Origin of the sequence: Nostoc sp. WHI, from assembly GCF_015714725.1 — a bacterium.
Lineage (GTDB): Bacteria > Cyanobacteriota > Cyanobacteriia > Cyanobacteriales > Nostocaceae > Nostoc.
The window spans coordinates 1-57,671 of record NZ_WBKM01000242.1 but is presented as its reverse complement, the minus strand read 5'-3'; the positions used below and the strand labels follow the sequence as shown (position 1 = coordinate 57,671).

The following is a 57,671-nucleotide window of genomic DNA, read 5'->3' as shown; positions in this document are numbered from 1 at the left end:
ACCTTCTGGTAAATACCTCGCATCTATCCTGACTGAAGTAGAGGGTGAAAATCCTATTGTTTCAGAGGGTAAAATTTACGGTATTGATCTAGGATTAAAACACTTTGCTGTCATCACTGACGGCAAAAAAGTTTCTTTTTACGACAATCCTAGACACCTTGCCAAACATGAGTTTAACCTCAAACGTAAGCAGAAAAAATTAGCACGTAAACAGAAAGGAAGTAAGTCAAGAAATAGATATAGAAAAGTTGTTGCCAAGGTGTACGAGCGAGTTAGTAATTCGCGGCAGGATTTTCTACATAAACTTAGTTATAAGTTGGTCAGCGATAGCCAAGCTGTCATAGTAGAGAATCTTCATGTTAAAGGCATGGTTCGTAATCACAAATTGGCGAAATCAATATCTGATGTAGGGTGGGGAACATTCACCAACTTTTTAGCTTACAAGCTAGAACGCATTGGTGCAAAGTTAGTTGAGATTGATAGATGGTTCCCCAGTTCTAAACTATGTTCTAATTGTTTCTATCAAATAGGTGAGATGCTGTTGGATGTCCGTGAGTGGACTTGTCCTCATTGCAATACTCATCATGACAGGGACGCGAACGCCGCGACAAATATTAGAGCAGAAGGCATCAGAATGATAAAGGCGGAAGGTTCAGCCGTCTCTGCTGTAGGAGGGGAGGTAAGCCCTACTCTTGGACGAAAGTCTAAGTTTAGGCACTCCCCTATGATTACAGAAGCCCCAACTTCAACCGTACTCGGTAAGTTGGGGTAGTTCACCAATCCTAATTTAAACAAGCGTGGTTATGAGGGAAAATTAGCAAGCTTTGAGGAAGGATTGAAGCATTGCCCCCAAGACACCCACCCAGAAAGTTGGGGGGAATTACATCAAAGCATAGGTAATGCTCATTACTTCCAAGGGCGAGGAAATTCTAACGCCCGCTATTTTTGGCACAAAGCCGTCAACAGTTACGAAATGGCACTGCAAACTCTCACAGCAACAGATTTTCCTGAGTTGCATCTAGAGGTTTTGCAAGACTTAATTCGCGTCCAGTTAGATTTGCAGGAAACAGCCGAAGCTACAGAACTCCAGCGACAGGGTACTGATTTGTTACGGCGTTTATTAAATGAACCAAATCGCTCTGATCAAAGTAAAAAACAACTAGCTCTAAAATTTGCCTGGATTCAGCAGTTAACTGTTGATTTAGCTGTGCAGTCTGGAGATTTGCTGCAAGCGATTGAATTAGCGGAAGAGGGCAAAAATACCTGCTTGCGTTGGCTTTTGGATGGATGGAGTGATGAAAGTTCATCTCTCAGCTATTCAGAAATGCAACAACTGCTTAATCCCTCAACTGCTATTGTTTATTGGCATCTCAGTTCTTACGCCTTACACACCTTCATCCTAAAACACAACGCGCGATCGCCAATTGTCCCAGGAGAAACCGAGTTTCTAACTCAGGCGCGACGCTTACAAGATTTTGAAAACTGGGTGAAAAATTGGAATCAACAATATACCGATTATCGAGACAAGGCGAAAGACGAACAAAGCCACAAAAACCAAGCTTGGCGACAGTTGATGCCAGATAAATTTGAGGAGTTGAAAAACATCCTCAATATTTCTGCTATTCAAGAGGAATTAAAGGGCATCACAAACTTAATTCTCATTCCTCATCGTGATTTACACCGCTTACCACTCCATGCAATATTTACAGATAACTTCACCATCACTTATTTACCTAGCGCCCAAATAGGTATTACCTTACAAAGCTTAAAGCAAACAAATCTTCGAGCAATCGCTGAATTGCCCTTATTAAGTGTAGAATATCCCGACAGTGAAGGTTTTCCTATTTTGCCTCATGCAGAAATCGAATCTGCTGCTATTACCCAGCTATTCCAAAACCCTACGCCGAAGGGAATTTCTGGAGAAGCCGCGACAAATACCACACTTAAAGCAGCCCTAAAAGATAGTTACAGTATTTTTCACTTTACAGGACATAGCACCTATAACTTTGATAATCCTAAACAATCTGCTTTGGCTCTAAGCGGTAAAGAGTTTCTGACTTTAGAGGAAATTTGCAATATTGAGAACCTCAGAGGATATCAACTAGTTAGCCTTTCATCTTGTGAAACTGCCATCACTAGCAACCAAACTATCACTGCTGAATATGTTGGTTTGGTCAGTGCTTTTCTCTATCAAGGTGTTACCGATGTTGTTAGTACATTGTGGACTGTGACTGACGATGCTAGTAGTTTTTTAATGATTTACTTTTATTGGCAAATAAAGAAAGGCAAATCGCCAGCAGTTGCCCTCAATAAAGCAACAAAATGGTTACGTAATTTAACATTTAGTCAACTCGAAAGAATTTATCGAGTAATCTTGCCTAAGTTACCATCAGATGAAAAGCCTCTCCGCCCTTTCATCAGAAGAAAACTCAATCAAATTAGTCAAATGGAATTATCAGAAAAAAAACAACAACCTTTTCAACATCCCTACTATTGGGCAGCTTTCACAATTACTGGCAAATAAAATTTATTTTCTTCTTTGCGTCTTTGCGCCTTTGCGTGAGACATTAATAAATGCCTCTAAAAAAATCCCTATGAAACCTAACAACATAATTACTCTGACAGCCTTTCTTACAGCCCTCACACAATTGGACGAACCTTTACCAAACAATATCCAAACTCAGCTAAATGACATCAGCAAAGCCCTAATAATAGATCAAAATAATATCGGAAATTTAGATGCGATCGCTGCAAGTTATCTACCTTTAGATAAAGTTTATCAAACAGAACTTGCTACAATTGACAAAAATGTTGGCGAACGTACTAAAGGTTTAAAACCTCTGCCTTTACCAACTGAGCCTACTAGGGAATTGACGAACGCAGCAATTAATGTTTTTAGTAACAATAATTCGGTATCTGCTGCTAAAAAAGCTGTAGAACCAAATTTCCTGGAAAGGGTTCGAGATTATATTAATGGCAGGATAGGAAATGGTTGAAAAGATTATTTATCCCAGTATTGATTTATTCCTCTACGATTTAAAAGATGGTTTAGGAGAAGATGAGACAAAATTAAACAAGAATTGTGAAAATTTTTGTCGGAAAATATATGGCGATCTAGAAGAAACAAGTTTTCAGGAAAAGTACAGAGAATTTCTGAAGCATAAAGATAATGGTGAAGATGTAATTGAGTTGCTCGGAAAAGGTCAAACTAGAGAATTTCCATCACCCCTAGATGGCTATTACCATGCGTTGCAAATTGGTGATACTTACACACTCCAAGTTGATTATTCTGGTAAACGGGATGCTAACGGTAAACCTAATTATATTCCTCAAGATATCGACGATGCACCTTTTTGGAAACTCAAAGAGGAAATTACTAATCGCCTATCTCAGCAAACAGGCACAATTGGACAAACTTGGTTACTTTGGGGAAAGCTAACCAGCACTAAAACAGAAGTAGAAATTGAAGAAATAGCCAAAGAATGTTACACCAAAATTGTCAGCGATTACAAATGGCAACGGGATTTTATTGGCAAAGGTAAGTTAGAAGAAGGAACGATTTTTGAATTGTGGTATTGTCCACAAAATTTAGGCGTAAATGGTAAAGAATTTTGGGATGAGTTTAGAAAATCAAGATATCACATTTTAATCTGGTTGTTTCCCGAACATATTTCACCAGATGAAATGAGCAAGCAGGTACAAAGTGTATATTATGATTTTCTGCGTTTATGGCAATACCGTCATAAAGTAGTTTGGTCATACTATCAAAGTCGCTATCAAAAACAGATTCTCAAAAAAGAATATATCGAAATTCAACCATCGATTCAGCAGACAAGCGACTTACCAAAGCTACTACAAACCAATAGCCTAAAATTAAGCAAACTACAAGCAAGTCTGACAAATAATTTAATCAACTTATCAGACTACACGATTGCCTTAAACTATCTAGAAAATCAAAGCCGGACAATTCAGTTAAACTTAGAAAATTATAAATCTCATTTAGCAGACATCGAGCAAAAATATCCAAGTAGTGACTTAAAATTTCTCAAAGAGTTTAGCGAGAGTGAAATCTATGCCAAAAAATATCAGCGACAAGTAGAAGCAGATTATGCGATTCTCAGCCCTGGATTAACCTTACTACAAAATCTGAATAATACTATCCAAGGTATTATCGACCTAGAGCAAACTAAAAGCGATCGCACCCTCAATACCACTATAGCGATCGCAGGTGTTGGACTCGCAACCAGTCAAATAGCCTCCGCCGTCATTCTCGCCCAACCCAACAATTACCAACAAAATCTCCGCTTTCGGGCTGAAGTTTTTGGTTGGAGTGTAGGCATCGGTGTCTTCTTTGCTGTGCTAATCTTTATTAGCCTGCGTTTTCGCCGCTAATAACTCTCTTTTAGCGCCCTCTGCGGTTCGATACCTTAAACATGTCCACTCAACCCACAATTCAAAGCATATACACCGATGGTGCTTGCACCGGCAATCCTGGCCCTGGTGGTTGGGGTGTTGTCGTTTACTTCAGCGATGGTTCAATCCACGAAATGGGCGATGCATCTCCTCATACCACCAATAATAAAATGGAAATGCAAGCTGCGATCGCCGCCCTCCAATTCCTGCAAACATCTCAACAATCTGAATCCATTACCCTTCATACCGATAGTGAATACCTGATTAACTGCGTTACCAAATGGGTGAAAGGCTGGAAAAAGAAAGGCTGGAAAAAGTCAGATGGGAAACCCGTCCAAAACCAAGACCTTTTGGAAACTCTCGATGAACTCAATACCCAGCAGGTAAAATGGCAACACGTCAGGGGACATTCTGGTAACATAGGTAACGAACGCTGTGATGCGATCGCTCGCACCTATGCCAGTGGTAAAATCCCTTCCCTACAAGAATTAACTCCTACAAGTTTTTATCAATCTTTACCTTCCCCAAATGAACTAGATGTAGCAAAAGTAGCTGATCCTGAAAAAACCCTTAGAATAATTAACCAAAGTATACAAAAAGTCAGTACTTCTGCATCAGAAATAACTGTTATGGAACCATCAACTGGGACAAGTGCGGCCGCAACCGATGAAAAACCTTCAGAAATGAGGGTTTTGCAACTCCGCAGCTTGGTCGAAACCCTGCGTATCGCTGACGAAATTTCCGAAAAAGGCTACTTAATCTCCAGTTCTGAGTTAGCAGACTTGATGGATGTCCACGCCAGCGCTGTTACTAGTCGTGGAGATCAATGGCGCTGGCGGAACTGGATAGTGTCACGAGTCCGCCGTGAAGGAAATCAAATTCTTTGGGAATTGGAACGCGGGGATCAGGTAGGAGGGGAAGAGGAGTAGGGAGTAGGGAGTTGTGAATTTTTAACCAATTCTCTAAATTTATTTATGGCGATTAACCCTGCTTTCCACCTCCTTAAATAATTCGTAATTCGTAATTAAGATGACATTTACGGTTCGGTTAACATATTTGGCTCTCGGAGATCCCCACAACCCCCCTTAAAAAGGGGGGCTTTGTTTCCTCATTTACCCCCTTTTTAAGGGGGTCGCCGCAGGCGGGGGGATCTTATCCGAACCGTATTGGTATGAAAACGATTGTGCATTGCAGCGAAAATCCTTGTAGAGACGTAAAATTTTACGTCTCTACATCCAAATTCATATCTTGATTCAGCAACGCCTGAATTTTTAACTCAACACTCAGCACTCATAACTCAGCACTATACTTGCGTCCTCGCCACTCGCGCGGGGTGCGAAACGCAGATAGGAAAATTCGCAGCACAGCTAAGGGATCAGCCAAAGGGGAAAGCCAGAATAACCAGCTGCCTTTGGCGTTTGTGCGATCGTAGGAAGGTGCGATCGCTATTAGCATAGCAAAGCGAATCACCACCAGAAATAAATTCAATCCTAATAAGAGGAACACAGGAAGCAGGGGAAACTGGGGAAGAAAAAAGAAGTAACTGAGTAAAATTGGTAAAGGTAGACCCTGGACGGATGTGAGTAGCCATAAATCTCCCCACAACTGAGAACGAGTAGTTGCATCTTTGAGGTCGAGACTCCGCCCCCATTCCTTCCACGTCTCCATCGCCCCTTCATACATCCGTACCCTTAGCACCTTTGCACCATCTAAAAAGCCCACCTTATACCCTTGAGCAGCAATATTTCGTGCCAAAGTGACATCATCACAAAAAGAACCACTTGCACTGCTATAGCCACCCACAGCAGCTAAAACAGAGCGACGACACAAAAAACACTGCCCATTTGCCATCACCCGTTCTGGCTGCTCTGTATTGATCCCAGTTGGGTCAAATCTATAAAGCAAAGTCATCAACAAAGCCGGTTGTAACCAGCACTCCCCAGGATATTTGAGGATGAACTGGGGTGAAAGGGAAACCAGATCATAGCCTTGTGCTTCGGCCGTCTTCACCAAACCAGCAACCAAACCAGGATGTGGTTCGATATCAGCATCCAGTCCGAGAAACCACTGACTCGCCTCTGAGCTATATAGAAAACCGTTATGCAACGCCCAAGGACGCCCCACCCAACCGGAGGGTAAAGGGTCATCTGTCATCAAGCGAAAGCGCGGATCTTTTTGCTGTGTCGTCTTTACCAAGTCGGGGGTGCCATCACTGGACTTGCTATCTACAACAATTATTTCTCGAACTTCGTAGCTTTGCCGACTTAAACCAGCCAACAGAGGGCTAATCCGAAGTGCCTCGTTCAGCGTGGGAACGACGACACTAATTCTACCCAAAAGCTCCGGTGTCGGCTGTTGGGGTTCTATTGGCGGATGGCGTCTTGGTCCCTTTAACAGGCGCGAAAGCAAAATCGCCGTTGCTGGTACTTGGATAACTAGCAATAAAAGGGAGATGGCGCTTTCTACTATCAAAGCGTTATCTACTGTCACAAATACTTAACAATTAAAATTGCGACTATACAAAATAAATGGGTATGGGGCAATTCAATTTTGGATTTTGGATTGACGATAGCGCAGCGTAAAGCCTTCTCTTCTCCCAAGGGGAGACGCTACGCGAACGAGAGGCTTCTCTTTCAGAGACGCTAACGCGAACGCCAACGGCATAGCTTCTCTACGAAAGGCTGCGCCAACGCTTAGAGCGAGTCCGCTAGCGTCTTTTGGATTAAATTTCAATCTAAAATCTAAAATCCAAAATCTAAAATTCTTACTCCCCAATCTATAGCCTTATTTAAAGGCTACTTTAACCTTTGCTACTGAGACTTCCTTGGCTGCTGGTTCAACAATAACTTGATCTGGTGTCGTGGTTGAACTCCTTAACCACAGTGCCACAGCAGGAGCCACACCTAGCAATAAGCCGAGCAACACAGGGATGGAGAACCCAGCTGCCAAGCTTAATCCGGCGGCGAAGGCAAAGTTAGTTAAATAAACGACTAAGGGCAGATTAAGTTGCGATCGCTCTAATTTAATCGAGGTGTTTCTCCACAATAATCCTGCCACACTCATAAACAAGGCGCTAGTGCCAAACCAACCTGCATAGTTCTGGTAAGGTGTCCCAAAGAAAGCTCCTGGTTGTTCCCAATACCAGAAGGGCAGAGAAGTTTGACTCATAGCTGGCTCAAGGGCAAAATCCCAGCAAGTGAAGAGCAAAGCACCAACGGCTATGGCAGCGATATGGCGTCCCCAACTAGGTTTTTGAGCTACTTTCAAACCAGTTCTCGCAATTAAATAAGACGACAGCCCAACATAAAACCAAGATAAAGGAATTGTGAAAGGAACTAGCCCCGCAATCTTATAACCCAAGCCACTCAAGTAGCTATAATCACCAAATGGAAAACCTGTGCTAGTTCCCAGTAGTTCGCTCCCCAAAGAGATAAACATAGCCGGTAGCATAAATGCTAGCCAAGTTCCCAATCCCAGCGTCCGGTAGGCATAAATAGAGACAGCTATTGTCCCTAAGATGATATCAACTACACCGCCACCAGCCATACTTAACTGTACGGCAGTTTCTCCAACCTGTGATAAATTGAAAATTATTTCGGCATTAGGTATGACCAGTAGCATCCCTACCAGTCCAAAGGCTTTTGATACGATATGACCAATGAGGCATACGCGCTCAGCGATAACAAGTTGTCTCATGATAATTCCTTAACAAGATGTGACACGCGGCTACTCGGCTGCTAACAGTTTACAAATGTTTAACAACATATTTAACTACTTAGTGCCGCAATTCTCTACAAACTTGTTCAGCTTTCTTGGGAAGAGCATAACAGCCTATTGATTGAAGCTATAAGAAATATGATGATAAATTTACCACTCTAAGCGATGATAGTCAAAATATACATAATTTCATTTGTAAAAACTTCTGGTTTCTTGTTCTACCGATACCTAAGATGGTGAAAAACTTATTTCATACTAGGATCTCGTTAGATGAGGATAACCATCAGAGATTCAGCAAGCCCTTAAGTATAATAAAGTTTTTAGTTACTCGACTTAGCTAGGGAATAATACCTTGACCTCGTAATTATGAATATCAACCCGTGTTAATTTTTAAAAGAGTTCCTTGGGTATCCCTAGCACTACTACTGCTTAGTTACAGTGCTTTGGGCTGGGTAATATCTGAAACACGCGCTCCTAAGTTTGTGTGGCTAGTAACTGTGGTTGTTATCTTGATTTTAATAGTAACGTTGACTACTCCTTGGCCCAAGATGACATACTACTACAATATTTTGTTTAAATCAAATATTAGGTCTTTCTGTGTTGCCATTTTAGCAGCTTTCATGTTCTTTATCATGCTTGCCTGGTTTGGAGTATTTCTTGATACCTTACTCATTATTTCGGCGACTATATTAGTTAGGATAGACTTTCAAATAGCGGGTCTTAGGCAAGGGCTAGCCTTTTGCACTACGTCTATCTTTTCATTGGCAGGTTTGGCCTTGGGTGCGCTAGTTTACAAGTTACTATATTTCTAAATTCCCTTAATTTTATGACCTAAAGGGGATCATAGCCGAAAAAGCTAGCAATGCCTGCGTCGGGATACGCCAACGCTTTAGAATCGGTATTGCTTGCTCAAAGCTTTCTCACTCGGTAACAAAGGAAGCCCATCTAATAGAACTTGCGATAATTTTCCATACCTTACTTGAGTTCAAAATGCAGGCTGTTCAAACAGCAGCAGAGACAGAAAAAAATCCATGATAAAAATTGACACCCAACTAGTAACAACTGCTTTTGTTGCTGATTCTCCTACTTCTTTTGCTCCCCCCTTAGTAGTTAAACCCCAACTACAGCCAATGACAGCTACCAGCGCTCCAAAAATAAACCCTTTTAGCAAAATAATAAATAAATCTGACGGTTCTAAAAAATTTCTGACTGATTCTAAAAATGTTTCGGGAATAATTTGGTAAAACTTTGATGCGGCAAAAACTCCGCCGATGATGCCTGTAACTAAAGCGAAAACCGTCATCAAGGGCACTATTAAACAACAAGCAATTACTCTAGGAAGTACTAGATAATCTATTGGATCAGTTTTGAGCATATAAAGGGCATCAATTTGCTCTGTTACTCGCATTGCACCTATTTCTGCCGCAAAAGCAGAACCTACTTGTCCCGCCATAATACTAGCGGTCAAAATTGGAGCCAATTCTCTACAAAAAGCTAACGCAAAAGCGCCTCCTACAGCATTTAAAGCACCAAATCGGACTAATTCTCTCGCCGTCTGAATAGTAAAAATCATTCCTGCAAAACCGCTAACAAGGAGAACTGGAGAAATAGAATTTGGCCCGGCAGTCACCATATGTTGCAGAATCTTGCGGTAGTACGTTTTTCCTTGGAGTAAATGCAGCCACACTTGACCGAAAAGCAGTATAGCCGCAAAACAGCGTACAATCCAAGATTGCTCAAAATTTGTTTTTGGTTGCAACTTTATCGTCCTTAAGACACAGTGATGTGTGTACACGGTAGCAAAGTTGAGGAGATATTTGGGTATAGATTAATTGAGCTTAGTAAACTTTAACGGGAAATAGCACCTATGATGTGAGCTTTTTTGCTGCTGCTTTTATGCGAGCTTTGGTCTGTCAAAGTGGGAAAAGTAATTGGGAGCAGAAATAATTTTTCATATTTCTAAATCCATTTTTGCGTACTTAACTCAAAGGGTTTAAAAATTAAATAATATTTAAAATAATGTAATACTAATAATTTTTTATGAACAGGATTAAATACGTACTTTCTGCGTTGCTATTAATACTCTGCTTTTCAGTGGCACTTCCGGCTTTTGCATCTGTATGCCACAATTACGATCGCCACCAAATTTGCATTCTTAGTATCAGCCGAAGTGCTAAAAATTATTGGGAATACAGGGCAACCGTTAGTGTGGATGGAGTAAAAAGACCCATTGAGGTCTACAATTGTCGTGAACAAGTCAGGATTCAACAAGGTGGCACTATTTTGCCCTTTGAGCAAAAAGGCCCTGGTGAGATGATATGCAGCTTTTTCAATTCTTCTGGGTAGTAAACACGCGCCAGATAATAAAGACCGTGAAACCTAGATAGGCAAATACTGTTAGCCATTCTTGCCAGCTACCAAATGCATTATTCATTAGCAAAAACCGGAAAATCAATATTTTTAGATCCTACACGCTGACCAAGAGGCAGGGGAGCAGTTCTTGCAGGGAGACGGGGGGAAAGATGCGCTCATTTCCCCTACACTCATGGTTTCAGAGCCAATAAATTTATTTATGCCCAAAAGCAAAAATATTTATTTTGAGATGCGTAGCACGAGAAATAATACGTCCTTGTTTTAGAGCCAATAAATTTATTTATGGGGTTTCCCCCCTGCAATAACTGCCCCTTTTCCTCTTCGTTGACACTGCCAGTCGGTTGCTATATTTTGGCAGATAAAGATTAATCTAAAATTCTTAGCGAATTTTCCGGAATCGATAACCTCGGAGTGGTATCACTTATCAGAGCATCGATTTTATACTTAACCTCTATAACTAAACCTTTGGGGAATATAGCCCCATTGTTTCCGCTCAAAAGCCCGGTCATCATGATCGGGCTTTTGATGTTTATAGGATTTACGCAGAAGAGATCCCCCAACCCCTTAAAAAGAGGGATTCAGGAGGAGTTTCAACTATTTTGATTTGGTACAAAGATGTGTGTACATTGAGTTTGCGTAACTATAAATCATATCATGTTCGGCTTAATACTTATGTCATTGCGAGCGAAGCGCGGCAATCCTAAAACCTTGCGATTGCTTCATTTCACTTCGTTGCATTCGCAATGACATATCGTAAGTGATTTGCCGAACTTGATATCAGACCAAAAGTTAAGAAAATTAATAGTTAATCTGAGTTTTAACGCTATCACAAAGATGACGATCGCACTTGTGATGGTTTTGAATTGCGATCGCATTTGTAATCAAAAGCTTATAAGTAGATTTAACTAATTTTGTTGGTACCATAAAGTATAAATATAAACGTATTTGCTGAGGCTGTTTAATTAAAAAAAAAGCGAAGCTAGGGAATTCAGCGATCGCACCTGGGGCGTCTACCAACGCCTGGTTTCGCTTGTGATTCTTATCTAAAGGTTTAAGGAAAAACGGTTATGCCAGCAGAAGAAGCATCGATTATCCTCGTAAAAGATATCAATACCAATGGAATTTCCTCTTACCCGGAAAATCTGACGAATGTCAACGGCACGCTGTATTTCACTGCCTATGACAGCAGTAGGGACAGAGAACTGTGGAAGAGTGATGGCACTGAGGCTGGTACTGTCCGCGTCAAGGATATCTTTTCTGGCACGGGTAGTTCTAACCCGCACTATCTGACGAATGTCAACGGCACACTGTACTTCAGTGCCAACGATAGCACTGGTGGCTCTGAACTGTGGAAAAGTGATGGCACTGAGGCTGGTACCGTCCGCATCAAGGATATCTTCTCTGGCACGGGTAGCTCTAGTCCGCGACATCTGACGAATGTCAACGGCACGCTCTACTTCAGTGCCAACGACAGCACTGGTGGCTATGAACTGTGGAAGAGTGATGGCACTGAGGGTGGTACTGTCCGCATTAAGGATATCTTTTCTGGCACGGGCAGCTCTTTTCCGCAAAATCTGACAAATGTCAACGGCACGCTGTACTTTAGTGCCTCCGACAACACTGGTGGCTATGAACTGTGGAAGAGTGATGGCACTGAGGTTGGTACTGTCCGCGTCAAGGATATCGTTTCTGGCACGGGTAGCTCTAGCCCGCAAAATCTGACGAATGTCAACGGCACACTGTACTTTAATGCCACCGACAGCAGTGGGGGATCTGAACTTTGGAAGAGTGATGGCACTGAGGCTGGTACTGTCCGCGTCAAGGATATCGTTTCTGGCACGGGTAGCTCTAACCCAGACAATCTGACGAATGTCAACGGCACGCTATACTTCACAGCCTACGACAGCAGTGGTGGCTCTGAACTTTGGAAGAGTGATGGCACTGAGGTTGGTACTGTCCGCGTCAAGGATATCTCCCCTGGCACGGGTAGCTCTGATCCGCAAAATCTGACGAATGTCAACGGCACAGTGTACTTCCGTGCCTCCAACAGCAGTGGGGACTCTGAACTGTGGAAGAGTGATGGCACCGAGGTTGGTACTGTCCGCGTCAAGGATATCTTCTCTGGCACGGGTAGCTCTGATCCGCACTCTCTGACGAATGTCAACGGCACGCTGTACTTCAGTGCCACCGACAGCAGTGGGGGCTATGAACTGTGGAAGAGTGATGGCACTGAGGCTGGTACTGTCCGCGTCAAGGATATCTCCCCTGGCATGGGTAACTCTAATCCCAACAACCTAACTTACGTTAATAACAAACTCTACTTTTTTGCTGATAACGGTAACACTGGGCAAGAACTTTTTCAGCTTGATCTAAACACTACACCCACTGACCTAAGCCTGAGTGCCACTACTGTTAACGAGAATCTTCCTGCCAACACAGTAATTGGCAACTTTAACACCACTGACACTGATACAGGCAACACCCACACCTACACCCTAGTTTCGGGTACTAGCAGCAACGATAACAGCGCCTTCACGATTGTTGGTAACGAGTTATTGATTAATAGTTCGCCGGACTACGAAACCAAGGATAGCTACAACATCCGTTTACGCACCACAGATCAGGGTGGCTTATTCTACGAAAAAGCGATCGCGATCGGAGTCAACAATATTAACGATGCCCCGACAGTGGCGAATAACATTGCTGACCAAACAGCGACAGAAGACACCGCCTTCAACTTCGCTCTACCAACAAACACCTTCGCTGATGTGGATGCAAGAGATAGCCTTACCTACAGTGCCACATTAGAAAATGGTGACCCACTTCCGAGTTGGTTGAGTTTCAACGGCACTACCTTCAGTGGTATTCCCACAAATGACAACGTTGGTAGCCTCAATATTAAAGCGATCGCTAGTGATGGAACGGCAACTGTCAGCGATGTTTTTACACTGACAGTGGCTAATACCAATGATCCCCCAGTCGTTACCAACCCCATTGCAGACCAAACAGCGACAGAAGATACAGTATTTAGCTTCACCCTACCAGCAAACACTTTTGCTGATGTGGATGCAGGAGATAACCTTACCTACAGCGCCACATTAGAAAATGGTGACCCACTTCCGAGTTGGTTGAGCTTCAACGGCACTACCTTCAGTGGTACTCCCACAAATGATCACGTTGGCAGCCTCAGCATTAAAGCGATCGCTAGTGATGGAACGGCAACTGTCAGCGATGTTTTTGTACTGACAGTGGCTAATACCAATGATCCCCCGACAGTGGCGAATAACATTGCTGACCAAACAGCGACAGAAGACACCGCTTTCAACTTCACCCTACCAGCAAACACTTTCGCTGATGTGGATGCGGGAGATAGCCTTACCTACAGTGCCACATTAGAAAATGGTGACCCACTTCCAAGTTGGTTGACTTTCAATGGCACTACCTTCAGTGGTACTCCCACAAATGATCACGTTGGCAGCCTCAGCATTAAAGCGATCGCCAGTGATGGAACGGCAACTGTCAGCGATGTTTTTGTACTGACAGTCGTTAATACCAATGATGCCCCAGTCGTTACCAACCCCATTGCTGACCAAACAGCAACAGAAGACACCACCTTCAACTTCACCCTACCAGCAAATACCTTTGTTGATGTGGATGCAGGAGATAACCTTACCTACAGCGCCACATTAGAAAATGGTGACCCACTTCCGAGTTGGTTGAGCTTCAACGGCACTACCTTCAGTGGTACTCCCACAAATGATCACGTTGGCAGCCTCAGCATTAAAGCGATCGCCAGTGATGGAACGGCAACTGTCAGCGATGTTTTTGTACTGACAGTCGTTAATACCAATGATCCCCCGACAGTGGCGAATATCATTGCTAACCAAACAGCGACAGAAGACACAATATTTAGCTTTGCTTTACCAGCAAACACCTTTGCTGATGTGGATGCGGGAGATAACCTTACCTACAGCGCCACATTAGAAAATGGTGACCCACTTCCAAGTTGGTTAACCTTCAACGGCACTACCTTCAGTGGTATTCCCAGAAATAACAACGTTGGCAGCCTCAGCATTAAAGCGATCGCTAGCGATGGAACGGCAACTGTCAGCGATGTTTTTGTACTGACAGTAGTTAATACCAATGATGCCCCAACAGTGGCGAATAACATTGCTGACCAAACAGCGACAGAAGACACCACCTTCAACTTCACCCTACCAGCAAACACCTTCGCTGATATGGATGCAGGAGATAACCTTACCTACACCGCCACATTAGAAAATGGTGACCCACTTCCAAGTTGGTTGAGTTTCAACGGCACTACCTTCAGTGGTATTCCCAGAAATAACAACGTTGGCAGCCTCAGCATTAAAGCGATCGCTAGCGATGGAACGGCAACTGTCAGCGATGTTTTTGTACTGACAGTAGTTAATACCAATGATGCCCCAACAGTGGCGAATAACATTGCTGACCAAACAGCGACAGAAGACACCACCTTCAACTTCACCCTACCAGCAAACACCTTCGCTGATATGGATGCAGGAGATAACCTTACCTACACCGCCACATTAGAAAATGGTGACCCACTTCCAAGTTGGTTGAGTTTCAACGGCACTACCTTCAGTGGTATTCCCAGAAATAACAACGTTGGCAGCCTCAGCATTAAAGCGATCGCTAGCGATGGAACGGCAACTGTCAGCGATGTTTTTGCACTGACAGTCGTTAATACCAATGATGCCCCGACAGTGGCGAATACCATTGCTGACCAAGCAGCTACAGAAGACACCGTATTTAGCTTCGCTTTACCAACAAATACCTTCGCTGATGTGGATGCAGGAGATAACCTTACCTACAGCGCCACATTAGAAAATGGTGATCCACTTCCAAGTTGGTTGAGCTTCAATGGCACTACTTTCAGTGGTATTCCTACTAATGACAACGTTGGCAGCCTCAGCATTAAAGCGATCGCTAGTGATGGAACGGCAACTGTCAGCGATGTTTTTGTACTGGCAGTGGCGAATAACATTAATCAAACTCCTAATGTGATTAATGGCACTTTAGTTGCAGACAACCTGACTGGGACGGTGAACATGGATATCATCTCAGGATTGCAAGGCAATGACACGCTTAACGGACTAGGTGATAACGACACTCTCAATAGCAGCGATGGAAATGATTTCTTAGATGGTGGTGCAGGAGATGACAGTCTTGTCGGTGGTAAAGGCAATGACACTTATACTGTGGACAGCATCGGCGACACCATTACTGAAGGCTTAAATGCAGGCACAGATTTAGTCAAGTCTTCGGCGAGTTGGGTGTTGGCAAATAACCTGGAGAACTTGACCCTGACAGGAACCGGGGCAATCAATGGTACTGGTAACAGCCTTAATAACATCTTGACTGGAAATACTGCCGCCAACATTTTGAACGGAGAAAATGGCAACGATAAGCTCTTTGGTAATTCCGGCAATGACACCTTATTGGGTGGTGCAGGTAATGACACCTTAGATGGAGGTTTGGGAGCTGATAGTCTCAATGGTGGAGTCGGCAATGATATCTACACTGTAGACAACCTGAACGATAGTATTACTGAATCCGCCAATGCAGGCACAGATTTAGTCAACTCTTCGGTGAATTGGGTATTGGGAAATAACTTGGAGAAGTTGACTCTGACTGGAAGCGCAGCAATCAATGGTACTGGTAACAGCCTGAATAACATTCTCACAGGAAACACTGGTGCTAACATTTTGAGCGGAGAAGATGGCAATGATAGCTTAATTGGTGGTTCCGGCAATGACACCTTGTTCGGCGGTGCAGGTAATGATACCTTAGATGGAGGTTTGGGAATTGACAGTCTTGATGGTGGAATCGGTAATGACATTTATACTGTAGACAACCTCAGTGATACTGTTACTGAAGGCTTAGATGCAGGCACAGATTTAGTCAAGTCTTCGGTGAGTTTTGTGTTGGCAGATAATCTGGAGAACTTGACCCTGACTGGAAGCAGCGCAATCAATGGTACTGGTAACAGCCTTAATAACATCCTTACGGGAAATACTGGTGCTAACACTTTGAGCGGAGAAGATGGCAATGATAGCCTGATTGGTGGTTCCGGCAATGATACCTTGTTCGGTGGTGCAGGTGATGATCTACTCGCTGGTGGAATTGGTCTAGATGTGCTGACTGGTGGAACTGGGCAGGATACCTTCAATCTAGCTAATACCCGTACTGGAGGTTATGATCTCATCGCTGATTTTACTCTTGGAGATGATACTGTCTTCGTTTCTAAGGCAGAATTCGCACTCAGCCAATCTCAGAATACTACACTCGATTCCAATTTGTTCCGACTTGGTACTAATGCTACAACCGCAGGCGATCGCTTTATCTATGATCAAACTACGGGGAACCTATTCTTTGATAAAGATGGCATTGGTAGCACTGCACAAGTTCAAATAGCCCAGTTCTCGAATCAGGTATCGCTTACTAATGCAAATATTACTGTGATTGCCTAACAGAACCTAACTATACCCAGCACAGACAGATAAACTGTTGCTGGGTTACGTGCAATAAATACACACTATGGGGGGCTGTGACTTTATGGGCAATACAATTGCCAACTTTTAACTTTCCTCTCGGTGATAACCGTTTTTTTCACGTTTGAGGCTTTCTTCTAAAGCTTGAATTTGTTCACGACGAGCTTCCAGTTCCAAGGAACGCCGAGCTAAGTCTTGGTTTTGCAACGTCAGAGATTGTCGCCAATTTTCTGCTCGCTCGGCTTCCTGCTGTAAAAATTCCGGGGTAATACCGATGGTGAGGTAGCTTTGTACCAGATGGAGTACCCAGTTGGTGGCTTCTTCTAGGCTTTCAATATCGCCTGTAGGAGAAAGTTCTACTAAAACAAGCAATTTTTCGCTCATGGGATTTCCCTTTCCCAGCAGAATCACAGCTTCTTCGGGAATCATCGCCCACAAGTTATCATCTTCCTGACGTGCCAACAAGCGTAACTGGTGCTGGTCTAAAAAATCGTTTTTACGCACCTGGGCTAGATATAGCATGAGGATCGATCGCTCCAATTCAGAATCACCGAAGTTAAGATAGCCGGAAGCCGATATTTGGATTTTGTTAATTGGTAATTGGGAATTATTGACACTCCCATTACCCATTACAGTTATCCTAAGCTACGCAGACGATGTCTACGACAACGCCTGAAGGCGAACGCGCAAAATTTCTGCTTGCTTTTGTGCTTCCGCTAAAGCGTCCCGCACTCCTTGCACCACGTCGGCTCTAGCTCTATCCACAAAACTAGGATTGTTTAATCTGGCGCTTAGGGACTGAACTTCTGTTTCAACTTTGCTCAGGCTTTTCTCTAGTTTGGCACGTACAGCTTCAATATCCACTACGCCACTCAGAGGAATTAGCACTTGTATTGTACCAATCACACCAGCGATCGCATTTTCTGCTTCTTGTGGTTGTTCTAATTCTCTCTGGAGAAAAAAGCGTCTCCATAACTTTTGTCTAGCTTGAGCAGTCAGTAAATTTTGGGTGACAAACCAAACTGTGTAACCAAAACCAACCATTTCAAAGAAATTACCGATGATGGGAGTCTTATCAATCGTATACCCCACAGCTAAACCCAACCTAATCAAGACAATTGCCAGAATAATCAAGCCAATTGTTTTCAAACCCCTCTGAGGTTTTTTAGCAACAACAGTTTGGCTTTTTTGCTTGTCAGTAATGCTTAAAGTCTCAACCTTAGCCAAATCTTTAATGTAAGCCTGTCCAGCAGTGAGAATTTGCCGCTCCTTTTCACTTTCAGTTTGCAAATTAGCTGTCACTTTTACCCCTGGCTTAATATCAGCTTCAGCACGCAAATTCCGAATTGTGCGGATAGTACCAATCAGCAATTCAAACTGTTCTTCCAAAGCTGAATCAATTAAGTTTGCATCTACCTGGGGATAGAGTTGTAAAGGTAAAGTTTGCGGAGAATCTGCTGGTTGTTGGGTGAGAGTCTGCCAAATTTCCTCAGTAATGTGTGGCATAAAAGGATGAAGTAGTTTCAAAATCCCTTCCAGCACGTAGGCGAGGGTTTGCTCTGCTACCTGCCGAGATGCGGGATCTCCATCTTGCTGAAGGCGAGATTTAACCAGTTCAATATACTGATCGCAGAAATCACCCCAAATGAATTCGTAGAGTCCCTTCGCTGCTTCCCCTAAACCGTAATTATCGATGTAATTGGTGGTTTGTTTGACAACTTGATGATACCGCGAGAGAATCCAGCGATCGCTCAATTCTATAGCTACTGGGTTCGCTAATTGTTGCGGTGTTTGTCCATCTAAATTCATCATCACAAACCGGGCTGCATTCCACAACTTGTTTGCAAAGTTCCGGGCTGCCTCCACAGAAGCCGATTCATCCTTTTTGCGATCGTACTCCAGTCGGATATCTTGACCTGCCCCCGCCACTTCCCTAATTAGGGTATACCGTAGAGCATCAGTACCATATTTGTCAATTAATAACAATGGGTCAATGCCATTACCTTTAGTCTTAGACATCTTCTGACCTTTTTCATCCAGCACCAAGCCGTGGATGTAAACCGTTTGAAAAGGCATTTGTCCCGTCAAATGCCCAGCCATCATTGTCATTCGGGCAACCCAGAAAAAGATGATGTCAAAGCCTGTTACCAAAGTGGTATTGGGGTAGTAAGTTGCTAAATCTTGAGTTTGTTCTGGCCAGCCCAAAGTCGAAAATGGCCAGAGTCCAGAAGAAAACCAAGTATCTAGCACATCTGGGTCTTGTTCTAAGTTGACATTTTCGCCAAATTGTGCCTTAGCTTTTTCCCAAGCTTCAGTTTCCGATTTTGCCACCACAAAGGGCGTGTTATCAGTAATTTGCCCATCTGTTTCACTGACAGCGTACCAAGCCGGAATTTGGTGTCCCCACCATAATTGGCGAGAGATACACCAATCTTTGAGTTTTACTAGCCAATCACGATAGACCTTAGTCCAGCGTTGGGGAACAAACTCTGGGGAAGTTTGCTGGTCAAGGAATTCGAGACTTTTGTCAGCTAAAGGGCGAATTTTGACAAACCACTGAGTAGAGAGGAGGGGTTCAATGGGTACTTTACCGCGATCGCTATAGGGAACGGTATGCTTATAATCTTCTATCTTCACCAAAAAGCCATCTGTTTCTAGGCGAGAAACGACATTTTTTCTGGCAACAAAGCGGTCTTGTCCTTGAAATTCCCCGGCATTGGCGTTGAGAGTGCCGTCTTTATTCATAATGTTGATCAACGGCAGATTATGACGCTTACCCATGTCAAAATCGTTCGGGTCATGGGCGGGAGTTACTTTCACGCAACCCGTCCCAAAGGTAGGATCAACAAATTCATCGCCAATGATCGGAATTTCTCGGTGTAAAATTGGGAGAGTTACAGTTTTGCCGATAAGATGTTTGTAGCGATCGTCATTGGGATTAACTGCTACTGCCGTATCGCCCAGCATGGTTTCTGGTCTAGTTGTCGCCACCTCCACATAACCGGAACCATCTGTGAGAGGATACCGGAAGTGCCAGAGATTTCCATTAACCTCTTGATTTTCCACCTCCACGTCAGACACAGCCGACTGAGAAGCCGGACACCAGTTAACTAAATATTCACCACGATAAATTAAGCCTTCTTCGTAAAGACGAGTAAACGCCTCGACAACAGCTTTCGATAAACCCTCATCCAGGGTAAACCTTTCCCGTGACCAGTCCACCGAGACACCCAAGCGTCGTAGCTGATTAAGAATCGTTCCCTCAGACTCCGCCTTCCATTGCCAAGCGCGTTCTAAGAACTTCTCACGCCCCAACTCGTAGCGAGTCTTACCCTCTGTCTTGAGTTGCCTTTCCAGCATAGTATGCACAGCAATGCTGGCGTGGTCAGTTCCCGGTAACCACAGGGTATTGCGCCCCCGCATCCGGTGGTAGCGCACGAGGGTATCAATCAACGCACTTTCAAAAGCGTGACCCATGTGCAAACTGCCGGTGACATTCGGCGGCGGAATCACGATGCAGTAAGGTTCGCCGCCTTTGTTGGAGTCAGCTTTGTAAACTTGATTGTCTTCCCAGAATTTTTGCCACTTGGCTTCAGTGGAAAAGGGGTCGTAGAGACTGGGGAGATTGGGAATGGTTGCGGTCATGCAGGGCAAACTAACTATGGAAGGACTCTAATAAATTTTGCCACAGGGTTGGAGAGTGTTTAGCAGATGTGCGTCGGCAATCTGATAAGTAGCTGTATAAAAACATTTACAGTTTCAGTCGGATCATGCCCCAAAATGATTTTATTGACATGATGCGGCTGCCTTGCTCTTACTCAGGAACTTGCACAAGATCGACGATCGCATTTCCTAAACGATTGAAGTGATTCGGATTCAGCGTCAGGAGAACAGCTACCTCTGCCTTCAAAGCAGCTTGAGCAATCAGAGCATCGAAAATACCACCACCAGGAAAGTTTAAGGCTGCCATTTGCACAATTGTCATTCACAAGCAGTGGAATCGCCTCTAAATACTGCAAAATATCTACAATAATGCTCTGAGCCTGTTGAGGAGTAATACGCGGCTGAATAGGTAAGCGCGTGATTACAGAATAGGTTTCTGCTAAACTGTGAGTTGAGATAAATCCTTGAACTTCTATAAATTTTGCTGCCTTTAACTGTGAGAAGCAAACAGAATGCTTCGGGTGATTGACAGTTAATGCAGCCACCAACACAGAGGTATCAAACAAGACTTTCATAAAGCCATTTGATCCCGAATGCGTTCTTCTCTCAATTCATCTATAAAGATATTCAAATCAAAGTTTTCTGGTAATTGGGCATCTACAACCAAAATCCCTTCTTTTCGATATACTTTTGGTTGGTTAGAAGACACTACATTGCTTGCTTCTGCCGTTTGCTGAGTGAGTGTATCAATTTTTTCAACAACTGCTTGCAAAATAAATTGCTCAGTTGAGATTCCCTGATTGCTTGCCCATTTTTCGATCTTTTGTTGGAGTTGGGGAGGAAAGTTCATAGCAGTAAACATAAAAGTGATTCACATATTGATTTTAGAGTGCGATCGCATAGGAGACACGCTCAAAATTGTACTTATTTGTAAAAAACTGGTGTGACATAGAGTGCTGCGATCGCCGCCAAGGAATGTGACGATCAGGAAAGAATCAATGAGTGTTAAATTTTGCGATCGCTCAAAATTGCGATATACTAGGCATTTATGCATTGCCTAGCTTTGCAGTAGGTTGCACTCCTATGTCAACAGATAATTAAGTGGGCTATGCCACTAAATAAACAAGCCATTCTTCAAGATATATTCCGAAACGCACCACCTTTAAACTCGGAAGATGATTGTGCTGAAAACGTCGTTATTCCTTTCCTGCAAAGACTTGGTTATACCAGACACCAAATAGGGCGAAAAGTATCTATTACAGGAACTTCAGGTCATCGGTTTAGAAAGCAAGCTGATATTGTTGTTTACATTAATCAAAGGCCTGCTCTCGTTATTGAAACAAAACGAATTCAACACCGACTTAAAGAAGAGGATGTTAATCAGGCGCTTTCATATGCTCAACTTCTAGAACCACCTACCCCAATTGCAGTTCTGACTAATGGGCGTGATTGGGAGGTGTATTACCTTGAGAAAGATGATATTGGTGGTTTGGAAGCTGTACCAGAACCACAAGAATTAGAAAGTATAATCCTTACAATTTCTGGTACTCCAATCCAAACAGAAAAGCGTCAAGCTGCTGAACGACTGCTAGTAACTATTGAAAATAAAGCTGATTTAGAGGTTGCTTTTAGGGAATGCAGGAAGGAGCTTGCTAAGGAAGGACTTATTGCTGAGTCTGCTTTTGATGAATTAACTAAAATTCTTACATGCAAGTTCAATGAGGAAAAAAGAGCCTCTGAAGGTCTTGCGACAAATCGCTTTACTTCTCAATGGCTGTTAGGCAGCAGTCCGCTTATCGCTTTGCAGCAGATGTTCTCTGATGCAAAGGAAACATTTAATGTTTTTCCTACTGGTACTCAAATCCAAATTAGAAACAATGAAACAGTTGATAAAATTGTTCGTGAGTTAGAGCCTTTTGGACTTTATGGATTTAAAACTCCTCTGGGATTGGCTGGCGCTGGTGGTGATGTAGTTGGTTCTGTTTATGAGGCTTTTCTTACAGGAACACTTCGTGGCGACTTAGGGCAGTATTTAACCCCAAGACAATTAGTTGAATTCATGGTTGAAATTGCTGATATACAGATTGGCGAAAAAGTTCTTGACTTATCGTGTGGTAGTGGTGGGTTTCTGATCAGAGCTTTTGTTGATGTCCGCAAAAAAATTCGCTCCCTTGATATTAGCAAAGATGAGAAAGATCGGCTTGTTAGCAATCTTGTAATAAATGATTTGTGGGGAATTGAAATAAATCCACGTTTAGCTACGCTATGCAGGATCAATATGATTTTGCATGGAGATGGATACGAACACATTTATACAGGTGATTCAATTCGGGATGACTTCTTTGAAAATACGGATGGTAGGAGAACTGACTTAGCAGCGATTGAGAAGAATAATGCTACAAAGTTTGATGTGATTCTTATTAACCCACCATTTAATATACCTTATGAAGATTTTACTTCTCTCAACAGGTATGTCTTAGGTCGAGGTAAAGCTGCTCAAGGCTCTGATTATTTAATTCTAGAGCGAGCTATTAGCCTGTTGAAACCAGAAACTGGTCGATTACTTGTAATTCTGCCTCATGGTGTTGCAAGTGGCGTTTCGGAAACAGAAGTCCGAAATTTTATGAAGGCTAATACTTATATTCATGCTTGTATAAGCTTGCCCGTTGGATCATTCAAACCATTTGGAGGTTCTAATGCTAGAACTTGTGTTTTGTACTTAATGAAAACACCTAAATATAATAAGAAACGTTTTCTAGCTCAAGCGGAGCGTGTTGGATATGATATCACCTCAAAGTACTACAGGGAGATTGATTTGAATGATTTGCCTGTAATAGCTGAAGCCTATTATAACGTGAAGCAAAATTTGCAATGAGCATAGAATTAATCAAAACAGAACCTCTAATTTTAACAATCACTGAAGAAGCCGCAAATGATATTGATACTATTGATGCTGGTGCTGCGTATACACAATATCTGCATGAGCAAATAGGCGAATTTGAGCAATATCCGTTGGGTAATTTTGTACAAATAGTGTCAATAAGTGTTAAAACTCAATCTGATAGATACATTGACCAAGTATTTGAATATATAGACTTAAGAGAAGTCGATGATATTTATGGACACATCTTAACCTTTAGAGCTAGCAAAGGTAGAGATATAAAAAGTACGAAACATCGCTTCCAAAAACACGACATTTTGTTTGCAAAGATTATGCCTAGCTTGGTAAACAAAAAGATAGCATTGGTAACACAAGATTTGACAAACGCAGTTGCATCAACTGAGTTTATCGTTTTAAGGAAGAAACCGCAAGCTGAAATAAATCTCTATTACTTATTTCGAGCCTTACGTTCTGACCATTTTACCCGTCAAGCCACAGCAAATGTTACCGGAGCAACAGGGCGACAGCGAATCAGTCCATCAAAGCTATTAGAATTAAAAATTATTGTCCCGCCAGAGGAACTTCAAAATACAATTGGGGACGCTGTTGAGCAAGAGTTCACGCTACGAACTTTGGCAGCAGAACAGTCCAAAAAAGCTGACGATTTAGCTTATCTCGTGCTTGGTTCTCTTACCCTGAGAACTGATGGTTGAGGAAGGGCATAACAAATCATAAATTTGCGGGTACAAACTACCAATACAACCAGCGATTTTTAATTTGTCACATTTGATTTAACGCTTAACTAAAGATAAATCCGGTGTCAGCCTCTGCAAAACTTGCTTCAATACCATCACTGTCCAATCTATATCAGCTTCAGTCGGATCACGCCCCAAAATGATTACAACCGGGAAAACGTTCGCAACGCAATGTCATCACACCTCGCCTATTCACAACTACTCAACCCAGTTTTCTAATGGGAGCGTAGGAATACGAGAAAACTCTCGCACATTATTGGTGACGAGGGTAACTCCTAAACTCAGCGCATGAGCAGCAATGAGTATATCCATTGCACCAATAATCAGTCCTCTGGTTTCTAAATCACTTCTGATACTGCCGTAAATTGTTGCAGGTGCTTGATTGAATTCGACAATTTCTAGAGGTAGCAGAAATTGCAGCAGGGCGTTGCGGTTTTTCCCTTGCTGTTGGCTTTTGGCAACTCCATATTCTAGTTCGGCAATGGTGATAGAGGAGATACCAACATCAGAAATGCTAAGGGTTTGAAATTTATCCAGTACTTTTTGGGGTTTTTGCTTTATCAGGTAAATGCAGATGTTCGTATCAAGTAGGTATCGCATTTAAAAACTTTCTCTAGTGTCAATAACTGGCTGATCTCTAGAATTCATGAAGTCATCGGAGAAATTGTCTAGACTGTCGATTAGGGATTGCCAGGGGTTATCTTTGGCAATGAGGACAATGGCATTACCAATTTTTTTGATATAAACTTCAGTCCCAGTGAGTTGGAAATCTTCGGGCAAAATAACGATTTGGTGAGTACCATCAGTGGTGAGTTTAGCAGTGTTCATGGTGGTGTTTAAGGATTATTAATACAGAAACTAAAACATGGGTTATGTTGCTGATATTGAATATCTACAGGAATGAGAACGGCACAAGCGAACTTGCTTATTCTTTTGATTAACTGTTAGCATCATCCCTTGTGTTCGACATTGAGGACATTTGGAACCAGTTATCTTTCCCTCTTCAGGTAGTTTGATTGAGTGTTTACAAGAATGACATTTACGGTAACGGTTATTATTGGGACTAACTTCCATTCCTATCGTCCCGCATTTTGGGCAAATATCGCCTTGAGTATAAGTATTGCTGTGTTGTGTTCCACTTCCACAGTGAATACAGATGTAATAGTTATTTTTTGGTGACTGGTATCTGCTCTCTCTACTATCAATTATTTCACTGCATCCCCAGCATTCGTTCAAATAAATATTATGGTCATGACGGTCATGACCTTCTCCATGTTTGCAAGAAAAAACTGTAACCCTGAATCTAGTACTAAATTGAGAATATTCTATATTGTGCGGCATTATATCTTCACATACAGAACACTTGAGTCTTGAGCGAATTTCGTTAATGCGATTAATCCACCCTGATAGTTTTGGTAAGTAATCCTCCGGTTTTCTCAAATCAGGCATAGATGGCACAATATCTACTGCTTTAAAAAGTTCTAGTAAAGACCAGTTTTTCCAATCTTGTGAACATTCAGCAGATAAACGCGCTCCATACAAACCAAAATTTGAATTTGAGCTTCTGTTTGGTTCAAATAAGTTACAGTTATTTCTTGCACGCGGGCAATAAGCACTAGTTACTATTTTAGCCTCACCTGTTGTTTGAATTTCTTCTCTCTCCCATAGTTTTCCTTCACAGTATTTAACTTTCACGTCTGTAGGTTTGCAGTAAGGCAATAACGGATCAAGATTTATAGGCTCAGTAGAATTTTTAGCATATTCAATTACATAATTTGTTAATAATTTATGTACTTTCTGGAAAACTTCATTACTTCGATTTGGATGTTCCTTAGCCCATAGTATTTTCAGGACACATCTTATCAAATCATCGTTCTCTGGGTGAGTGTTATGAATACGTTGAAACTCAGTAATAAATAGAGAAATATTTGTATTTTCTTTTGCTAGGCGATAAATACATAGTATTTTTGCTTCTCTTGACAAATAATGCCAAATAAATAAGGAGCCATCTGCTATAAAATTCCACACTAATCGTATTTGATCTTCTGGAAGCAAAAAATGGAATGATTGAAGGATTGGTTCTTTGTATTTTACCCCATCTGGAAGTCGGTCAATTAATATTATGCGTTCTTCATTGGAAACTGCATTAATCACATTTCCAATTTTTTGGATGATATCTTGATTTTCTAATTGACATTCTGCTTTCAGCTTTGATAACAGAATTAATATTTTTTCTTCTGGCGGCAAAAACTCTAATATTTCATCCCATCTTTTAACATTATCTGGTAGTTCAGATAGCAAAAATTGAAGTTCCTTACTTGAACTATTAGCAAGAATTTTTGCAATACGGGATATAGCTTGAGTATTTTCACTAACAATATTGTTTAGCCTTGTGCTAAGAATAATAATTTGTTCAACAGCAGGTAAAAATTTTAAAATCGCGTCGTGAGATTTAACCAAATCGTTGTATCGAAATATAGAAATTAGTTTTGTGATATCTTCTGGTGAATCTTCAAGTATCTCTGCAATTATCAAAATATTATCTTGATAATTTAAATCTTGTTGATTACTTATTTGACTTACAAGAATACCAATACGTCTATCTGCTGACGCTATAGACCAAATCTGTTGTTCCAGAATAATATAATCAGGTATAATTTTCCAAAAAATGCCTAATTTTGAATTTACTAAAATCTCTCGCAATTCCGATAAAAATATGTTTTTGATAGAAACATATTCTATATTGCTAATTAGTTCAACCAAGCATTTTATGTGTAATTTTATATTAAGTAGTTTACGCTCTTCTGGATAATTGACATATAATTTATATACTTTGCTGATAATTTGATCACATATTTTCAGATTTTCCTTTTGAAGATTTAAGATAATATTAAATATCTCCTGTCGCAAAGCAGTATCTATTTCTATACTTAAATCATCAGGTAAAAGCCATAAGCATAATTCTAGTTGCTTATTATATGGCAACAATTGTCGAATATTTCGAGCTTTAAGGTGTATTAGAATAGTTTCGGGAAAGTAATCTAAAAAACGTTTCATTTGCCACGGAAGAAAACTATTTAACTTTTGATTTGCTAAAGATATTGCCTCCTCAATTGAGTTATTATTCCGATATCCCCAAAATCCCAAAGCACAAAATCTAGGATCATTGTGATTTAAGCAGCGATGAATAATATCTGAGTCAGTTTCCTTTTTTAAATCTAGTAAATGTACATTTTTTGCTTTATACCCGTCACCATATTTTCGCAGTTAAAATTTTACAAGTGTGCCTTCTTTTAAATCAGCTTCTAAAAAATTGATTTCGTTTTTATGCAGGATGGTATTCTCATGATATTGGCATTCAATCGACCAATAATTGTTTTTACCTGTTTTACCTATATTTTTACCAGAGTTTTTTATCCTCCCAACCTCTTTAAATAAATTCAAGTTTGTAGCAAAAGGTTTATTAGTCTGCAAATTTATAACTAATTCAAAAGTGACTAATATTCCTTCAATCAAACTACTTTCTGAACAATGCACTTCTTCTCGATAGACTTTTATATCGTCTGTTCTTCCTTCGCGTCCAATATATCCAAAATCATTTTCCCGACTTCTTTGACGATCATAGCCACCAAACCACTTTATAAAACCAATTTCTCTCATTGCGCACCCGTGTTGAGCTAGTTTATACGGCTAGTATTCCCACAGGTATGCGATTTGTCACAGTTGTTTTAACGCTTAATTAAAGATAAATCTGGTGTCAGCCTTTGCAAAACTTGCTTCAACACCATCACTGTCCAATCTATATCAGCTTCGGTAGTATCACGCCCCAATGTGATGCGAATTCCCCCCAAGGCGGCTTTTTCGGAATAACCCATTGCTAACAATATCGGGCTAGGGTTCAGTTTACCACTGTGACAAGCAGCACCAGCACTGATACCAATACCAGCAAGGTTTAACTGTCGTACCAAGGTTTTACCGCTAAGTTTTTTGCCATCGGCGTTTTCTAGGCACATACTTACATGGTGAGGTAAACGATCGCAGCCATCCCCTGTAGCAATTAAACCAGGAATCTCAGTTAATTGGGCAAAGGCGCGATCGCGTAACTCAATCAATCGTGGTGTTTCTGTAGCCAATTCTTGCGCTGCTAATTCTGCTGCTACACCAAACCCGGCAATTATAGGTACTGCTTGCGTACCAGAACGCAGTCCCATTTCTTGTCCACCACCACTTAGTAAGGGCATCAAATCCACACCAGGACGCACATACAACGCCCCTGCACCTTGTGGCCCATATATTTTATGACTAGAAAGGCTAAGTAAGTCTACTGGGAGTTGTTGCACATCTATAGGTAAGCGTCCCGCAGCTTGCACCGCATCTGTGTGGAACAAAGCCCCATGCGCTCGCACAATCTTACCTAGTTCTGCGATCGGTTGCACTGTCCCTACTTCACTTTGTCCGTAAATTATGGAAACCAAAACTGTATTATGTCGCAATGCTGCCTTTAAATCTAGGGGATTGACTCTGCCTTTAATATCTACAGACAAGCGTGTAACTTCCCAACCCCATATTTCTAGTAATCTTACTGTCTCAGAAATTGCCGAATGCTCAACACTTGAAATAATAATATGTTGAGGAACAGTGTAAAGTTGAGCAACACCCATAATTGCCAGATTATCTGACTCAGTGCCACCGGAAGTAAAGATAATAGATTCTGGTGTCGCAGTATTAATTAATCCAGCAACTTGAAGTCTGGCTTGTTCTACAACCGTTGCAGCCCGTTGTCCCCACTCGTGTAAGCTGGAAGGATTGCCCCACTGTTGAGTGAGGACTTTTTGCATAACTGCGATCGCTTCTTTTCGAGTGGGAGTAGTGGCGCTGTAATCTAGATAAATTTGCATATAACCGATAATTGTGAGAACACACGCTGGTAATAGATTGCTGATCTTGCCAGTATATACAGTTTGAGTGGATAAATACTGAAAAAAATCTCTGTAATTCTGCCTTTAGCAGTAGATTTTTCCCTTTACTTAGAAAGCTATTTCTCTACTTAATTCAAAACACAAGATTTTGGGAATGATAAATATGTCCACTCCCAATCCACTTTTAACAGATTACAGTGCAATTTATCTCTAGACAAAGATATTTTATATATATCTTTTTACTGATCTTTTCGCTCACTGGTTGTCAACGAGTCCAATCTTACAATCAGCGTCCAGCACCCTTACCACAAGACCCGTTAGTTCAAGTTTACTTTAACCATTCTGAGTCTTCAGAATACAAAGAAGCATATCGTCAAAAAACCCGCCTTGGGGATGATTTAGAAAAGCAGATTGTCGATACTATTACGCACGCTAAATCTACAGTAGATGTGGCGGTGCAAGAATTACGTTTACCCAAAGTTGCCCAAGCATTGGTTAATAGACAAAAAGCTGGGGTAAAAGTCAGGATAATTTTAGAAAATACCTATAGCCGACCTTGGAGTAGCTTAACATCTACTGAAGTAGGTAAGTTAGATAAAAGAGAACAGGAACGCCATCACGAATTTCGCCAATTTATCGATATTAACCAAGATAATCAACTCAGTCCAGCAGAAATTAATCAAAGAGATGCTTTGATGATTTTGCAAAATGCCAAAATTCTTTGGATAGATGATCAAGCTGATGGTTCAGCCGGTAGCAGTTTGATGCATCACAAATTTGTGATTGTAGACGATCGCATTGTAATTATCACTTCGGCAAACTTTACTTTAAGTGATACTTATGGTGATTTTACAAATTCTAGCAGTTTAGGTAATGCCAATAATTTATTGCAAATTGACAGCCCGGAATTAGCATCTTTATTTACAGAAGAGTTTAACATCTTATGGGGAGATGGGCCAGGAGGTCAGCCAGATAGTCAATTTGGTTTAAAAAAACCGATGCGTTTACCCAAACAAATAACTTTAGGAACAAGCCAAATTACTGTGCAATTTTCGCCGACTTCTCCCACTCAACCTTGGAGTAACAGTACTAATGGTTTAATAGGTAAAACTTTAGATTCAGCCACCAAATCTACTGATTTAGCATTATTTGTCTTTTCAGAACAGCGTCTTGCTGATATTTTAGAAAAACGCCATCAACAAAGTGTGGAAATTCGCGCTTTAATTGAACCACAATTTGCCTATCGTCCTTATAGCGAAGCATTGGATATGATGGGGATTGCTCTTAGTAATAAATGTAAATATGAACTTGATAACCATCCTTGGCAAAATCCAATTACCACCGTAGGGATACCTGTGTTACCCAAAGGTGATTTATTACATCACAAATTTGGCGTTATTGATAGCCAAACAGTAATTACAGGTTCTCATAATTGGTCAGATGCTGCCAATAATGGTAACGATGAGACGCTTGTAGTGATTGAAAGTCCCATAGTTGCTGCCCATTATGCACGAGAATTTGCTCGCCTTTATACCAAAGTTAAACCCGGCTTACCACCAGCAATTCAAGAAAAAATCAAATTAGAACAAACACAGTGTCCCCAAATAAAAACTTCTTCATCAACTGAGTTACAAGCAATTAAAAAAGTAAATATTAATACCGCAAGTCTAGAAGAATTAGCAACTCTCCCTGGCGTAGGTAAGAAGTTAGCACAGAGGATAATTATTAGCCGTCAACAGCAAAAGTTTATATCTTTACAAGACTTAGAACGAGTTCCAGGCGTGAGTGCTAGGACGTTAGAAAAATGGAGCGATCGCGTAACATGGTAGGGACGCACAGCTAGCTATGCGTCCCTACGATGGTCTGTATTCTACTTAGTTAAAAACATGTAATAGATTACACAAATACGATATTTAAATGCGATCGCTAGCTAAATCAACCAAACTGCGGAAATGCCCATTCCGAGAAAATCGTTCTGCTATTATTTGTTGATAAACCGCTTCATAGCCATCAGTCATGTGCTCAACACTGAAAAGGTTTTCGACATACTGGCGACAGCTATAGCGATCTAACTCTATTACCCGGTCAATCGACCTGATGCACTCTTGAATATTATTGCACAGGAAGCCCGTCTTGCCGTGGGCAATTACCTCCTCAGTAGACCCCAATTTCATCGCAATTACTGGCGTACCCGAAGCCATTGACTCAATCATCACCAATCCAAACGGTTCTCGCCAAGTTATCGGGAACAGAGTTGCTACTGCACCTCCCATCAGAGCATTTTTTTGAACGTGGTTCGCTTCACCCAGATACTCAATTTGCTTCCCATCAATGTGCGGTTTGATTTCCTTCTCAAAGTATTCGACATCAACGGCATCTATCTTACCTGCCATTTTCAAATGCCAACCAGCAACTTTTGCAATTTCTATGGCTAAGTGCGCTCCCTTCTCTGGAGACATCCGACCCAAAAACGCCAGGTAGGGCGGATCTTGTGGTTGAGCGTGAAACTCATAACTGCTAACATCAATCCCGTTGTAGACCGTTGCTATACAGTTCAACCCTAACCTTGGTTCTCGTTGTGAATCGGAAATATTGACGTAGGGTTGTTTTTTAGCAAAACTAAACATCTTTTCGTTGTCAGGGGTAAAAATACCGTGCAACGTATGAACTGTAGGGGTTGTAACAAGATTCGCGTAAGCCAGTGCCCCATGCCCCACATGGGAGTGAATAATATCAAACTCTTCTGCGCGTTCATACACCGAAGCTAGATTTAGCAATTCGTAAATGCCGAAATCTTTGATAGTAGAATCGAGCCTGAGGGCACGGGGATGAACTGACGTTAGTGTTGCCAGACTAATAGAATCTCCCGATGCAAATAAAGTTACTTCGTGTCCACGTCGAACTAATTCATCGGTCAGTAACCCAACTACTAACTCTATCCCACCATAAGCTGGAGGTGGAACTCTCTCCCACAATGGAGCTATTTGAGCAATTTTCATCACAAACCTCCTAAAAAATAAAACTCGAAATTAGAAGTTATTTCTTTCTGTTGTTGTAGTCCTTGTCATTTATTCACTCTGCATTAGAAAGTAACTTCAGATACTAAGCTTATTAACAATTTCCCTTAAATCTTATGCTGTTAATTCTATATTTTTTGTCTATCTTAGTACGGAAATTACCCACTCCTAAAGAGGTAAATACATCCTAATTTATTAATTTTTGTATGATTTTGTACAATTTTAAATATAGATTTTTTTATAAATAGGAATTTTACACAATCGTCAAAATCTAAGCTAAATGCTGATATTGGGCGAAAAAGCTCTACTATCGCCTGTGAATTATCTGATTTTCAAATGTTAATTCAAGAATAGCGTGTTTAGATACTCTTTGGGCGCCTTTCCGTACTCTAAAAGATAACCTGTAGCTGCCCAAAGGACAGATTTTCGTAAGATAGGTAGTTTAAAATCAGAAGTGGCAATTTTTCTTATAAGCACAAAATCATCAACAGGTAATTAGTGTCTCGAACAGAGAGTTTATCAGCCCCTAGTATTCAAAAGTAAGACAGTGAGGTAGCAGCAGCTAAACGTTGGATTACTAAATATACAAATCTGTTTGAGCCGAGTTGGGTGACTCTGTTAAGAGATAACCTGTCTTACTAACAGATTCGCTCACTTTTAGGTACTCCCAAACGCTTTTTTCATGATTTGCTCCCCTTAATTACCTACTTGATTTTTGATTCGCGATCGCATCCGATTTCTTTCACTCTAGCTGAATTTAATTTGATTTATCCTGCCAATTCTTCCTAGAGCGCCAAATTTAGAATTGCTGGAAGTAAATAAACCAACAAATAACCTGACACGCAATATGTTAAGATTAACTTCCTCGGTTTGGTTAACCAGCAAATTTTCTGCTTAAATATGGTTCAGTACACTCTCGCTCAAAGCCCAGAAATTATCCTCACTGTTTCTGGAAAAGATTCAGCCAAAGCTCGTGACAAAGCTATGGATCAGTTGATGGAACTGATGGATGCAGGTAAGCTATCCACAGAACTTGATGAAGGATTTAGTCCTCAACAATTAATCGAGATTAAAGAACCGACTATTGATACCGCTAACGGTGAGGATAGCATTACACAAGCTGTTCAAGTTCTGAGTAACCTGGCCACACTTAAGCTGAAGGTTCAGGAATCAGGAACTGAAGCGTTGGAAATTCGCAAAGCGGTTGATGTCCTGTTTACTGACGAGGCGGTAACTGAAGAGGAAATTGCTCGACTCAAGGAAGGTTTTAAAGTTCTCAAAAACTTTGCCCAAGCTAATGTGCGTTACCAGGAAGCTCGAGCTAAAGCAGAACAGGCCCGGCAGGTTTTGGATCAAGCTCTCAAATCGTCTGACAAGTAACTTTTATAGAATTAGATGGATTGAAAACATCTTAAATAATGTAATTAAAACTCAAAAAGACAGGCTGCTATGCCTGTCCTTTCTTTTACTGGGGCGCTAGGATTCGAACCTAGGGATGGCGGGACCAAAACCCGCTGCCTTACCACTTGGCTACGCCCCAACAACTTTACTCTATTTAATATAGCAGTTAGTACTAGGTTACTGTCAAGTATTTTAATAGTTGATTTCAGACAATAGATTTTTACAGCAGGACATTAATTTGTCACAATTCTTACACTTAAAGTTCACATAAACAGCCAAAACCACAAAGTTCAACGAGCATGATGCCAGCGATGCCTTTGCATTTCAATCTGCTCTGCTTGAGTAGGAACATCTTTGGGAAGCCCATCAGAACGTATCCTTGGCAGGCAAAACAATAGTGTAGACTATCTAGTCTGCTCTCCGTGAACCTAGCCCATCAGAAGCAGCAGTCTGTAGCCAATCGGTGGAAACGGCAATACTGGGTTTTAGAGAGAACTTTTTGCTTTCAGCAAGGATTACTCAGCTTTTACTACTCCATCCTCACCGCCTACAAGTCGATAACAGTTATGTTTCAACAGCACTTGCATAAAGTTAACTCTCTGAATAGTGGAAAAAACCAACTAGTAGATAATACAAAGCACTTATCTCGAATTTATACTAGTTTTACCATACTATAGCTAGTTTTTTATAATCCGTGAGCTACAGCTAAATTGTCAATAGTAACTAATTAATCAATTGTAATTAGTTCGAGAGCAATTTTTTGTCTAGTTATGAAATGCAAAAGATTAGCTATTTTAATCAGGAGAATTATTGAATAGCTACTTTGTGATTTAGTAAGTATCCAGTTACTGGTTTTATCAGAAAACATAGCTTTACCTATAGACATACCTTTGATCTTTTCAAGTATTCCATAATTAGCAGTTTTGAATACCGAGCCACAGTTAGGTGCTATATTATCTTGATGTTCTTTTGCCCAAATTTGTCTTGAAGTTATAGGATTTTCGGTGAATTCTGTTCGTTCAAACTTGAAAACTGCACTCAATATCAGTTTTGAGTGTATACCAGTAAATACAGTTTTTCGATAATCTCGGACTATTTGACTATTTGTAAGTGTTTTTATACATCCATCCTCAAAAAAAGTTACACTTTCAACAAAGTCATATATTGTACATCCATGTTGTTTTCCTCTACCAGCGTTCATTGCTAATGCACCACCAATAGTTGCTGGTACAGATGCAAGATAATAGAAAGAATTCATGGAGTTTTGGTAACAGTACTTTAGTACTTCCATAACTGAAACAGAAGAAGACACTTCGAGTCTGTTATTAGATAAAGAATTTGTGTACTTAGGTAGTTTATTTTTAAGTATCAATGATTGGATATTTTTTCTTACAAATAGCGTGTTAGAGCCATTTCCAATTATGTAAATATTTACTTTGTTTTCTTTAGCCCAATTACAGTACTCCTGAAGGTCATGTACACTATTAATCTCTCCTACTGGCTCGAAGTGATGTCGTGTTTTATAGTGCGAAAGATTGTGTGATGTTAAAGACTCGATCTTTAAGTTAGTCATCTTAATTCTTTCTACTCCTTTTGGACTTTGGACAAAAATAAACAGTTAACCTGTAATTTAGCGAACACGGTATATCCCTAAAAAAAGGATAGTCACCAGTCCGCCAATGCATAATACCACCGATAACACATCATTAGGTGCGTACTGACAGAGTATATTTAAATTAAATCACAATTAGTGGTAAAATAATTTTGCGTAATAAAACTGATGTATGTTTAGTTTTGTAAAGACTTTAGAATGACCTATTTTGGAAGTATTTGTTGGCTTCAAATTTCGTTATAGAAGTTGATTTTTTAACCTATTAGGGGTGAAAAGCATACGTCAGTCGATAACCCACAACTAGAGTTATATATCGATTGCTCTTTGTAAAATCGCTTCGACTAAATATTTTTTTGATTCCAGGATCTTTAACTCTAGAGTACTAGATACTGATTCATAGTCAATCTTAAAGATTTCCTCGTTGAGTAATTGATGTTTTAGCTTACCTGAAAATATCCGGTTTTTCAAACCCAGATCAGCAAGCAAGTCTGTTACTTTATTCGATTTATCGCTAGGAACAAATGCGCTAAAAAGTTTCTGAAAAATAATAGAAAATACAGTGCCGTGATAAGTATTAGTTATGATATAAGATGCTTGGCTATATAATCCAATCCATTCTTGTGGACTAGCAGTTTCTAGATTTATTTGCGCTAATTTATTAGCGTTACCAACTGAAACTATAGTGAGGTTTTGATCTTGTGCGAGTAATTTTATAAACTCTTCCTCTTCTGGTTCTAGGTCAGCTTGAATATATAACAAAAGATATTTATCTTTTATTTTTGGAGGACTTTTAAGTGCATCATACTTAATTAGAAAAGTAGGATCTAAAACCTTTATAGCTTCTTTATTACATTCATTGGTAATAATTTTTAAACTATTAGAATCACGAACTAAAATAGTGTGAAACTGATTAATCAAGGTACATATTTCTTTTTGAAAATCTCCTAATTTTATGGTGTTACCAAAACTTGCTGCATAACTTATCTTACGAGTAGTTTTATTGTTAACAAAATCCAAAAAGAAAGAAGAATTATATCCTCTAAAAGAATCTAAACACCATATTTGGTCACTACCACATATTATTACATCATACTTGTCATGATAGTATTTCAGACCTTTTTTATCATAAATTTTCCTCTGGCTTAATTTAATATGAGAAAGTAGAAACCGTCTCATTTTCCAAGATTTTGAAATATTGATGAACGATTTTTCATTAATCCGAATTTTTTTGCTTTCATTAATGCTAAATTTTACCTTTTTGAGCGGAAGTAAAGCCTTAAAATACAGCAATGCTATCTTAAAAGGCCGATAATCTATTATTTCAACATCATAGCCTTGACTATTAAGAAAACTCCAGAGAGCATAAGCTTGCAATGTTGCTCCGTAATTGTCTATATGGTGAAAAGTTAGAATTCCGATTTTCATCTTTGCTTTCTCTGATAAACTATGAGTCTGGCGTTAATTTGACAGCTAAAATCTTTGCTAACTAGTTTTACGAAATTGAATAAATTTAACTTTTTTCGTTAATAAAACTAATTATATTATATTTAGATACATTGAATGAATTCAGAAAATTTTTGTTTGTTCTTCATTATTTATCACATAAGACAGTTCATGCTCTCTTTTTTATTTTAGTATTCAAACTTTCTGCTAAGTCAAGTAGCCGTCTGAAAAGCTTTGGCGATATTACTGAGAGAATAAAAATATAAGTCGAGATACCGAATAACAATGAAATAGCCAGTAACATCCAAGATTCAATAAATGTTTCCAAGAAATATTTAGTTGCTAATATAGTTCCAAACATTGCTGCCGAAGCTACTAAAGGTACTATGTACAAGCGCAGATAGTTAGTTAAATCAATCTTAACAAGTTTATTAATAGCTAATAAGGAAATAGGTAATATTAAATAACCACGGACTACATAAGCAGACGCAACAGCTACAATACCAAATTTGACTACCAGAGCAAAACCGACGACATTAGTAACTGTATTTATTATTTGTATCCATAGCCTCCAGGAAGGTTTGCCCATCGCCATAATTACAGAATTATTATAGAAGAAAATTAGGTGTATAGGACCTATAAGCGATAGTACTTGTAATACTGGAATGCTTTGAACCCACTGCTCACCAAAAAAGACTTTGATAAATTCAGGTGCCAACACTGGTACGCACAGAAATACTGGGAAAACAATGAGACTTGTGAACTGAGTAGCACTATAGAAAGCACTTAATAACCGTTCTGGCTCTCCCTGCAACCTAGAAAATATTGGTAGTGCAACCTTAGTTGTGGTAGTGATTAAAACTTGCATCATTACTTGTAGTAATTTGTAAGCAATCGAGTAATAGCCTAATGCAACAAGTCCTAGAAAGTAGCCAATTAGAAAGGAATCAGATCGACGATTGAAAAAGTTTATTATGTTAAACGCAAATATATTAATTCCAAAGGCAAAAAGTTCTTTAGCATGTATAACAGAAAATTTGAATCCCGGTCGCCAATCGCTAACTCGCCATAAGACTAAAACCTGCACTAAACTACTGGACAGTTGTTGACCTACAAGACTCCAGACACCAAAGTGTAAAAAAGCCATCACTACGCCAACTATACCACCTATTATCACTGCTAATAGTGAGCGTATTGCTAAACTTCTGAAGGCAAACCGACGTTCAAGAACCGCTTGCTGCACGCTGCTCAACCCACTAAATGCAAAGCTTATAGATAAGCATTGAATAATTGGTATTAACTGCGGCTGTTTAAAGAAATCAGCTGCTAATCCAGCGCCAGCAATACTTAGCATAGTCAAGAGTATACTGATTCCTAAAGTTGTCCAGAATGCACTGTCCAAGTGTTCTGCATCTATCTCCTGACGCTGGATAATCGCTACAGAGAATCCTTGGTCAACGAAAATTTGTACAAATTCAATAAAAATATATGCTAGAGCAATTAAACCAAAAGTTTCTGGACTAAGTAAACGAGCTAGGATAAAGAAAACAACTAAAGAGATTGCTTGGCGTCCCCCACTTTCGATAGCAGTCCAAATTACGCTTTTAACAGCTTTTTGCCGTAAATTTGATGAATTTTGAGGTGATTCCATTAAAAGTTTCCCGATGAAAGAATCTAAAAGTATTTTTTTTGATTATTCTAGTTGATATGTGTATCAACAATCTTATGTTACACAGAACACATATTCCTTTTCCTTAATCCCCAGTTTGTTGAAGGAAGACCGCTGCAATACGATTTGATGATAGTAGTTGCTTGGTAGCCAGCCAAATAAACAGTGGAATGGTTTTAGCATAGCGGCCACAAAGTCGTCGTGGTTCTTGAATCCATCGATACAGCCATTCAAGTCCTAAGTCTCTAACTATGCGAGGTGCGCGCTTGCGGATTCCTGCATAAACTGGAAAAACTCCACCCAGTCCAATCATTACAGCTTGTATCTTACCCTTATGTTGAGCTATCCAATTTTCTTGTTTTGGACATCCCAGAGATACTAAGACAGCGCCGGCACCACTAGAGTTAATCTTTTCAACCAAAGCTTCGTCTTCAATTTCAGTCAGGGGACGAAAGGGTAGAGGTTCCATCGCCGCAATCTTCATCTGAGGAAATTCGTACTCTAAGCGGCTTCGCATCTTAGAAAGGATTTCTGTTTGGGAACCTAGAAAGAAAACACTGAGATTTTGTGTTTGAGTTAGCTGACACAATGCTAGGAAAATATCCATCCCCGCAACACGGTCTTGGTAACACGCTCCCATTTTCCGCATCATCCATACGAGAGGCATACCATCAGGAGTAACTATATCTGCATTTCGTAATACGTTGGCAAATTCTGGTTCCCAATGAGCCTCAATAAGCATATGTACATTGGCTACGTATACACTTTTACTCTCACGTCTACTCGCCCATTTAAGTATTGTTTGTACCTGGTCATCAAAGCGTAAAGCAGTAATGGGAAAATCAAGCACTTTTTTAGTAGGTAGAAGCACTATTGCCACTATAAATAACTCCTGTGTCGAAGAAAAGAATCCATAGATTACCTAGACCATTCCGAATATTGAAGAATTCAGATTAGATGACTCCTAATTTTTTGAAGGATTCTGTCATCGTTGGAAGTTAACATATGGAGCTCCAATTGCCTTCTTAGTAGATTTTAGTTTTCCCGATAATACTATACTAATTTATTGCTGTGTTTTAGTTTACTGTTTTAACTAAAGGATTTCAGACGCTGTTTGACAAAATTCATACTTCCTTCATAATTAATTTTTCGTTGGTTCATCCAAGCATTACAATTGTGATAAATTTTTAGTAAGTACGTATTGTATTGCGTTATTTTTATTACAAAAACAATTATGTAGCAAAGCAAAATACCAGGCAGTCAGTCTACTGATTTTGATACGTAAGTATGCGCTTAAGAGGTTTGATTCAAAATATAATAATTTGAAGAATAAGCTAATAATTTTTATGATAATTTTAACCTATATTCCGCGGGTGCGTAGGCGTAGCCCGCCGCAGGCATCGCAAATGCTGTATTTTTGAAAATGACGTAAATTTCGATTTCTCAAAGACCCTTTATTTTTTACTTCCAGTATATTCCTCAATTCGACTGACCGAGTTGCTGCACTAGCAATGATTATGGGTTTGCCTATTAGGTATACGGTATACGCGACCTTGGTATCTTAGAGTCTGCTGTAGCGCAACCAAAAATGACTTTAGGGGGAGAAGACTTATATCCTACAATTGATATTTTCTGCAAAGGCTGGATTTCCTAACTTTTTTTATAAATAACCATACAGCACTTCCGACAGCTATGAGGTACATTTTCAAAGCTGAAAGCTATGCTAGGAAAGGGCAAGGAGAAAAACTGTATTGCATAATAGCGGGAAGCGCTGTATAGTTATCACTCCATACCTTGTTGCTTAAACATTTCCATCAATTTACGTTTACGAGCGTGGGCTTGTATCAACTTTTCACGATAGCTTAACCAATCAGCCTTCTTCCCAGATTCCAAGTAGGCAATACGTGCCTTTTTCAACCATTCAACCGCGTAGTAGTAGTATTCTGCTTTACCTGCATCCATAATCTTTTCGGCACGGCGACAAGCATTAGCAATCACCCAACCAGGATTGTGAGGGATAGCAGCATTCATGACTCGGTGAATCAATTCTGAATCATAAGAACTGAGTTCACTAACGATCGCAATTGCATCATCAATTAGCCCCTCATGCAAGAAAATATCCACCTTGGCTGATTCTGTTCCCCAACCACCAGAAGTACGAATAATTCTCAGCAGGTCTATTTTGATACTTTCCCAGTTTTCTCCAGCCAATTCTTCCATTTTTTGGTAGTCAACAAAGGAAGGCTTGAGTTGGAAAGCAGCCTTAATTGCTAATAAAGCAGCTTCATGATTACCCAACTCAAAAGCTAAATCACTTGTCCAAATTCCCAATTCGTACTGACAATTACCCGGCAGATTTAATCCATTCTGGGCTATGTCTAGTGCCTGCTGTAATGCCTCCTGAACGCTTAGTGTTTTCGCTAGAGCGAAGGCTTCTTCCATTGAGTTCATCTGGGTTTGAGCGGCATCAATTGCTTCTTCCACCCTGCCTAAACGCCCTAGCATTGTAAGATACTGCTGGGTTTGCCCTTCCGCTTCTGCTAAATACAGGTATTCTTGGTAACGTTCTTGACGTTCGAGAATTTTCAGCCGAATTAGTGCCAAATCATCTGCATAATCGGGTACATCTTCTTCCCAAGCTCCCCTTTCGGTGATATTACCTTGGAGAACTTGCAGCAACGGTGGATAATCCCAACCTTGGCGTAAAGCCTCCATAATCATGCCAAAATCAGCATTCCACTCATCTTGCCAGGCTTCCAAATTTATTTGAATATCAACTTTTTCTTCTGGGGTGAGTTCGGCACTGAGAATTGCTTCACACCAAGCCTCATTTAATTCCCCGATAATTTCATCATTTTCGATGCCGTATTCTGCAACATCGTCCCAATTTTCTACACAGGTAGAGGTAATCGCTTCTAAAATAGCGATCGCATTCTCACCATCTCCACGTTCGCTAAAATCTACAGCAGTTTGCACCACACTCAGCAATTCCTCGGCAATCGGGTCTTCTTCGTACCCCTCCTCGAAGCAGCGCACAGCATCCCGAAGAATCTGGCGCACTTGTCGCCGAAAGGGAGCCGAATCAATAGTACTGCGGCGCACAAATTTTGTGGTTTTTTCCTGGACATCAGGACTCGTCATCAAACTTAAATGGCGGTCAATCGCCTCAATCAGTGGTGGATATTCTGTCACCAACTCTTGCAGCAGCCTTTGAGTTTGGATATGATCCAAGCGATCAAGTAGTTGTTCTAGGGTGGGGCGCTGCTCAATATTTTCTGAGTTACGCGCACAGACGAGCATCGTCGCTACAACGTGTTTGCACCACCCATCAAGGTCGTAGACACAGGTGCAGTTGACTGAGGTTAACCCACTGCTATCGAAACTCAGGTTGACATGATAAGGTCTGGGTTGACTGCCCATCACATCTGCCTGAATCAGATCACCACGTTGAGTAACAGCATTGACAGCACCAGCCTCATAGTATGCCTCGCCTCGCTGGAAAGATTTGGCGTTGGCATGACGGCGGATAGTAAATTCACTGATTTGAGGAATAGACATCGAGCGATCGCCTGCGTAAATCCTTTGGATGAATCCTAAATCCAGCTTATGTGTTAGCCTAACCCGCTGTAAAGAAAAATATCTAAGAGTTAGGAGCAGTGCTTTCAAGATGAGTCTGGATAAGACTGCAATTTTTATTCATTAACTAGCTCTGAACTCGGAAATTCAAGCTTAAAACTCGGAAGTTGAGCCTCTGAACTCGGAAGTTGAGCCTTTGAACTCGGAAGTTGAGCCTTTGAACTCGGAAGTTGAGCCTTTGAACTTGGAAGTTGAGCCTTTGAACTTGGAAGTTGCACCTTTGAACTCGGAAGTTGAGCCGTTGAACTCGGAAGTTGAGCCTTTGAACTCGGAAGTTGAGCCTTTGAACTCGGAAGTTGCACCTTTTAACTCGGAAGTTGCACCTTTTAACTCGGAAGTTGCACCTTTTAACTCGGAATTGTCCAAAACTCAGCACTGAGTTGGTAAAATGTTGGGTTTTGTTCCTCAATCCAACCTACACATTTTTATTTTTTAGGCAAAACCTATGCACTATTGGGGTCACTCCTAACTCTCCACTCCCTTTGTAGTATAAAAAAAATAAGTATATGGATTTGACTATAATTACTGAAACCATCCATCTTTTTGCCAAAAGCGCGTGAATCATAATTTCAGTTAGCAACACCAAAACCTTAAAGGGGTTGCGCTGATTGCCGGTCAAGTTGAGAATAAATAGGCGAAGAACACAGGGAAACTAACGTGAGTCAAGGATTTGATTACGATTTAGTAATTATCGGCGCTGGTGTAGGCGGACATGGCGCAGCCTTACACGCCGTAAGTTGCGGTCTGAAAACAGCGATTATTGAAGCTGCTGATATGGGAGGAACCTGTGTTAATCGGGGCTGCATTCCTTCTAAGGCGCTGCTAGCGGCATCTGGACGTGTGCGGGAGTTACGCAATACCCACCACCTCAAATCGCTGGGAATTCAAGTTGGGAGCGTAGAATTTGATCGTCAAGCGATCGCTGATCATGCCAGCAATCTCGTCTCGAAAATTCAAGGCGACTTAACCAACAGCCTCAAACGTCTAGGAGTCGATATCATCAAAGGCTGGGGCAAAGTTGCTGGGGCACAAAAAGTCTCCATCACCGGAGACGGTGGTGAAAAAAACATCACAGCCAAAGACATCATCCTTTCGCCTGGTTCAATTCCTTTTGTACCTCCAGGGATTGAAGTAGACGGCAAAACTGTCTTTACTAGCGACCAAGGCATCAAGCTAGAATCACTACCAGACTGGGTGGCAATTATTGGCAGTGGTTACATCGGCTTGGAATTTTCTGATATTTACTCAGCTTTGGGTTGTGAAATCACCATGATTGAAGCCCTAGATCAGTTAATGCCAGGATTTGACCGCGATATTGCCAAACTTGCCGAACGGGTGCTGATTACTCCCCGCGATATTGAAACGAAAGTGGGGATATACGCTAAAAAAGTCATTCCCGGTTCGCCTGTAGTGATTGAGTTAGCAGATTTCAAAACCAAAGAAGATGTAGATGTCATCGAAGTAGATGCTTGCTTGGTAGCCACAGGACGCATCCCGGTGACACAAAATCTCGGTTTAGAGTCTGTGGGCGTGGAAGTTGATCGGCGGAATTTTATCCCAGTTGACGATCGCATGGCAGTCTTATCAGGGGGTGAAGTAGTACCGCATTTGTGGGCTATTGGCGACGCTAATGGCAAGATGATGTTGGCACATGCGGCTTCAAATCAAGGCATTATAGCGGTAGAAAATATAGTTGGGAGGGAAAGAACAATAGACTATCGCAGCATCCCCGCAGCCGCATTTACCCACCCAGAAGTTAGCTATGTCGGCTTAACTGAAACAGCAGCTAAGGAGTTGGGACAAACCGAAGAATTTGAAATTGCCACAAGTAAGAGTTACTTCAAAGGAAATTCCAAAGCGTTGGCAGAAAATGAAGCCGACGGTATGGCTAAAGTGATATATCGCAAAGACACAGGAGAAGTCTTAGGTGTCCACATTTTCGGACTGCACGCCGCAGACTTAATTCATGAAGCGTCAGCAGCGATCGCAAACCGTCAATCTGTTCAAAATCTCGCACATCTAGTTCACGCCCACCCGACACTTTCGGAAGTCCTGGACGAAGCTTATAAACGAGCGATCGCCATCTAAAAGTTAGGAGTGAGAAGTTAGGAGTTAGGAGTTAATAATTCCTAACTCAGCACTCCCAACTCATAACTCAGCACTGATTATGCAAAAGTCATTGGAGAATCTTTGGTAAAACAACCAGATCCCGGCGCTGCGTAGGCGTAGCCCGTCGTAGACATCGCCCGTATATTACCGAGGAATTTCTGAAAGAAACACCTTAAGAGCGCCTTTAGCACGGGATAACTACACAGAATTGTGGGGCGATCAAGCAGACTATGCGTAGATACGCAGCAGTTTGCCGTTAAGTATCATCAATATCTTTGCTAAATCTTCATTGCTAATCGAATCAAAGTTATGAACAACTAGTTATTTATTATGTAACAATTTATTCAAAAGACATAAACTCTAACTAATACAAAATCTCAAATATGAAATCAAAAATTAACTTCATGGAGCAAATTCCTCTACCTTCACCTATTCACTACGAACTTATACTTCAACTTTTAGAAAGACAAACCATGTTAGCGGTAAATGACAATCCCGATTTACGGCATCAAGTGAATCAGCTAATTATTACTCTCCGAAAAGCTGCCGTACAACAAAAGCGACTAGAAGAAATTTGCGAGTTTTCCTCTGTAACTGTTGATTACCGTTGGTCGATTAACCATCATAACGGTAGTAAAGTTGTCGCCCCAGATTAAAGCTGATAACTTATTATCTAAACCTCAAATTTGGCATCTTTGTTAGGTTAGCTTACCGCCGCCAGAAAGGAAGAATCTTTGTATGTTGAAAAGGGCAGTACTCATAACTTCCACCGCCCTTGCCTGACTCAAATGCACAGTTTGGGGTGCAATTGAAAGTGAGCTAGAAAGATTCTGGTCACAAAAGTTTGTCTGTTTTGCAAAAATATCTATTGATATAAATTTAACACAGTTATTTTTATCTAACTACTAATACCATGTCCGCTTGATTACTTATTAAATCCTAAGAACCCCAAAGAGCCAAAGCTATGCTTTGTCTCTCCTCCTGCGGCTACGGTGTACACACAAGTCCTAAAGTTATTACTTCTACATCTTCTTAATTTTTTAAGAAGATGTAGAAGCAAATTTGGAATTATTTAGCGTTGGAGTTGAATATAGTTACTTAAAACATATAAATTACTAATAGGGGCTTTTCTCCGGATATAGCAGCTTAATACGCTTTTGCCGTAATGCTAATTCTTCTTGGTGTAGCTGCTCTAACTGCTCTACTATCTCTTCTTTTACCCCTATAATAGAAGCCATTTGGCGAATTTTTTTCTTTTCCTGTTCATGAAGTTCTCCATCAGCAGCAGAAGCTCTAATTGCTGTGAGAAGTAAATCTCTTTGTGCAATAGATACTTGAGGAGAGCGAGCAATTACCTCTTCTATATCTTCATCTGCTTCGTATGCTTTTAGCTCTTCAATTACCCAGTCTGCTACTCCCCAGGATGCACAGAATCCAATAGCCCAATCTTTTTCTTCGCTTGAGAGAACTCCATCTCCTTTAGCGCAACATAAAACTGATTTCATATAAATGCAACAATCTTCATCTGTCGGGATCTCGCTAAAGCCAAAGAACCAATTAAATATCCAAGATTGACCAAGTTTTTTGATGTCAGACATAAGTTTTACTTCTATTTACTAATTTTTGTGTGTCTATTCCAGCGTGGAATAACCCTGAAATATTATTAGTATTAGAGCAAAAATACAAGGACAGTTAAGAAATAATTTTTGGACACTTAAGACAGTTAACAAAAATGTCTGAATATGCAAATATTTCCTAGCAAAATGCTTGAGATTAAATATATATTAATGGGGCTTGAGTAGCAGGCGAACCGAAAACTGGGATAAGCTTGAAAGTCTTATTAGATACATTGGTGACAAGTTAAGGAAAAGAGGAAATTGTCAAGGGTGGTATTTCGATAGGTCAAAAATCGTGAGAAACTCAATCTAGACAGTAAGGCAACAGACCCCGTTAAGTATTTTGCTGACCCCCAAAATCGAGACTTAGGTATTATCAAACAGAAGCGAAAACCAAACGTTAAGTTAATTGTCGCTCCTTTTCCTGATCTCCAACGAGGGTCTGACCAGCTTTTTTGCAACAATTCTCTCAAAGCCTCTTGACAAAAGACTTACAGCCTTAACTTGTCACCAATGGCAGCCCCTAATCAGCCATTCCCATGCTCTGCGTGGGAACGAGAGAATGTTGTCTCTCTAACTCCCCAACTTTCGCTAACACGGCGATCGCCTCTCAGACTCATAGTAACTTTTATCACTCTTTTTTTAGGAATATTCCTGATACGCACTAACTTTGTCTGTCAAAAGAAATGTTGGTGCAAGTCAAATGAAATACCATGAGTGATATTAGCCTACTGATGATGGGCGTGTTAACAACAGCGCCAATATCTGCGCTCAATCTACCAGCACAGCCTGTAATTGAGTCGAATAATTTAGTGGAACAGTCAGCACAGGAAAATTTATCTCAAGTAGTCCCACCTGCTGAAATTACACCGCCTGAATTTGTGCAGCCAAATATAACCACCTCATCAGCCATAAAAAATAAGTACGAAAATATACTTAAAAAAAGTCGAGGAAAAATTCAATTCATAAGTTCCCCTAACTTATCTGAATTAAAAGACACTCAACTTGTAACAGAAGTAGCACAGAACCAAGAAAACACAGAAGAATTTTCTCTATCTCCTCAGCCTCCAGACTCAGATAACCAAATGTCTCAAGTCAACTCAGTATCGCAACTTGAGGATGTGCAACCCTCTGACTGGGCTTTTGGTGCTTTGCAGTCTTTGGTAGAACGCTATGGCTGTATTGCTGGATACCCCGATGAGACTTATTTGGGGAATCGTACCATTAGCCGTTATGAATTTGCTGCTGGTTTAAATGCTTGTTTAGAGAAGATTAACGAAGCGATGCCTGCGGCGGGCTACGCCTACGCTAACAATAAAATAAATAATGAAGATTTAATCTTGCTGCAAAGGTTGCAAGGCGAATTCAAACCAGAGTTACAGCAATTACAGCAGCGTGTCGAGGCTGTCGAAAACCGGACTAGTGAATTACAAGGTAATCAGTTTTCCACAACTACCAGACTATTTGGACAAGCCGTTTTTAGCGTTCAGGGAACCAATAGCCCTGATGTGGATTTGTTTCCTAGAGATGGTGTACCTGAACGCCAGGGAAAAACGAATCTAACTTTCACAAGTAGCGCCCAACTAACCTTAGCAACTTCGTTTACAGGGCGAGATTTGTTGTTAACAGGGCTGTCTGCGGGTAATTTGGGTTCTGCTGCATCGTTAGTATCTACCAATATGGGGCGGTTAGGTTTCGAGTCAAATACAGACAACAATTTAGTTATTAGTGATTTATCTTATCGATTTCTCGCCTCGGATAACTTGGGAATTGTCTTGGGTACAGTGGGAGTCAACCCCATCAACACCTTTCGCGGTATTAGCCCTTTAGAAGGTTCTAGCGATGGTGCAATTTCTCTACTTGGTCAACGTAACCCAATTTTAGGTATTGGCAACGGCACCGGTGGTATAGGCTTTGACTGGCAAATTAGCGATCGCATTAGTTTACAAGGCGTTTATAGTGCGGAAATTCCCAGTTTTCCTGGCAACATCAACCAAGGCGGACTGTTTGGCGGTAGATTTACTGCTGGCGCTCAGTTAAGTTTAGCACCTACCAATAACATCGATATCGGCGTGCATTATCTTTATTCCCACTCCCCAGATGGCTTACTGGGAAATGGCATCGGTGATTCTCAACTGATTTCGCCTTTTGCAGATGCTACAGCTTTCGATACCCAAGCAATTGGCACTACCGTTGCTTGGCGAGTTAACCCTAACTTGCAGTTGGGCGGTTGGGGTGGCTTTACTTCCTCCAAACCATTCAACATTTCTGGAAGTGTGGAAACCACCAACTGGATGGTATTCGCGGCTTTTCCCAATTTGCTGCGTCCTGGGAATTTAGGAGGCGTTCTCGTAGGACAACCGCCTAAAATTACTTCGAGTACTTTACCCGAAGGCTTTAATTTTCCCAACTTTTCTGATGGGGGGACAGCAGGCGGACGTAGTGACACATCAATTCACGTAGAACTTTTTTACCGCGCCCAGTTAAGCGACAATATTGCCCTGACTCCGGGCTTATTCGTCATTTTCAATCCTGATCACAATGCTGCTAACGATGCTTTAGTAGTTGGGGCATTGAGAGCAACTTTCCGGTTTTAATTTTATACCGATGTAAATGTAATTAAATATGCTGTTTCCATACTGATTAATTCAGTATGAAATGCTTTCATCACTCAATGAGAGCAGGGAAAATCTGTGCGTATTTTTTTGATATGTCATTAAATGAGCAAATTTTTCATGAAATTACATTCATCAACTCATACCAGTTGGAAAAATGTTAGCGACAAATGGATTTACACAACCCATATGCAGAAGGCAATTCCCAATCCAAAATCCAAAATCCAAAATCCAAAATTCTATCAGTTGGGTTGTGTTGTTCTTAGCAGCAGCAGTTTAGCCGCAGTCATCATCGGTTTAGGTGGAACAAGTGCTTTCGCTCAAATCACAATTCAAAGCACTGGGACATTATCAGGTACTATCCAACTTCCCAGCATTAATCCCAACTTCAATCAAAGCACTACTCGTGTTGATACAGACGACACGGGAACTTACTCCCGGAACTTAGGTTCCAGGAACAGTCCTAATTACGTTCCTGTATATAAGTCAGATTATGTACAGATGAGAACACGCTCTGATGGTAGCCTGCATTACTTTGTTGACTTTAAAGGTATTCCGATTGTCTCCTTCAACGGCGTTCTCACTTCGCCGATTCTCTCTGGCGGTGAGTTGACACCCTATAAATACCAGGGAAGATTGGCCGGAACCACATTTCAAGGAGTAGTTCAGGATGAATTTAATCTCACAAAAGCCTTATACACTGGTACTGTCACCGATCCAAACACTGGAAACCAGTATCAGGGTACTTTTGAAGTAAGTGGCTATGGAGTGCGATATAGCGATCGCAATGGTGGTGCAACCCCCACAGTCTTTGATTTCAAGTCTGATATCCCAGGTTCACCAAAGGTAACTTCTTTGGAAATGACTAACTCACCCTTGGCGAGATTAACAATCAAAGTACCTGCAACTGCAACTCTCATAACTCCCACACCAGTAATTGGCGGTGGTAGTACACCCACTCCTCCATCTGTAATTGGCGGTGGTAGTACACCCACTCCTCCACCTGTAGTTGGCGGTGGTAGCACACCCACTCCTCCACCTGTAGTTGGCGGTGGTAGCACACCCACTCCTCCATCTGTAATTGGCGGTGGTAGTACACCCACTCCTCCACCTGTAATTGGCGGTGGTAGTACACCCACTCCTCCACCTGTAATTGGCGGTGGTAGTACACCCACTCCTCCACCTGTAATTGGCGGTGGTAGTACACCCACTCCTCCACCTGTAATTGGCGGTGGTAGTACACCCACTCCTCCACCTGTAGTTAATGATAGTAGTGCGATCGCTCCTCCACCTGTAGTTAGTGATGTTAGTGCGATCGCTCCTCCACCTGTAGTTAGTGATGTTAGTGCGATCGCTTCCCCGATAACTACAACGTACACATTGGGGGCTAATTCTCCATCGCTTTCTACTACACCTAACATAGAATTCAGTAGTGGTAATTCTCTGGAGGTTAATCAAGTAGTTGTGAACCCTGAAACCCTTGCTCAAACTACTTGTTTACAGGATTATACTAATAGCTGTACAATACCGACCTTACCCAAACAAGCGATCGGCCCCCGGAGTCGAGTGCTACTGCGTTAGTTATTTAACCTCGTTAGTTCTCAAGGGATTGCACAATTATTCTAGGCTTCTTGGCAAAAGCTTTAGGGTGCTTCTGGAACTCGAATTGGGCAGAATGAAATCAATAATAATAGCTAGGATAGGGGCAACATTCCAGTTAGGAAATTCGACCGGAAGTTATTTAGTGGCCTTTTTGTGGTTCATGCTTCCATTCTGTGGTAGATTTTACCCGGATGATTTTCTAGCTATACTAGTGGCTTAAGCCGATTGATTGATAAATTTCATTCCCCAGTTTGAAATACACAAAAACTCTAGGTTTCGGACATCTATATCAGTGTGCATTTACTTTTAACTGACACAAAAATCTTGTCTGATGTTAGAGGAAATCAATTTCCTTGGGTATTAGAAAAACTTTATCAGTCAATCACTGAGATTAACCCTAAAACGACAAAGTAAATCTAGATCAATCAAACGTCTTCTGAGTTAGCACCTATGAAAGAAGAATTGATAGCCAGAGTTGTGCAAGTCTTGCGAATTAATATGAGTTGGATGACTTGGAATTTATTTCTAGCTTTTATACCTTTGGCTTTGAGTGTGTGGCTATTTCGCATCAAGCGGGGTGGCACTTGGCTTTGGTGGCTAGGATTCTTAGTTTTCTACGCTTTCTTACCAAATGCCCCATATTTGCTAACTGATGTAATTCACCTGATAGATGATATCCGCACGATTCAATCGGTGTGGATGATTACTTTGGTACTAATTCCTGTATATTTGCTAGTAATTCTCGGTGGATTTGAAGCTTACGTAATATCGTTAATTAATTGGGGTCACTATTTACATCGCATCGGTAAAAGCGAATGGATCTGGAGGGTTGAATTGATTACCCACGCTCTCTGTGCTGTTGGTGTCTATTGGGGGCGATTTTTGCGTTTCAACAGTTGGGATTTTATTACTCAACCTGATGCCGTACTGACTAAAGGTGTTGAAGAGATCCTTGGTAAACAGCCATTGGTAATTATTGCTATCAGTTTTGTGATACTTGCAGGTTTGTACTGGATTATGAAACGAGTAACTTTGGGTTTTGTCAGGCAACCAAAAAATGCATATCCTATCAAGACACAATCAGCCGATTCTAACACCCCAAACGTAGGATGATCGAATTTTAGATTTTGAATTTTGGATTTTGGATTGAAAATTCAAAACCGTTCGGCTGAGGCTCACGGCGAAGCCTAAAATTTAAAAAAGGTTACAAGCAAGCGAATTTATACTCGCTCCGCGAGAAGCAAGCTACGTGAAATAAATCTAAAATCCAAAATTAAATGACAAGCCCCTGACTTTAGGTATGAGGTTAATCTAAAATCTAAAATCCGAAATTGTGTGACTCGCCGACACTTTGATGATCTCAAAATTGTAGCAGAAAATTCCCAATCTCATGGTCGCCATTTATAACGCGGAACCCACTGAAGGACTTCTTTAGCGAGTTGGGTGTTAATCAAGGCTTTGTAAGGTTCATGTTCATATTCATCGCCTCCGCGCCAATCCACTTCAGGAAGTAGAGATTGAGCCATTTCTTGACTAGTTCGATGCGCCGAAGAAATATCATCAGCGCATAGTAGCAAGGTAACATGACCTGGATTAGGGCAGTATAAAGCGTATCGCGCTGCTTCTGCGGCGTCTCTCACATCCAGAAAAGCACCGTATTCCCAAAATGGATTCCACTCAAAATTGGAATTAGCTTGCCGATTGGAAATAATAAAATCGTAAGTGTCTTCATCAAAAACACCTGGTGGTCGCAGACAAATAGTTGAAATACCTGTGCTATCAGTAAAGTATTGACACATTTTTTCACCAAGGCGTTTGGAAACGGCATAAGGGGTGGTTGGATAACAAGGATGATTGTCATCTAAAGGAAGATAATCCGGTTTTCTCTCGCCTTTAAACACTCCTAATACATCAACACTGCTGAAGAAAACAACGCGTTTGAGTTTTGCCTCTGCTGCTGCTGAAAGAATATGCCAAGTTCCGAGAAGATTAACCGCCATTATCTTATCCGACACATCCTCAGAGTTTCCAAGTAGCGCCGCCAGATGAACAACTGCATCGCAGCCTTGAAGTGCCGAACGAATTTCATTTGGATTTAGAATATTATGACCATTTGCAATATCAAAACCAATCACTTCGCATCCGTCAGTACGCAGAACTTTTTCAACAACTGAACCAATCATTCCTTCGTTGCCAGTAACTAATACTTTCATAACACTCATGATGGTTTATGATATTTACTAATATGCATATTTAGCATCAAAAACATTTTAAAATTTTACGTAACTCTGGCAATTTTGGATTGAAGGAAAAATCTAAAATCTAAAATCCAAAATTGAATTACTCCTAACTAATGGAGTTTTCGTCGTGCTGCTGCTAAAATTAAACGTTGTTCAGCACGAGCGATCGCTTCATATATTCGCTCTACTGCTTCTGGTTCAACAGAAATGGAAGTAATACCCCATTCCACTAACTTATCAATAATTTCTGGATAGAGAACTGGTGCTTGACCGCAGATTGAACAAGGTATACCAGCACTTTGAGCCATTTTGATGAGTTGAGCGATCGCACTCATAACTGCCGGATGACGCTCATTAAATACTTTTGCTAGCTGTCCTTGTTCTCGATCCACTCCTAGCAGTAATTGGGTTAGGTCGTTTGTACCAATAGAAATTCCAGCTACACCTGCTTTGACATATTCTGGCAGTAAAAACAGTACGCTTGGCACTTCTGCCATCATCCACAATTGAAACTGCGATACCTCAGTTAAAAGAGCTTGCTCAACTTTGCGACGGCAAAAAACAAATTCTTCCACAGTCCGAACAAAAGGTAATAGTAGGTGGACATTACTGTAGCCAGCTTGCTGTACAGTTGCCAAAGCCTTCAATTCTAACTCAAATACAGCAGGATTACGTAAATAGCTGAAAGTGCCATGTTCACCCAACATAGACTGCGGTGAAGATTGTAAACTATCACTCAATGATGGTAAATCTGGCGATCGCCAATCTAAAGAACGATAAAAAACTGGTCTTGGTGAAAAGGCACGGGCAAACTCCATAATCTGGTTTGACCATAGCTCTAACAATTCTGCTTGACGCCCGCCCAAAATCCAATTATTAGGATGTTGCCCTTCCAATATGTTTAATACCATCAATTCTGAGCGTAACAATCCTAGCCCATCCACAGGCAAGCTTTGCGTTTGCTCTATCAAACTAGACTGACTCAAGTTAACCAGCAATTGAGTAGCAATCATCGGTAGATGAGAATGGGATGCTTTAGGGTGATGAGAAGAAAGAAAATTTTCTCCCACTTTTCCCCCTTCGCCCTCTCTCCCTGTTACCATCTCCTGTTTTGAGTCTCCTTTGATCCGATAAACTTCTCCTCTATTGCCATCAAGCAGCAGTCGTTCGCCAGTTTGGATTAAGGTTGTGGCAGATGTCGCGTTCACTACTGCTACGATACTTAATTCTCTAGCAAGAATTGCGGCGTGGCTGGTTAATCCCCCTTGTTCAGTTATAATACCAGCAACTTGTTGCAATAACGGTAACCAATCAGGTGTGATTGTTGATACTACTAAAATCACTCCCTTGGGTAATTGTTTGGGTTTCTGTTGTGGATTAGTAATTACCAGAGCATTGGCCACAACACGTCCCCCTGCTGCCCCTAGTCCCCTGAGAAAGTGGACGTGGGAAATTACAGATTGGGGAGTACTAACTTGTGTTACGTAGAGTTTGCCAGATGTGGTTTGCCCAGCGATAGTCCATTTAATGGTAAATGTTTTACCTAGTTCACTCACCAATTGAGTTCCGAGAGCAATTATTTGTTGTAAGTATTCTTCTTGTAAAGCGTACTGTTTTTGTTGGGCTTCCTGAAGTAGGTAGGTAATCAGACAAGTGTTATCTGAGGTTAGTATTGACTTCGGCACAGGTTGCGAAAAAGCTCCAGGTGCTGCATCATCAACAGCATAAGCCAGCGTTTTCTTGCCTAGCTGTTGCTCAAGCACAACCCCAGTTTCCGGTTGAATGTAGTACATATCTGGCTGGACTTCGCCAAGAGCGATCGCAATTCCTAATCCCCAAGTAGCTTCAATTTCCCACCCAGAGGGGTTGACTCTGAGCAAGCCACTAGCGATCGCATTTTCAACAGGTTGCACCAAAACTGCTAGATTTATTTGTTGTAGGTCAATTCCGGCTCGCTGCCAATATAGTAGACTTCTCGCACGAAATATCTGACTCCAGGTACGCTTTAATCCAAAAGCGATCGCTTCGGGTTCGCAGTGACAAAACACCGACTCTAGCAACCCAGATATATTTCCCATACCTGGGGTCGCAGTTGATACTGCTAGAGTAGGTCGGAGAATCAAACAGCCAGTTTGCCATTCTCTTGCTGCTTGGAAAATTGTACTCACCCACTGCTGTGGTACTGTGGCAGTCAGAATTTCCTGGCGCAAGCGACCAGCCACTTGTTGAAGTTGACGCCAATTAGCTACATCTAGGTATAACGAAGAATGGGGTAAGTCAGCAACTAATGACTCTGAACTGTTAAGATTTTCGAGAAATTGTCGCAAAATTTCCGCCGAAATAACAAAACCAGGCACCACCGGATAGCCACGCTGGATAATTTTGCTTAAGTAAAACGCTTTTTCACCTACTTTGACGCGGTCTGGTAGTTTAATTTGGTCTAGCCAGTAGAGTTTATCCACTCAATTTGTTAGTTGTCAGTTATCTATTTTTGTAGCCACAGCCATTCCCTCCCGGTACTTTATCATACGTAAATCCACTGGCTCCTTATTAGAAAGAGTTTTCAGCATTTACGTTTAATTTTGCCGACCTAGTTAGTAATTAATTGCTAGTTACACGATGTAAAGTTTGGAGCGCTGGCAATGCTTACTCACAGCGCTCCAAACTTTTCAAGAGAAAGCGTCCTTATTTCAATCACCTAGATTTATTATGGGGTTACCCAGCACTCAGCCGCGTGATTCAGGGGATTTCTCGGTGCTGGAGAAATTAGGCGTTAATCTTGCCAGCAATCATAATATACCTCAGTAAAGCTGTCTTTTGTGCCAAATTATGAACGTGAAAACTTTTTGCGTAACTGTCCAATTGGAAACTCTATGAAGTGATAAATCCCATAGGCTAATCCAAAACAAATTAATAGAGAAATCCCTCCTTGGATAACTTTAGGAAATTGAGGTAGATGTCTCATAACAGCGAATATTACAGTGAAATGGACAAGGTACAGAGAGTAAGAAAGTAAACCAATAAAACGCACCCAATTCAAATTTAACAATGGAAATAATCCCCAATTGGGAAAGCGAATAGCGGCAATAAAGATTGGGTATAATGCAATTCCCTGTATCGTATAACGAAAGGTTTCTTGAAATTCAGGTGAGCGATATACGAATGAAAAGAGAATTAAGATTATTCCTCCAGGCAGAAAGAAATACTTCCATAACTTGTTAGAGTGATGTTGAGGGTCCATTATCGGATTATGATTAACTGCCAAGGCACAGCCAAATAGAATACTATCTAGCCGAGTATCTGTTGCGTAAAATACACGTGTTGAGGAGGCATCAAAACCATAAACCAGAATGCATCGCCAAAGTAAGACAGCTAAACATAATCCCCAAAGGATTTGCATTTGTCTAGCTGGACTCATACGCAGTTTACGTAGAGCTAGATAAAGCAGTGGGAAAAGTAAGTAAAAGTGTTCTTCGACAGCGAGAGACCAATATACCCAACTACCAGGAGCTACTCCTTGAGCTAATCCAAAAATTATATAGTAGTTGGCATAGTGCAAAGCTTGAGACAAGAGCGCGGGCAAATAAATAATTTGTTCCTTAAATAACCCTAAGGCAGTTAAGGTAGTTCCTAAAATTAACACTAGATAAAATGACGGCCAAATACGCAGTATTCGTCTTATATAAAAGAGCTTAAAATCAATACTCTCGTAGCGATCATACTCTCGTCTTAGAAGGGTTGTTATTAAATACCCACTGAGAAAGAAAAATACTGTTACACCGAAGCCTCCGGGAATAATATTTCCAAGTCCTGCATGGGATACAAACACAAGTAAGAAAGCAACAGTTCTTATCCCATCGAGAGATGGTATGTAAAATCTTGAATGTGCATTTCCACCAACTGAAGTCTCTGGATTACTTGCAGGGGAAGTTGTTGACAGTTTTTCCAAGAATCTTTACTCCTTGATGGTGCAAAAGAATAGGCTGAAAAGTTTGCGACATCAAGAATCCAGCTAAGTTATCTGATATACCGCACTTTTACAGACATATTCTGTTTTTTGTAATTTTTATTATACATTACCCGGACAAAATTTCGATATTACACAGATTCTGCATGAATAGATCCACTCAAAGTTTTGCCCTCCGCAGGTTGTTTTATCAAAAACTGAATTTTTCTAAAATGTCAATAACTCAATGAGGATCAAAGTAGATTAAAATTATTCAGTGGCTTTTCACTCGACGAAAAGCTAAACCTTTTCAACCAAAATTATTATAAATGTTGAATTATTTCTCCTGCTTTCACAAAAAGAATTTGGGAGGACTTTAACCACTGGGAATCAAAAGAACCTAAGTGAGTGGTAGTAATCAGGGTTTGAAAACGGTCTTGAATAGCATCAAGCAATTGATTTTGGCGGGATAAATCAAGCTCGGCAAGAACATCATCAAGCAATAGCAATGGTGGCTCTTTGACAACTTCTTCAATTAATTGTAATTCTGCTAATTTTAAGGCTAGAACCAGCGTTCGTTGTTGACCTTGAGAACCATATTGACGAGCGGGTGTCTGGTTAATAGTTAATTCTATTTCGTCTCGATGGGGGCCAACAAGGGTAGTACCTTGGTGCATTTCAGCAACGGCTCGCTGCTGAATTTTCACTAAAAAAGCTTGCTGCACTTCTTCTGGATGCTTATCCTCTAAAGGAATATTAGGCAAGTACTTAATTTGCAGAATTTCCGTACTGCCACTGATACTGCCGTGCCAAGCGGTAGCAATAGGAGCTAGTCGTTGGATGGCGCGATCGCGTCGTCTAATTACCCTGGTTCCTGTGGTAGCTAACTGTGCATCCCACAGAGCCAGTTCTGAGTGCTGAGTGCTGAGTGCTGAGTGCTGAGTGCTGAGTGCTGAGTGCTGAGTGCTGAGTGCTGAGTTCTGAGTTTTCTTTAAAAATGCATTGCGCTGGCGTAACACATGATTATACTGCTGCAAAATGTGAGCATAAACTGGTTCGAGTTGAATTAAGAGTGTATCTAACCAGTTGCGGCGACCTTCGGGGCCGCCGCGTACCAGTTCTAAATCCAAGCTGGAAAATTGGACTGCATTGAGAACGCCGAGAAAATCCATTTGGCGGCGGATAGATTCGCCATTGAGAGCAACGCTACGGCGACCATTGCGGCGGAGGGTTAAAGTCAGATCACTAACGCCTGTTTCTCGCTCAAGGGTGGCATTAATTTGGGCTATGACTTCCCCTTCTTGAACTAAATCGCGATCGCGGGTCATTCGGTGCGATCGCAATGTCGCCAACAACTCCACCGCCTCCAACAAATTCGACTTTCCCTGAGCGTTATTACCTACCAAAATTGTTTTAGCAGCAGTAAAATCAACCTTTTGGTCTTGATAATTGCGAAATTGTCGGAGGTTTATAGTTTTGAGGTACATAGTGGGGAGTGGGGAGTAGGGAGT

Annotated in this window: 43 protein-coding genes, 1 tRNA gene and 1 pseudogene (1 of these 45 running past the window's edge); 18 read left to right on the top strand and 27 right to left on the bottom strand. The window is 41.0% G+C overall.

Features of this window, described 5'->3' with window-relative positions; all coding sequences use genetic code 11:
• The 5 genes from F8S12_RS24625 to rnhA form a co-directional block, all read left to right on the top strand.
• A protein-coding gene (locus F8S12_RS24625) for an RNA-guided endonuclease InsQ/TnpB family protein (protein WP_196518955.1) crosses the window boundary here: on the top strand, window positions 1-772 show its 3' portion. 458 nt of this gene lie to the left of the window's left edge; 772 of the gene's 1,230 nt are visible here — the last part of the coding sequence; the start codon falls outside the window, past its left edge; its stop codon occupies window positions 770-772.
• Window positions 773-835: 63 nt separating this feature from the next.
• Complete coding sequence (locus F8S12_RS24620) at window positions 836-2,524, top strand: CHAT domain-containing protein (protein ID WP_196518929.1); 1,689 nt, start codon at window positions 836-838, stop codon at window positions 2,522-2,524.
• A gap of 70 nt (window positions 2,525-2,594) precedes the next feature.
• Window positions 2,595-2,996 carry a hypothetical protein gene (locus F8S12_RS24615; protein ID WP_196518928.1) on the top strand — a complete coding sequence of 134 codons (402 nt, stop codon included), beginning with the start codon at window positions 2,595-2,597 and terminating at the stop codon, window positions 2,994-2,996.
• The gene (locus F8S12_RS24610; RefSeq protein ID WP_196518927.1) at window positions 2,989-4,392 is read left to right on the top strand and encodes a hypothetical protein; all 1,404 of its coding nucleotides are present in this window, start codon (window positions 2,989-2,991) and stop codon (window positions 4,390-4,392) included. The genes F8S12_RS24615 and F8S12_RS24610 overlap by 8 nt, the downstream gene beginning before the upstream one ends.
• Window positions 4,393-4,433: 41 nt before the next feature.
• The gene (gene rnhA / locus F8S12_RS24605; RefSeq protein WP_196518926.1) at window positions 4,434-5,342 is read left to right on the top strand and encodes a ribonuclease HI; all 909 of its coding nucleotides are present in this window, start codon (window positions 4,434-4,436) and stop codon (window positions 5,340-5,342) included.
• Window positions 5,343-5,703: 361 nt separating this feature from the next.
• On the opposite strand, the gene cruG is transcribed toward rnhA, so the two are convergent.
• Window positions 5,704-6,885, bottom strand: coding sequence for a 2'-O-glycosyltransferase CruG (cruG, locus tag F8S12_RS24600; RefSeq protein WP_196518954.1), 1,182 nt, complete (start codon window positions 6,883-6,885; stop codon window positions 5,704-5,706).
• 312 nt (window positions 6,886-7,197) lie between these two features.
• Complete coding sequence (gene cruF / locus F8S12_RS24595; RefSeq protein ID WP_196518925.1) at window positions 7,198-8,109, bottom strand: gamma-carotene 1'-hydroxylase CruF; 912 nt, start codon at window positions 8,107-8,109, stop codon at window positions 7,198-7,200.
• A gap of 401 nt (window positions 8,110-8,510) precedes the next feature.
• Between cruF and F8S12_RS40925 the strand changes: the two genes are divergently transcribed.
• Complete coding sequence (locus F8S12_RS40925) at window positions 8,511-8,942, top strand: hypothetical protein (RefSeq protein ID WP_331001440.1); 432 nt, start codon at window positions 8,511-8,513, stop codon at window positions 8,940-8,942.
• A gap of 173 nt (window positions 8,943-9,115) precedes the next feature.
• On the opposite strand, the gene F8S12_RS24590 is transcribed toward F8S12_RS40925, so the two are convergent.
• Complete coding sequence (locus tag F8S12_RS24590; RefSeq protein WP_196518924.1) at window positions 9,116-9,889, bottom strand: MlaE family lipid ABC transporter permease subunit; 774 nt, start codon at window positions 9,887-9,889, stop codon at window positions 9,116-9,118.
• Window positions 9,890-10,170: 281 nt separating this feature from the next.
• Here F8S12_RS24590 and F8S12_RS24585 point away from each other — a divergent pair, with 281 nt between their 5' ends.
• A complete protein-coding gene (locus tag F8S12_RS24585; protein WP_196518923.1) occupies window positions 10,171-10,476 on the top strand; it encodes a hypothetical protein in 306 nt (101 codons plus the stop codon).
• Between the two features lie 825 nt (window positions 10,477-11,301).
• On the opposite strand, the gene F8S12_RS24580 is transcribed toward F8S12_RS24585, so the two are convergent.
• Complete coding sequence (locus F8S12_RS24580) at window positions 11,302-11,520, bottom strand: hypothetical protein (RefSeq protein ID WP_196518922.1); 219 nt, start codon at window positions 11,518-11,520, stop codon at window positions 11,302-11,304.
• A 50-nt stretch (window positions 11,521-11,570) separates the two neighbouring features.
• Between F8S12_RS24580 and F8S12_RS40920 the strand changes: the two genes are divergently transcribed.
• Window positions 11,571-17,015 (top strand): ELWxxDGT repeat protein, encoded by a 5,445-nt coding sequence (locus F8S12_RS40920; protein ID WP_230968245.1) that lies wholly within the window; start codon window positions 11,571-11,573, stop codon window positions 17,013-17,015.
• A 108-nt stretch (window positions 17,016-17,123) separates the two neighbouring features.
• Here F8S12_RS40920 and F8S12_RS24555 read toward each other — a convergent pair whose 3' ends face one another.
• From F8S12_RS24555 to F8S12_RS24535, 6 genes and pseudogenes are all read right to left on the bottom strand, one after another.
• Window positions 17,124-17,558 carry a hypothetical protein gene (locus F8S12_RS24555; RefSeq protein WP_196518952.1) on the bottom strand — a complete coding sequence of 145 codons (435 nt, stop codon included), beginning with the start codon at window positions 17,556-17,558 and terminating at the stop codon, window positions 17,124-17,126.
• Between the two features lie 138 nt (window positions 17,559-17,696).
• Window positions 17,697-20,681, bottom strand: coding sequence for a valine--tRNA ligase (locus tag F8S12_RS24550; RefSeq protein WP_196518921.1), 2,985 nt, complete (start codon window positions 20,679-20,681; stop codon window positions 17,697-17,699).
• A 169-nt stretch (window positions 20,682-20,850) separates the two neighbouring features.
• A complete protein-coding gene (locus tag F8S12_RS40915; protein WP_230968244.1) occupies window positions 20,851-21,021 on the bottom strand; it encodes a hypothetical protein in 171 nt (56 codons plus the stop codon).
• 91 nt (window positions 21,022-21,112) lie between these two features.
• Window positions 21,113-21,274 (bottom strand): annotated as a pseudogene (locus F8S12_RS42065) (type II toxin-antitoxin system VapC family toxin); the annotation flags it as partial.
• Window positions 21,271-21,561, bottom strand: coding sequence for a hypothetical protein (locus F8S12_RS24540; protein ID WP_230968243.1), 291 nt, complete (start codon window positions 21,559-21,561; stop codon window positions 21,271-21,273). The gene F8S12_RS24540 and the pseudogene F8S12_RS42065, both read right to left, overlap by 4 nt.
• A gap of 9 nt (window positions 21,562-21,570) precedes the next feature.
• Window positions 21,571-21,753, bottom strand: coding sequence for a hypothetical protein (locus F8S12_RS24535; RefSeq protein ID WP_196518920.1), 183 nt, complete (start codon window positions 21,751-21,753; stop codon window positions 21,571-21,573).
• A 54-nt stretch (window positions 21,754-21,807) separates the two neighbouring features.
• On the opposite strand from F8S12_RS24535, the gene F8S12_RS24530 reads away from it, so the two are divergent.
• Window positions 21,808-23,574, top strand: coding sequence for an N-6 DNA methylase (locus F8S12_RS24530; RefSeq protein ID WP_196518919.1), 1,767 nt, complete (start codon window positions 21,808-21,810; stop codon window positions 23,572-23,574).
• Window positions 23,571-24,293, top strand: a complete 723-nt coding sequence (locus F8S12_RS24525; RefSeq protein WP_196518918.1) for a restriction endonuclease subunit S — start codon at window positions 23,571-23,573, stop codon at window positions 24,291-24,293. The genes F8S12_RS24530 and F8S12_RS24525 overlap by 4 nt, the downstream gene beginning before the upstream one ends.
• A gap of 240 nt (window positions 24,294-24,533) precedes the next feature.
• Here F8S12_RS24525 and vapC read toward each other — a convergent pair whose 3' ends face one another.
• From vapC to F8S12_RS24500, 5 genes are all read right to left on the bottom strand, one after another.
• Window positions 24,534-24,935, bottom strand: coding sequence for a type II toxin-antitoxin system tRNA(fMet)-specific endonuclease VapC (gene vapC / locus F8S12_RS24520; RefSeq protein WP_196518917.1), 402 nt, complete (start codon window positions 24,933-24,935; stop codon window positions 24,534-24,536).
• A complete protein-coding gene (locus F8S12_RS24515; protein WP_196518916.1) occupies window positions 24,936-25,163 on the bottom strand; it encodes an antitoxin in 228 nt (75 codons plus the stop codon). It abuts the gene before it with no gap.
• A 42-nt stretch (window positions 25,164-25,205) separates the two neighbouring features.
• Window positions 25,206-27,482 (bottom strand): hypothetical protein, encoded by a 2,277-nt coding sequence (locus tag F8S12_RS24510; RefSeq protein ID WP_196518915.1) that lies wholly within the window; start codon window positions 27,480-27,482, stop codon window positions 25,206-25,208.
• 120 nt (window positions 27,483-27,602) lie between these two features.
• Window positions 27,603-27,995 carry a cold shock domain-containing protein gene (locus tag F8S12_RS24505; protein WP_196518914.1) on the bottom strand — a complete coding sequence of 131 codons (393 nt, stop codon included), beginning with the start codon at window positions 27,993-27,995 and terminating at the stop codon, window positions 27,603-27,605.
• A gap of 68 nt (window positions 27,996-28,063) precedes the next feature.
• Window positions 28,064-29,233, bottom strand: coding sequence for a cysteine desulfurase family protein (locus F8S12_RS24500; RefSeq protein WP_196518913.1), 1,170 nt, complete (start codon window positions 29,231-29,233; stop codon window positions 28,064-28,066).
• Between the two features lie 218 nt (window positions 29,234-29,451).
• Between F8S12_RS24500 and F8S12_RS24495 the strand changes: the two genes are divergently transcribed.
• The gene (locus F8S12_RS24495; protein WP_196518912.1) at window positions 29,452-31,083 is read left to right on the top strand and encodes a phospholipase D-like domain-containing protein; all 1,632 of its coding nucleotides are present in this window, start codon (window positions 29,452-29,454) and stop codon (window positions 31,081-31,083) included.
• Window positions 31,084-31,167: 84 nt separating this feature from the next.
• Here the strand turns inward: F8S12_RS24495 and F8S12_RS24490 are convergent, their stop codons facing one another.
• Entirely contained in the window at window positions 31,168-32,253 is a 1,086-nt protein-coding gene (locus F8S12_RS24490) for a glycosyltransferase family 4 protein (RefSeq protein WP_196518911.1), read from the bottom strand.
• A gap of 918 nt (window positions 32,254-33,171) precedes the next feature.
• Between F8S12_RS24490 and F8S12_RS24485 the strand changes: the two genes are divergently transcribed.
• Complete coding sequence (locus F8S12_RS24485) at window positions 33,172-33,651, top strand: hypothetical protein (RefSeq protein ID WP_196518910.1); 480 nt, start codon at window positions 33,172-33,174, stop codon at window positions 33,649-33,651.
• Between the two features lie 88 nt (window positions 33,652-33,739).
• Here the strand turns inward: F8S12_RS24485 and F8S12_RS24480 are convergent.
• The 6 genes from F8S12_RS24480 to F8S12_RS24455 all read right to left on the bottom strand — a co-directional run bounded on the left by F8S12_RS24480 (window position 33,740) and on the right by F8S12_RS24455 (window position 41,954).
• A tRNA-Gln gene (locus F8S12_RS24480) sits at window positions 33,740-33,811 on the bottom strand.
• 588 nt (window positions 33,812-34,399) lie between these two features.
• Window positions 34,400-35,245: an FAD-binding protein gene (locus tag F8S12_RS24475; protein WP_196518909.1), complete on the bottom strand. Its 846-nt coding sequence runs from the start codon at window positions 35,243-35,245 to the stop codon at window positions 34,400-34,402.
• A gap of 345 nt (window positions 35,246-35,590) precedes the next feature.
• The gene (locus tag F8S12_RS24470) at window positions 35,591-36,709 is read right to left on the bottom strand and encodes a polysaccharide pyruvyl transferase family protein (protein WP_196518908.1); all 1,119 of its coding nucleotides are present in this window, start codon (window positions 36,707-36,709) and stop codon (window positions 35,591-35,593) included.
• Window positions 36,710-36,896: 187 nt separating this feature from the next.
• The gene (locus F8S12_RS24465; protein ID WP_196518907.1) at window positions 36,897-38,378 is read right to left on the bottom strand and encodes a lipopolysaccharide biosynthesis protein; all 1,482 of its coding nucleotides are present in this window, start codon (window positions 38,376-38,378) and stop codon (window positions 36,897-36,899) included.
• A 103-nt stretch (window positions 38,379-38,481) separates the two neighbouring features.
• Window positions 38,482-39,279, bottom strand: coding sequence for a WecB/TagA/CpsF family glycosyltransferase (locus F8S12_RS24460; protein ID WP_196518950.1), 798 nt, complete (start codon window positions 39,277-39,279; stop codon window positions 38,482-38,484).
• Between the two features lie 899 nt (window positions 39,280-40,178).
• Complete coding sequence (locus F8S12_RS24455; protein ID WP_196518906.1) at window positions 40,179-41,954, bottom strand: SWIM zinc finger family protein; 1,776 nt, start codon at window positions 41,952-41,954, stop codon at window positions 40,179-40,181.
• Between the two features lie 214 nt (window positions 41,955-42,168).
• Here F8S12_RS24455 and F8S12_RS24450 point away from each other — a divergent pair, with 214 nt between their 5' ends.
• From F8S12_RS24450 to F8S12_RS24440, 3 genes are all read left to right on the top strand, one after another.
• On the top strand, window positions 42,169-42,411 hold the full coding sequence (locus F8S12_RS24450) for a hypothetical protein (RefSeq protein ID WP_196518905.1): 243 nt from the start codon (window positions 42,169-42,171) through the stop codon (window positions 42,409-42,411).
• Window positions 42,412-42,689: 278 nt separating this feature from the next.
• Entirely contained in the window at window positions 42,690-44,120 is a 1,431-nt protein-coding gene (lpdA, locus tag F8S12_RS24445; RefSeq protein WP_196518904.1) for a dihydrolipoyl dehydrogenase, read from the top strand.
• A 425-nt stretch (window positions 44,121-44,545) separates the two neighbouring features.
• The gene (locus F8S12_RS24440; protein ID WP_196518949.1) at window positions 44,546-44,797 is read left to right on the top strand and encodes a DUF5340 domain-containing protein; all 252 of its coding nucleotides are present in this window, start codon (window positions 44,546-44,548) and stop codon (window positions 44,795-44,797) included.
• A gap of 459 nt (window positions 44,798-45,256) precedes the next feature.
• Here the strand turns inward: F8S12_RS24440 and F8S12_RS24435 are convergent, their stop codons facing one another.
• Window positions 45,257-45,739 carry a TerB family tellurite resistance protein gene (locus tag F8S12_RS24435; RefSeq protein WP_196518903.1) on the bottom strand — a complete coding sequence of 161 codons (483 nt, stop codon included), beginning with the start codon at window positions 45,737-45,739 and terminating at the stop codon, window positions 45,257-45,259.
• Window positions 45,740-46,470: 731 nt separating this feature from the next.
• Between F8S12_RS24435 and F8S12_RS24430 the strand changes: the two genes are divergently transcribed.
• The 3 genes from F8S12_RS24430 (at window position 46,471) to F8S12_RS24420 (ending at window position 51,087) form a co-directional block, all read left to right on the top strand.
• Entirely contained in the window at window positions 46,471-48,354 is a 1,884-nt protein-coding gene (locus tag F8S12_RS24430) for an iron uptake porin (RefSeq protein ID WP_196518902.1), read from the top strand.
• A 138-nt stretch (window positions 48,355-48,492) separates the two neighbouring features.
• Window positions 48,493-49,953 carry a hypothetical protein gene (locus F8S12_RS24425; protein WP_230968242.1) on the top strand — a complete coding sequence of 487 codons (1,461 nt, stop codon included), beginning with the start codon at window positions 48,493-48,495 and terminating at the stop codon, window positions 49,951-49,953.
• A gap of 471 nt (window positions 49,954-50,424) precedes the next feature.
• Entirely contained in the window at window positions 50,425-51,087 is a 663-nt protein-coding gene (locus tag F8S12_RS24420; protein WP_196518901.1) for a DUF1361 domain-containing protein, read from the top strand.
• Between the two features lie 275 nt (window positions 51,088-51,362).
• On the opposite strand, the gene F8S12_RS24415 is transcribed toward F8S12_RS24420, so the two are convergent.
• The 4 genes from F8S12_RS24415 to recF form a co-directional block, all read right to left on the bottom strand.
• Window positions 51,363-52,187 carry an NAD-dependent epimerase/dehydratase family protein gene (locus F8S12_RS24415; RefSeq protein WP_230968241.1) on the bottom strand — a complete coding sequence of 275 codons (825 nt, stop codon included), beginning with the start codon at window positions 52,185-52,187 and terminating at the stop codon, window positions 51,363-51,365.
• A 137-nt stretch (window positions 52,188-52,324) separates the two neighbouring features.
• Window positions 52,325-54,676, bottom strand: a complete 2,352-nt coding sequence (locus tag F8S12_RS24410) for a putative PEP-binding protein (protein WP_196518899.1) — start codon at window positions 54,674-54,676, stop codon at window positions 52,325-52,327.
• A 365-nt stretch (window positions 54,677-55,041) separates the two neighbouring features.
• Window positions 55,042-56,163 carry an acyltransferase family protein gene (locus F8S12_RS24405; RefSeq protein ID WP_196518898.1) on the bottom strand — a complete coding sequence of 374 codons (1,122 nt, stop codon included), beginning with the start codon at window positions 56,161-56,163 and terminating at the stop codon, window positions 55,042-55,044.
• A 320-nt stretch (window positions 56,164-56,483) separates the two neighbouring features.
• The gene (gene recF / locus F8S12_RS24400) at window positions 56,484-57,647 is read right to left on the bottom strand and encodes a DNA replication/repair protein RecF (RefSeq protein ID WP_196518897.1); all 1,164 of its coding nucleotides are present in this window, start codon (window positions 57,645-57,647) and stop codon (window positions 56,484-56,486) included.
• Window positions 57,648-57,671 lie beyond the last annotated feature (24 nt).

Coding starts and splice junctions, on each gene's coding strand:
- F8S12_RS24490 (WP_196518911.1), bottom strand. CDS start 32,253: ATGAAAATTGCTCAAATAGCTCCATTGTGGGAGAGAGTTCCACCTCCA.
- F8S12_RS24465 (WP_196518907.1), bottom strand. CDS start 38,378: ATGGAATCACCTCAAAATTCATCAAATTTACGGCAAAAAGCTGTTAAA.
- F8S12_RS24550 (WP_196518921.1), bottom strand. CDS start 20,681: ATGACCGCAACCATTCCCAATCTCCCCAGTCTCTACGACCCCTTTTCC.
- F8S12_RS24555 (WP_196518952.1), bottom strand. CDS start 17,558: ATGCTATATCTAGCCCAGGTGCGTAAAAACGATTTTTTAGACCAGCAC.
- F8S12_RS24540 (WP_230968243.1), bottom strand. CDS start 21,561: ATGTTTACTGCTATGAACTTTCCTCCCCAACTCCAACAAAAGATCGAA.
- F8S12_RS24610 (WP_196518927.1), top strand. CDS start 2,989: ATGGTTGAAAAGATTATTTATCCCAGTATTGATTTATTCCTCTACGAT.
- vapC (WP_196518917.1), bottom strand. CDS start 24,935: ATGCGATACCTACTTGATACGAACATCTGCATTTACCTGATAAAGCAA.
- F8S12_RS24505 (WP_196518914.1), bottom strand. CDS start 27,995: ATGAGAGAAATTGGTTTTATAAAGTGGTTTGGTGGCTATGATCGTCAA.
- F8S12_RS24615 (WP_196518928.1), top strand. CDS start 2,595: ATGAAACCTAACAACATAATTACTCTGACAGCCTTTCTTACAGCCCTC.
- F8S12_RS40915 (WP_230968244.1), bottom strand. CDS start 21,021: ATGACAATTGTGCAAATGGCAGCCTTAAACTTTCCTGGTGGTGGTATT.
- F8S12_RS24485 (WP_196518910.1), top strand. CDS start 33,172: ATGGTTCAGTACACTCTCGCTCAAAGCCCAGAAATTATCCTCACTGTT.
- F8S12_RS24585 (WP_196518923.1), top strand. CDS start 10,171: ATGAACAGGATTAAATACGTACTTTCTGCGTTGCTATTAATACTCTGC.
- F8S12_RS24455 (WP_196518906.1), bottom strand. CDS start 41,954: ATGTCTATTCCTCAAATCAGTGAATTTACTATCCGCCGTCATGCCAAC.
- F8S12_RS24500 (WP_196518913.1), bottom strand. CDS start 29,233: ATGCAAATTTATCTAGATTACAGCGCCACTACTCCCACTCGAAAAGAA.
- rnhA (WP_196518926.1), top strand. CDS start 4,434: ATGTCCACTCAACCCACAATTCAAAGCATATACACCGATGGTGCTTGC.
- F8S12_RS24530 (WP_196518919.1), top strand. CDS start 21,808: ATGCCACTAAATAAACAAGCCATTCTTCAAGATATATTCCGAAACGCA.
- F8S12_RS24420 (WP_196518901.1), top strand. CDS start 50,425: ATGAAAGAAGAATTGATAGCCAGAGTTGTGCAAGTCTTGCGAATTAAT.
- F8S12_RS24430 (WP_196518902.1), top strand. CDS start 46,471: ATGAGTGATATTAGCCTACTGATGATGGGCGTGTTAACAACAGCGCCA.
- F8S12_RS24535 (WP_196518920.1), bottom strand. CDS start 21,753: ATGCATAAATGCCTAGTATATCGCAATTTTGAGCGATCGCAAAATTTA.
- F8S12_RS24470 (WP_196518908.1), bottom strand. CDS start 36,709: ATGAAAATCGGAATTCTAACTTTTCACCATATAGACAATTACGGAGCA.
- F8S12_RS24440 (WP_196518949.1), top strand. CDS start 44,546: ATGGAGCAAATTCCTCTACCTTCACCTATTCACTACGAACTTATACTT.
- F8S12_RS24415 (WP_230968241.1), bottom strand. CDS start 52,187: ATGAAAGTATTAGTTACTGGCAACGAAGGAATGATTGGTTCAGTTGTT.
- F8S12_RS40920 (WP_230968245.1), top strand. CDS start 11,571: ATGCCAGCAGAAGAAGCATCGATTATCCTCGTAAAAGATATCAATACC.
- F8S12_RS24475 (WP_196518909.1), bottom strand. CDS start 35,245: ATGACTAACTTAAAGATCGAGTCTTTAACATCACACAATCTTTCGCAC.
- recF (WP_196518897.1), bottom strand. CDS start 57,647: ATGTACCTCAAAACTATAAACCTCCGACAATTTCGCAATTATCAAGAC.
- cruF (WP_196518925.1), bottom strand. CDS start 8,109: ATGAGACAACTTGTTATCGCTGAGCGCGTATGCCTCATTGGTCATATC.
- F8S12_RS24425 (WP_230968242.1), top strand. CDS start 48,493: ATGAAATTACATTCATCAACTCATACCAGTTGGAAAAATGTTAGCGAC.
- F8S12_RS24525 (WP_196518918.1), top strand. CDS start 23,571: ATGAGCATAGAATTAATCAAAACAGAACCTCTAATTTTAACAATCACT.
- F8S12_RS24435 (WP_196518903.1), bottom strand. CDS start 45,739: ATGTCTGACATCAAAAAACTTGGTCAATCTTGGATATTTAATTGGTTC.
- F8S12_RS24515 (WP_196518916.1), bottom strand. CDS start 25,163: ATGAACACTGCTAAACTCACCACTGATGGTACTCACCAAATCGTTATT.